The following is a 53,229-nucleotide window of genomic DNA, read 5'->3' on the forward strand; positions in this document are numbered from 1 at the left end:
ACCCGAAAGCCGAGAAGGGCATGAACCGCCAGGTGATCTACCTGCCGAAGCAAGAGCACGAAGAGAACTACAAGGTAGAGCTGCTGATTGGCAAGACGCTGGAAGTGGACTGCAACCGTCATATGATTGGCGGCACCCTGGAGACCAAAACCCTGTCCGGCTGGGGCTACGACTACCTGGTGCTGGAGAAGCTGTCCGAACCGGCCTCGACCATGATGGCCTGCCCGGATAACACCAAGACCAAGAAATTCATCGCCGCCAACCTGGGCGACGCCGCGATGCAGCGTTACAACAGCCGCCTGCCGATCGTGGTGTATGCGCCGAAAGACGCGGAAGTGAAATACCGCATCTGGAAAGCCGAAGATACCGTAAGCCAGGCTGAATCAAAGTAATCCGCGATTAGCGCTGTGAATACATGATCTTGTACAAAACCGTTTGAAGAGCATTTTGCGATGATATGCGGCTCTTCAGGCGGTTTTTTATTTTCAGGCAGGAAAGCCGGGTGCTTAGCCAAATTTTTTCAACCTACAGAGGGAAAATGGAAAGTGACTCAAGCTAACAAGGTTAACATCCTTGGTTTAAGGGCATTTTTTTAATTCTCACTCGCAATATCCTCATTTTTTATCTCCCTTCATCCCTGATTATATTATTGTGAGTTGCAATTATTTTGGTAATAACAAACCGTCTCGGTTACATAAATAAAAATATTCTTATTAATCATTTTATTGTTGTTTTATTGATTTTATTTAATGGCGAAGGAATGGAAATTAATTATTGTGCTGCTAGATTCATCAATGTAATTAGCTCCACGGCAATTACATTGTTCGCTAATTAATATCTAAAAAAACTTACGAGGATATTCCAATGGCTGATTGTAAATGCAATGAACAAGATCCGCATGCTCAAAATGAACATGTTGCTGATTTTACTGCGGTTGGATTTTCGCAAAAAACACCGGCGCCGGTACCTGTAGACCTTAAGCAGCAGGGCGTGTTGGCGCTTAAACTTTCGGTTTGCGTTGGGGCCAGTTATAACCCTGCAAACAACCAAATTTGTTTTACCATTCCTATCTACGGTGACTTTTGCGTTTCTTCGCCGATTCCAATTCCCATTGGTGGGCAGCTTAAAGTGTGCGCAGAGACCTGTGGTTCCTTTATTCCTACGGGATTGAAGGCCACTATTTATCTGAACGGTTCCGTTCTGTTCTCTGTCGTTCTTTTTGGCGCTTGTTAATGTAAAAAGAAAAGCAAGGCACCGTAGGTGTCTTGCTTTTTTTGATATTAAGATATTGATAAGGCCGTTGTTGAGTTCAGCCCCACTTGCTAATTAATACAGTTACTCCGCTCTCACTCCTTCTGAAATCAAACCTTGGGAAATGCATTGTTTGATAGCCGACCGCCCGACACTAAACGTTAAGAGAAACGATGTTTCAGGAAGGAGCGGACGCGGCGCTGTACGTCGTCAGTTGAGGTGTTGCTGCCATCTGATGGTGGTCCCGCGGGCGGTGGAGTGCGGGCAACAAAAAACCCGATTTCCTCACTACAATAATAAAATCAATAAGTTAATTGTTTTGTAAGGAGTTTCTATACCGGTTAACGGTGAGGAAATGCGGGCATTGCCAACCTATGCCGCCACTTTGTCGCCACTTGGCATCGTCGCCAGCGGATTGAATTGCAGGGCGGTTTCGAGGTGTTCTGGCGCAAGGTGAGCATAGCGCATCGTCATCTTAATATCATGATGGCCGAGGATGCGTTGTAACACCAGAATGTTGCCGCCCGACATCATAAAGTGCGCCGCAAAAGTATGGCGTAGCACATGAGTTAGCTGGCCTTTGGGCAATTGAATGCTGGTGTTTTCGAGTGCGGTCATGAATCGGAAATAGCATTCGCTGAAAAGTCTGTCCTCACCCCGTGCTACCAACTTTTTATACAGTGTTTTGCTGATCGGCACGCTGCGGTTCTTTTTGCCTTTTGTGCGGATGAAAGTGATCTTATGCGGTGTTATCTGTGACCGGGTGAGATTTTCCGCTTCTCGCCAGCGAGCGCCGGTGCTGAGACATACCTCTACCACAAGAGGCAAATCAGTATCGCCTTTGCTGCAGGCTGCTAATAGCTCCGTGATTTGTGCGTGGGTAAGCCACGCCATTTCCTTTTCTGCGACAGTAAACTTACGCATGTTCTCTAGCGGATTGGGCTGGTTCCATTCGCCTAGCCGCGCTAGCTCGCTGAACATGCCGCTTAGGTAACTTTGTTCAAGATTAACGGTGACTGGTTCTGCACCGTTCTTCCACTTCTCGGAAAAGTAGATTTCACCTGACAAACGTTTATCGCGGTAATGTGCGAAGTCTTTAGCGGTGAAGGTGGTAGCAGGGGGATCGCCCAGAGCTTCGATGACAAGGCACAGTTTTTTGTAGGTACGTTCACCAGCGGTGAGGGATTGTCCGTGTAGGTTGTACCATAGCTTAGCGACCTCACTCAGTTTACGGCGATCAATCGTCTCGCCCAACCACGGTTTGTTATCTACTTGTTCCATAGTGAAGCGTTCAAACGCCAAGGCTTCTCCCTTGGTTGCGAACTGCTTACGTACCCTGCGGCCTTCACGGCCTGCAGGGTAGCATTCACATAACCACTTACCGGATGATTGTTTCCGAACTGCCATTGTAACCCCTCTTAAAAGTAGGGTATATTTAACTGTTTAAAATCACAGTGGTCAATGTTTGTTGTAAAAACAACTTATAAAAATCATTCAAAAGATGTTGCAAGCTCTATAAAACTTAAATATCCATCGATTGAATAAATTTCCATATTGCTGTCCAACTCTAATAAGACTCCGTAATGCATTATTAGCTTGTCCATGTCGGATAATACATCTCCGAAAGTGAAATGCGAATTTTGCCCTGACTCTTTAACCGCCTGTCTATATAGAGGGAGTGAAGTGATAAATGATGTGAAACGTTTCATATAATCTTTAACATACACACTTATATTCGAAATCTTTAAGCCATTATGCCTGGTTGCATGAGTTCCTGAACGATAATAATCTTTTCCGATATTGCCTGCGCTGCAATCTAAAGTGAGATTAAGCTGTGCCATAGGAAGGCTTTTAATGCTTGTGCTTTCATATATCAACTTGTCCACAGTAGTGTTTCCAACGCTCTTTCCTAATATTTTTTGCAAAAGATCGTTATCTTTTTCATACATAATCATTAGAGCTATAAGGGCCAAGTAATCTATTTTTTTCTTGAAGCTGTTGCTCTGAATGAGATCAATGAATCTTTCAGTGTTTCTTATCGAGTCTCTAAGGTTTAAGCGGAATGCATTAAATATCTCTGAGATGTTTTTGGTTAATTGTTCAATGCTTGATGGCTTTGGGATTATGTTTTTTGTTAGATCTTTGAAATCATCCTTTAATACTTCTTCAAACCTATGTTTAATTACTTCATGTATGTCTGGTGCTTTCAATGAGAATCTTCTATGGAAAAAACGACCTAAATAGTCGTTGGCTCCAAAATCGCTACCATAAACATTTTTTATTGAATGCTGAAGTTGATTTGTGTCTGTTGCAATTACAAAAACAAATTTATCAATGTTAAATATGTGCTTCACTATTTCTAGAAGAGATATAGCATAACTAGGCCTGCATCTATCTAACTCATCTATAAATATAAATATTGGTGATGAATATCCTTTTTGGAAGCTCAAATCCCCCCAGAAGGTAAGTTCTTTCTTTAGTTTTACAATTGCTTCAGATTTCTCTTTATGTTCAGAAAGCATTAACTCAGCGGCTGTCTTAGAAATATCTGAAATGCTATCTATACCACCATATTCTTTCACTAAACCCGATAAGATGGCAGGGATAACTCCCTTAGTAAATCTGCCAATTGAGCTAAGTGACCTTATTAGTCTGACATCCAGTACACCAGAATATTTCTCTATTTGATTTATTATTGATGAGAATAGTGTAAGGAATGCATCATCTGAAAAATCCTGTTTCCATGCATCAATATATATGCATGGATGTGATTCTTTAATTGAACTGTACATTCTTTTGATAAAGAATGTTTTTCCAGCACCCCACTCTGCATTCAAGTTTATTACGGTGTTGTTCTCTCTTCCTTTTTCTCGAAGATAAAAATAGAGATATTCAGCATATTTTCTCCTCTCTAATTTGTCTGCGCAAAGGCTTTCTTCTTCGCCGTCAATAACTATTTTTATATCTTTTGACCAGTCCCAATCCATATCAAAATTCGTGTTCTTCATCTCATCTCGCTCTGATTTGTCTTGATTGTATTCCATCGATACTAGTGACTTTTGTTGTGAGATTAAATTGGTGTACAAACAGAGAGTATTCTTGCAATTGCATGTATCTCATCAAACTTACACTCAAATGAGTGCTTTTGGTCGGAGATTTTTAATCTATTCCCGGGAATTAGAACTATGTCTCTGATGCTTATGTTTCCATCAATGTCAATAAGCCAAGTGCCATCATAAATGTCTTCATAAGTTTGAGATGCAATATATTGAATTTTACCATCGATTATAACTAATGGTTTTTTTACGCCTACGGGAAGAAAATTCTTATCCAGCAATAGAGTCTCACTGTCAAGAAGCTGGCGACCTAGCAGTTTTTTGGTCGGTACAGCAAGCGCCGATGGTGCTGTAATGACGTTTGGCTCATACATCTCACCTTGGCCATAAGTTAACCACCGCAAGGATGCCCCTGTGTCCAAAGCACATTTCAGTACATACTCGGCAGGGAAAGAGTCTCGTACTTGACGGTTAGATAATGCGCTAGCTGTCACACCTAACGCATCGCATAAGGCAAGTTTTGTCTTGACCCCGTAGGCCTCAACCATCCTTTCGATAGCTGCTTTAGCACCCTGATTAAATTCCATACACCACCAAAACAAAGTAAATCCCATTGACTAATCCGAATCGGAGTATTAAATTTACCTCGAATCGGAGATTTTGGCGTTGAACGCCATTAACCACCACTTAACGCGACCCGCCACAGGTCATCGGAGGATCTTGCACTATGCGTAAAAACATTTCAATCACGGTTCCAACACCGCACGTAACCATAGAAAAATACTGTGAACTCACTGGGTTATCTAAAAATACTGTTGATGACATGCTCGCTGACGGGCGTTTGTCATCATACCGCCACCGCTTAGGTACTGGTGCAAAACGAGAGAAAGTACTCATCAACATGGTGAAATTGACGCTCAGTGCTCTCTCGGAATGTGAATTTACAGTCATTGTTTGAGATGTTGCCAGACGCAAAAGGGGAGAGAAATGTTTGATTTTGAAGTTTCAAAACATCCACATTTTGAGATGGCGTGTCGCCAGTTTGCTGTTCGGCAAAACCTTGTGCGCGTTGCTAAACAGATTGAAATGAAGCCGCAGATGCTCCGCAACAAGCTGAACCCAGAACAACCGCATCAGCTGAGTTGCACCGAACTGTTGGCAATCACTGATGCAACAGAAGATTCCAGCTTAGTAGATGCCTTGCTGGCACAGTTGAACTGTTTACCTTCAGTGCCAGTTAATGAGGCATGTGCTGGCAACATATCTACATACGCGTTGAAAGCGACAGCGGCAGTAGGTTCAGTTGCGGCGGCGGCGGTAGAAGGCGATCACAAAACGGCATCTCGTAAATCCGCTCTACTCGATAGCGTTAACACGGCGATCCGTCATTTATCGCTAATCGGCCTGACCGTTCAAAATCGTATTCAATCCAATCCGGCTCTGGCCACAACCGTAGATGTTATCGGTGGCTTGGGGGCTGTGGCGGGATTGGCTTGACAATGAAAGGAGAGTTTATGCGGGAAGCTAGAAAGAATCGTATTGAGGCGGCACTTAAACAGCAAATTACAACTGCAAAACAGCGTACTCGACTCTTAAGAGTGATGCAAAAATCTCTAGGCAAAGAAGTTAAAAAAATGGGGTTGAAAGGAGTTCCAATGGAGGAAGTTAAACAGGTGTTCGACGCTTTTATTTGTCTTGGTGAAATAAAAGAGTGAGGCCATTTCAGGCCTCGAGGGTTGCATTCAGAAAAATTCGATAATGGTTTTATGGGTTACGGGTATTTTTTCATTAAGCTTGACACCAAGTGCTATATGCAATTCTTTCAGCTCTTCAGCGTGAGGGCTGTTTTGAATTGGTTTCTCAATGTTGTCGAGAATTCTATTTAATCCGGAAAGTAAAGATTTAACATCATCGATATCACTATCTAACATGCAATAACTCCGTTGTTGGTTGGTTGTTTTTGGCGATTCGATCCTACCACAGCAACCATGTACCGGGCATGGCTAAAACTCGGTTTTCATTCTCAACTGCCTACATTGTGGACTGTTGAGAATGGATTAATTAGGAGGGAAAATATATGCCTATCTCTATAGCCCCGCTATTGAAGCAACAAAGCCCATCTCGGCATTTTGAACACGGTTTTATTGAACTGCCGGGCGGCAAGCGCTGGCGCCCACGTCACGATCAGGCGGCCTTACTGCGTGGCCTGTCAACGGCTAAGCCTGTTTCACCGCTGCGCCGTTTGTTTTGCCGTTAATTGGGGCTGTCATGTTGTTGGCTACTGAAACACAAAAAGCGATCGGTATTAAGCGCATTTCACAGATTAAGAGTGAGCTGTTCCCGCATAAGCGGAATCAGGCGCAAGAGGCTTTTGATAAGTCGCCGGAACATATCCGCAGAACTGTTTGTTTTCATTCCGGGCTGAAAGAGCGGCATATAAAAATGAAGTTTGCAGAAATGAGTTACTCAGAGCGTAAAAAAATTGTGTGGGCGCTGAATGACCTGATTGATTTATCAAAAACCTTACCTAGATTTATCAGTGATGATGACTGCGAATTAAACGTTAATTAACCGCATTGCGTAATTCTGGCGTTAACCCGCCGGGCATCGCTTTGTCTGAAATAAGGAGTTTACAATGAAAGAATCTTCGCTTCTTACTCCAACTTTAACCAGCTCGGCAAATAACGCCTTTCAGCGTGGTGTTGTCGCTGGTACTTGCCGCGCGGTTTCTGCCTTAACAAATGAGTTTCAAGATTTGTTAGATAGCGCGCGTATTGATGAACGTAAAAACCAATCTCAGGTAGCTGCTGCGCGTTTGGTTCGGCTGGCGGCCCACATCACCCAAGAGGGGTTAACAGCGGTCGAGGCTGTGGAGCTGTTGCGCCAAGAGGCTGAAGCCATCGAGCATCAAGCGCAGGAGTTGCACTAATGGCCGACTTGATGGACTACGAACAGGAGCGGCAAGCGCTGGTACTAAACGCGCAGATCGCCAACGCCCGCAAATCCTCTGCGCTGCCTTCTGCTTTCGTTTGCGAAGAATGTGATGCTCCGATTCCTGCCGCGCGTCGCGCTGCCGTTCCCGGCGTTGATACATGCGTAAGCTGTCAGCAAATCCGCGAGACGCAAAGTCACCTTTACGCGGGGAAGGTATGACGGAGTTCTCTATTTTGTTCGGCCTGCTGGCGTTGCTGGCAGGTCATTTTATTGTGGCTGATTTGAGTGATTCAGAATATGCACGCAGACCAGAAAACCAAAATTACGATTAAGGAAACAACATGGAAATTAAAATCGGCAATGAGTTTGTAATCACCAGCGATAACCTGCAATTCATTCTTAATACGGTGAAGGTAGGGAAAACAGGAAAAAGCGAAGGTCAAGAGCGCTACGAAGTTATCGGCTACTACCCAACGATTAACCAGCTTGTGAACGGCCTTATTCATCACTGCGTCCGTAATTCCAGTGTTAATAGTATTGCATCATTGGGCGCGGAAATAGGCCGCATCGGCAACCTGTGCCAAGAAGCTTTTGCGGTGTGTGAGGCTGTAAATGGACAATAAGCTGATCGAGCCGGTGGCGTATATGACCGCTGAAGGCGTTGCAATAACCCCTCTTGATTTTGAATCAGGGTCTTGGGGGATGCATAAAGCAGCCAAGAGTGACGATATATGGTGCCCGCTTTACCTACAAGAGTACGTATACGCTCTGCTTGCAAAGCTGGAGGCTAAATCACAGCGCATTACCGGGCTTGAGCGTCACGTAAAAGACATCGAGGCGACTCTGATAGCGGCAACAGACGAGATCGCAGACCTCACAATAGAGCGTGATGAGGCGCGCGCCAAGCTAACTACGCCGGTGCGGTTGCCGTTGCCGTATTCGCCTGATCCGTGGATGTCACCAGACCCAGACGGAACGTGGCTGGATAAAGAAGACGTGAAAAAATCCATTCGCGCCGCTGGCTTCGTTGTTGGCCTGTGCTCTGCTTGCAATGAGCGTTACTGCGGCAACTGCGCCCACGCCAACGGCGCGAAAGTGCAATGAGCCAAGCGGCTACCGCATACGCTTACCCATGGAACGAACCGCGCCCGGCAGTTGCCGGGCCGGTAAGACCGCTTACCCGTGAGGAACTCGCTCAGGGGCAAGCTGTTTTAACCAATATTCGCCGTCTGCCGCGCTTCCTCAGCGCAATGTTCCTGACGCGTTACACCAACTTGCTCAAGACCAAAGGGCTGCACGACGCCAACAAATGGCTGGTATTCCAGTTCGATCGCCGCATCTGGCCGCGCCTGCAAACGGTGAGCGCCAAAAATGCGATGAACCTCGCCGCTTCAATGCGGTTTTCTGCAGAAGTTGATAATTACGCAGCTTTGCCCGGTATGGATGACAAAGAGTTACGCCGTCTTGCCGATCGCGTGGCCGGTCAGCTTCTGCAGAATTACGCAGATTACTGCGATGAGTTTGTGGCGGAGAACGGCGGCGACAATGCCGGGCTTTTCGAAGATGCCACCCAATCAGAATTTTATGGCCGCATTGCAGGTATGGCGCGCGCCTTCAACATCACACCGATGCACTGGCGCAAATACCGCAAGGGCAAACTTGATGCCCGGTCAGCGATTGCCAGCCTGTCACGGTTGGTTGATTCCGAGTGGTGGGAACGCCAGTTTAAGTCCCAGCGCACGCGCTGGCGCGAGGCGTTGCTGATCGCCCTAGGTAATGTGAATCGCGGGGCGTCGTCGTATGCCAGTAAGCAGGCTATTCGGGATGTGAAAGCGCGCCGCCAGTCCAATTTTGATTATCTGAACAGCCGCGAGCTTGAGAACGTCGAAACCGGCGAACGCTTCAGCCTCATCGACAAGGTGATGGCAAGCATCTCTAACCCAGAAATCCGCCGTATGGAGTTAATGGCGATGATCGCCGGTGTTGAGCAGGCCGCCGCTATCCGTGGCGATAAAGGGATGTTTATCACCATCACCACCCCATCCAAATATCACCCGACGCGCGCCGTCGGCAAGAACATCCCGAAGGTGCATTTTAATCACAAATGGGATGAAGAGGCATACACGCCAAAAGACGGCCAGCGCTATCTCGTCAGCCTGTTTAGCAAGATCCGCACGGCGTTTAAAGATGCGGGCCTGCAGGTCTATGGCGTGCGCGTGGTCGAGCCGCACCATGATGCGACTCCGCACTGGCATATGATGCTGTTCACATCCAAAGAACAACGCCAGCAGGTGATCGACATCATGCGCCGTTATGTCATGGCCGAAGACGGCGACGAGCGCGGCGCCGCCAAAAACCGTTTTGACTGCAAGCACCTGAACAAAGGCGGTGCGGCGGGCTATATCGCCAAATACATTGCAAAAAACATCGACGGTTACGCACTGGATGGCGAGCGCGATCATGAAACCGGCGAGCTGTTGACTGATACGGCCGCCGCCGTCACCGCGTGGGCGTCAACGTGGCGAATCCCTCAATTCCACTTTATCGGCCTGCCGTCGCGCGGCGCATGGCGTGAGTGCCGCAAGATCCGCTCTGTCAGTCTGGCCGATGAGTTTGACGAAACCGTTGAGGCTGTGCGCGCTGCTGCTGATGCAGGTGATTTTGCCGCTTACATTCTGGCGCAGGGGGGCCCTAACGTTGCCCGCGACGATCAGACTGTGCGTGTGGCCCGCCGGGTTGCCGACGAGCGCAACGCCTATGATGAAGAGGTGCAGAAAATCGCGGGGATTTTTGCCCCGCATATCGGCGCCGATCGTGTTTATGAAACCCGTACCACGCAATGGCGCATCGTCGCTAAAGCCGTTGCCGTTGAGCCTTTGACTTTGAAAAGCGCCTCCGGCGCGCCTCGGAGTCCTGTCAATAACTGTGGGTTGGTCGGCAGCGGTGGCGCCGAAAATATGCAGGATGGCGAGCCTGTAGAGACCGTGGCGGTGATGGAACACCATCCGGACACCCCAATTGACTGGGATGACATGACCGTTGCACGGTCTGTTATGATGCGTTTACGGGCAAATGTCCCGCAGATAAACAGGCAGCAAAGAGGAAGTGACCCATATAAGCGTATAGAGCCTGCTGCATCGGCCAGATTGACAACCGCCGAGCGCGATCGCGTAACCAGAATTTACTCAGAGCTGGCACTACATGGCATCGAGCCGACGCGCTGGGAACTTGAGGCACTGGCGCGCGGCGCTAAAGTCAAATTTGGTGATATTTCAATGCACTACCCAGCGGTTAGCGATTGGGCTGGCTTCCAATAATTTCTTGCGCAATTAAATCTGATAGGCATATACTGTATATGCATACAGTAATTAAGCATCGGAGGGAAAGGGTGCAAGCAGTGGATGAAGTGGTTGTTTTAGAAAGAATTGAACTCATCGCCCGTCTGGGGGTTTGTTATGAGAGCCAAGCGAAAGACAGAGACATTGCATTGATATGGATCTCGGAACTGGCCGGGGAGATGATAACCAACATTACTCCTGATAGTACTTCAATGATTAAAAACTAGCTGCTATTTCGTAATTTATAGGCGACTTAATATTTTTGCATTCATTAATGGCATCTATGTTTGCGCTGCAAAGAGCGGTTTTAAGCTTATGTTGAATGCTATGGGTGATTTTTTCATTTTATTATCAATTGGTTAAGTGGTGTGTTCTGTTTCTTAAGTTAAGTATTTGACATTAAGTTATCTCCACCTTAGTGTTATGATTGCCATGGTTTTTTATATTGAGCGTTACATTTTTTATTACATAAGGATAGAGGATTGAAATGATAACATATGATGTAAGTGAAGTATTTGGATTGACGAGGGACTTGCCTCTTAATTATATCGAGCGTAATGATGTTGACGTGAAACTTAAGACCGAGTTGAGTGCAAAAAAGCATATAGTTATCTACGGAAGTTCCAAACAGGGAAAAACATGTGTGCGAAAGCATTGTTTAGACCCTAAGCAGTATATTCTAGTTCAATGTTCAAACAAATCTGACATTTCAGAGTTGAATAGTAGTATTTTGAAGCGAGCTGGATTTGAAATAACGCAATCGACAAAGAAAGGCATGACCGGTAAGAATAAAATCCTAGCATCTATTAAAGGTGGCTTATTTGGGACTTTTAGCGCTTCTGCAGGAGGGGAAACGGAGGATACTACATCTACAGAAAAAACGACAACTCCACTAGAAATTGATGTAGATGATGTGAACGATGTTATAGCCGCTCTGAAATCAATAAATTTTGATAAAATTATCGTGCTTGAAGACTTTCACTATATGCCATTTGAAACACAGAAAGACTTCTCGATAGCATTAAAAGCATTTCATGAAACATCGAGCATAACATTTATTATTGTTGGTGTTTGGCTCGAAGACAATAGGTTGATAGTTTATAATGGAGATCTCACTGGACGAGTTATATCTGTAAATGCAGATAAGTGGTCAGATGGTGATTTGGTGAAAGCTATAGATGAGGGTGCTCGATTATTAGGGATATCCTTCAGCCAAGGGTTCAAAAATGACTTGGTTAAATATTGTCTTAAGAGCATATATCTTGTTCAGGAGGCATGTAGAAGAGCTTGTGTACTAGAAGGGGTTTCTAATGGGCAATCGTCATCAGTAGAGGTTGGTAATAGATGTAGTGCTCAAGATTTGGTTGCTGAGATTGTTGGGGAACAATCCGCTAGATATAGCTCATTCCTCGTTAATTTTTCTGAAGGATTCCAAGATACTGAACTTGAAATGCATAAGTGGTTGCTATATCCAGTTTTAAACTCCTCAATTGAGGAGTTAGAAGCAGGGTTAAAATATAGAGATATTAAAGTTGCTTTGCAGACTGTGCATCCACGACAAGATAAACTGAACTTGGGTAACGTGACACAGTCGCTACAATCTTCCGCATCTTTGCAAATAAAGAAAAGCATCATGCCAATAATTTTGGACTATGATCAAACGAATAAAAAGCTGAATGTTGTTGATAAAGGCTTTTTGATTTGGTTACAACATCAAGATATTGAAGAGTTAAAAGGCGATTTAGGTTTACCTAAATAATCACTCAGAATGTATCCACTGCTTTCTGCAAATAAGGTGTAACGACCCTAGGCTAGCACCTTGTATGCATGCACTGAATGCATGAATTTGCATGATGATCCGGTGTTCTTTTTACCCCCGCAGCGCCAGCACTGGCGCGGATCGCGCCGGATCATGCAACTGCATTAAAAGCGACATATAAAGCGCGCAGGCGAGGCGGGGATAGCATTGCGCGCAAGCCGTGTTGAACCCCTCCAAAAAGAGCCGCCAGCGTCCCGTCACGGCGATTTATCGCAATACTTGTATGAGAATAGGGTTTGATGTCGTGGCGCCATGATGGCGCTCTCAGGCGCTTACAGCGCACTGCATAACATCGCCAATCAGTGACACCAAAAAATGACACTATAATGCTCTTGCAATGGTGTCATAAAGTGATACTATAAATCCCATGAACAAACGACACCAAAAAACGCTGTCAGATGTGTTTGCCCGGCCTGTCAACGGTTCTATAAAGTGGTCTGATATTGAGGCGCTTTTTACCGCATTAGGGGCGGAGATTCACGAAAGGGAAGGTTCTAGGATCGCGGTGCTGTTGAAAGGTGAAAAAGAGTCTTTCACCGGCCACATCCCAGACCTACCACTGACAAGGGGGCGGTTAACTCCATTCGGATCTGGTTGGATAGCTTAGGAATAAAACCATGATGAATAACACACTGAAAATTGACGGCCATACGGCCGTCATCAACTTCGACCCTGAAATTGAAATGTTCCGGGGCGAGTTTGTCGGGCTGAATGGCGGCGCCGACTTCTACGCCTACAGCGTGGACGAGCTGAAGAAAGAAGGCGCGATTTCTCTCGCGGTCTTTCTCGATGAGTGCCAAAAAGACGGCATCGAGCCTTATAAGTCGTACAGCGGAAAAGTAACCACCCGCCTGTCGCCGGAGCGCCATCAGGCGTTAGCCATTACTGCGCAGGCTACAGGGCAATCGATTAATGAGCTGCTGAATGAAGGTGTTGATTTAGTCATTGAGAAACACTCATAATTATAAAGCAGAGCAAGGCTCTGCTTTATTCTATTAACACTAATAGGTTGATTATAATATGTCTCAGTTGGTTCACGATTGTCCCCGCTGTGGTGCCGAGCATATTACCTTTAACGTTAAAGGTGAGTTGCTCATAGGATTTCGTTTTGGTTGGCAAGAAAATTTTGAAGTTTATTGTGAGTGTTTACACTGTCATACAGGCACAATTTTTCATGTGGCCAAGACAGAGTCTAGCTTTAATGGTGATGAATTTTACCCTGAAAGAATTCATGGGGTTATTAATGACTTTTACAGGGTTATGGGGCATATTACATCTAAAGATTTTGACGCTGATGAACCGCCTGAGCATCTTCCGGAAAACATAGAGAAAGCTTACGTTGAAGGAGCGAAGTGCATGACTATAGGATGTTATAATGCTGCCGCCACAATGTTTAGGCTATGTCTTGATTTCGCGACAAAATCATTAGTCCCTGATAATGATAAGGGAGGGCCAGCGGCTAAGGTTAAAAGAAGTTTGGGTTTAAGGATGGAGTGGTTGTTTGATAATGGAGTATTACCTGATGCATTCCGAGAGTTAGCGGATTGTATTAAGGATGATGGTAATGATGGTGCTCATGAAGGAATATTAGATGAGGCATCAGCAATTGATTTGCAAGAGTTTACAGAAACTCTTTTAGAGCGACTTTATACGGAGCCAGAAAAAATAAAGCTGGCTAAAGCTCGGCGAGCACAAAGACATGCTAAATAATTTAAAGCCGCCAATCTCGGCGGCTTTTTGCTTATTCGGTCGGCAACTCATACGGCGCGAATCTAATCACCTCTTCACCGATCCAGTCGTTCACCTCCTTCATGCGCTCTTGCAGCGGTGTTAGCTCGTTGCGTACAAACACCTGAGCGGCTTTTTTCACGTCCCCGAAGCCGCCGGTATTGTTCGGGATAATCCCCATCATCTGCGGTGGTACACGGTGCGCACTTAGCAGATCGTCGCGGCTGGCATTCTTGATGTTGAAAAAGTCGTCCTTGGTGGCGACCTCGGATAGCGGCAAAATCTTAATGCCGTCCGGCTTGCCGTTCGGGGCGTACATAAACAAATTGCGGAAATTCCCTAAGCCCTTGGTGTCACGCATGGCTTGGCGCATTCTGTCAACGTCGCTTGTACTTTGCGCGGCGTCGGTCATATACAGGATGTAACCGGCGTGCGCCCCGTTCTGGTAATACTTACGGCGGAACAGCGTCGCCGCCTCGTTCAGCCAGGCGGAGTTAAGCGCGCTGAGGTACTCCGGCAGGCCGTAAAGTTCCTGATTGATGTCCGGCTCAATCAGGTGAAAAACGCTGTCGGTCTTGAAGCGGTGCGCCTCTTTCCAGTCCTGCACGAACCAGTAAGCGCCGCGATCCACGCCGCGCCGTGTGTACTTGGCCGGGGAGGATTTAAGCTGCAGCGGCGCACCGAGGCGGTTTTGACGCTCTTCTAAATAGGCGTTGCCGAACACCAGATAATCCAGCGCATAGCGGCTAAACTCCTGCTGACTTAACAGCCGGTGCGGGATAAACGTTGACGCTAAAATATTGCGCTTAACGTACATCGGCGAGCTGTGATGCACGGCGGCGCGCACGCTGCGCGCCAGCCCGTCGAATGAGATCGGCGGCTCGTACCACTTGCCATTGGTCGTGCATTCGATGTAATCCAGAATTTCCCGCTTATCCAGCACAGCGGACGGCTCGCCAAAGGTGAACGCCTCAAAATCCTGCTTCTGCTCTGCTGTTGGGGCTGGCGCCGGGGGGGTAAATGCCTTGCGGCCTTTGCGTTTGCTCATCAGTAAAACTCCAAAATATTCGGGCTGCTGTGGCCGCTGCCTGCGGTGAGCGGTTCGTTTAAGAGGGCGTGCATGATTGACCATGCTACATCGGCGTGGCTGGCTTCTTCGCTGCGGCTGGCGGTGTAGGTTGAGCGCGCGCCGCTGGCGGTCATGGTTTTGCGGATCGCCATAAAGGCGGCGGTGATGTCGGTGTGGCTGGTGTCGTATTCCAGACAGCCGCGCGCGATGGTGTCTTTTGCTTTCAGCACCATGGCGGTTTTGATTTCCGGCGTGTATTTGATTTCTCGCGCGGCCGGGAAGAACTCGCGCACCAGCTGGAAAACACCTTGGCCGACGGTGGTCGCATCGATGCCGATGTACTCCACGCAATATTTTTCGGTAAGGTCTTTAATCTTCTGGGCCTGCGCGGCAAAGTTCATGCCCTGCCACTGGTGGCGCTCGAGCACGCGGAACTTGCCCCCGGCCACTATTGGCGGCGCGATCACCGCGCATCCGGCGCTGTCGCCGCCGTTGGCTTCCGATGGGTCGTAGCCGATCCACACCGGTCGATAGCCGAACGGCCGCACGGCGTATGGGTTGAAGTCCTCCCATTCTTCCAGCGCATCGACCATGCAGCCCTGTAGCTCGGCGAACGGGAATACCGACGCGGTATCGTCCACAAATTCACACATCAGCAGGTTCTGATACTCTGCCGGGCTGTATTCGAGCGACAGCTGATCGAGGTCAAACAGGTTACAGCCGCCGGTCAGCGCATCCTCAACCGTGACAATCTGGCGCCATTGCCCATCACCGCACAGCACGCCTTTTGATAGGTGGCTGTGGCTGAGGTCGAGCTGAACGTGATCGGCTTTACTGCGGCGGCCTTTGTTGAACAGTTCCCCCGACCAGAACGGATAAGCGGAGTGCGCCAGACTCGACGGCGTGGAGAAGTAGGTAGTGCGCCACCGCTTGTGCAGCGACATCCCGCTGGCGACTTTGCGCAGCTCCTGAAACTTCGGTATCCAGAAATACTCATCCAGATACAGATTGCCGGTGTAGCTCTGCGCGGTGCGTACGTTGGTGCCGAGGAACATCAGGCGGGCGCCGTTCGGCAGCACCATCGGATCGCCTTTCAGGTCAACCTCGACCAGCCGCGCAAAATCAATGATGTAATTGCGGAACACATGCGCCTGGGCCTTACTTGCTGACAGGAAAATCTGATTGCGACCGGTGGTCAGCGCATCGAGCAACGCCTCGCGGGCAAAGAAGAACGTGGCGCCGATCTGGCGCGACTTCAGGATGTTGCGGATACGGTGTTGCAGCCCGGCGCGATACCACCCCATTTGATACTCGAAGGTGGTTTCCGTGAAGATGCTTTGTAGCTTCTCTACGGCGGCCTCGCTGAACACGTTGCGCTCGGCGGGCTTGCGCTCGCCTTTGTTGCGGTTGGCGACGTTCGGGTTTAAATCCGCCTCGTTGCCGGTTGCCGAATAGCGATTGACCCGCGCCAGCCGTTCAATCTGGCGGCCTAACAGGTCGATTTCTTTGAAGTCTTTCCCCTCCTTGACGTCTTTCATGATGAGCTGAATCAACCGCGCTTCCATGCTTTGCTCCACGCGGGAAATGGGCGCGATGCCGTCCCATTTATCGCGCAGTTTCCAGCTCTGCACAGTCGGCCCCTTGAGGTTCAGCGTTTCCGCAATTTGGCGCACAGAGAAGCCCTGCCAGTAGAGCAAGGCAGCTTGGCGGCGCGGATCGCTGATGATAGTTGTTGCCGGTGTCGTATTCATGCCGCCAAGGCTACGAAAGCGCCAGGCAGCTCGCATTAAGCCCTTGTTGTGCCTCAGATCTTCCAACCGCAACGCGTTGAGACGCGCCGCCATTCCCCCGAAACTAGCCCCGAACCCAATCACCACAACCGGAGCCGTTTACATGGCAAAGAAAGTTACTAAGTTTTTCCGCATCGGCGTTGAAGGCGACACCGTTGACGGCCGCGAGATCGGCGCTGCGGATATTCAGCAGATGGCCGCGACCTACAGCCCGAAGGTGTACGGCGCCCGCATCAATATGGAGCACATCAAGGGGATTTTGCCTGACGGCTATTTTCGTCGTTACGGCGGCGTGGTTGAGCTGAAGGCCGAGAAAATCGACGAGCCGGACGAACCGCTGTTGCACGGCAAGTGGGCGCTGTATGCCAGTCTGGCCCCGACCGCCGATCTGGTGTCGATGGTCGGCGCGGGCCAAAAGGTTTTCACCTCGATGGAGATCCGCCGCGATTTCGCCAAGACCGGCAAGTCTTATCTGGTCGGGCTGGCCGTCACAGATGATCCGGCCAGCCTCGGCACTGACATGCTGGAGTTCAGCCGCCGCCACGAGAACGTCGAGTTCTCCGCGCCGCTGGAAGTCCATTTCGATTTTGAGCCGGTCGCTGACCCGGAAACCTCATTCTCTGCCCGCATCAAAGCGATGTTTAGCCGCAAGCAGGCCACCGACGATGTGCGCTTTGGTGAGATGGAAGGCGCCGTGATGACCGTGGCCGAGCAGTTGCAGGAAGCGGACACCCGCTTTACCGAGAAATTCGCTGCACTGAGCGAGCAGGTTGCCGATCTCAAGCAACAGGTAAAAACCGGCAGCGATGAGTTCAGCGCTCTGCAAGCCCAGCTTTCCACTTCGGAAGATTTCAGCCAGCAGGCCCGCCCGGACGCCACCGGCGGCAACAGTGCGCAAGACGTGCTGACCGACTGCTAAGGCAGTCATACCCGATAAAACCAAGCAAAAACAGGAAGAAAAATGCGCAAGCAAACTCGTTTTAAATTTAATGCGTTTATGTCCCGCCTCGCCGAACTGAATGGCGTCGCTACCGGCGATCTGGATAAAAAATTCAGCGTTGAGCCGTCCGTTACGCAAACCATCATGACCCGCGTACAGGATTCCTCGACGTTCCTGACCCGCATCAATATCGTGCCGGTTAAGGAAATGAAGGGAGAGAAAGTCGGTTTAGGTGTGAGCGGCTCCATCGCCAGCACCACCGACACCGCCGGCGGCGATGAACGCGAAACGGCCGACTTTGCCTCGCTGGATGCTGAAGGCTATTTCTGCCAGCAGGTGAATTACGATTTCCACATCCGCTACAACACCCTTGACCTGTGGGCCCGTTATCAGGATTTCCAGACCCGTTTACGCGATGCAATTGTTGAACGTCAGGCGCTTGACCGCATCATGATCGGCTTTAACGGTACGCACCGCGCCAAAACCTCCAACCGCGTCAAATTCCCGCTGTTGCAAGACATCGGGCCGGGCTGGTTGCAGAAGTACCGCGAGAATGCGCCGGGCCGCGTGATGAATAAAGTCGTGGGTATCGATGGCAATGTGGAGTCTGAAAAAGTCCGCGTGGGCGCCGGTGGCGATTACGCCAACCTCGACGCGCTGGTGATGGATGCCACCAACACCCTGATTGCACCGTGGTATCAGGAAGACCCGGAACTGGTGGTGATCTGCGGTCGTCAACTGCTGGCCGACAAGTATTTCCCGCTGGTCAATCAGGAACAGCCCAACACCGAAGCGATGGCTGCCGATCTGATTATCAGCCAGAAGCGCATCGGCAACCTGCCCGCTGTGCGCGTGCCGTACTTCCCGGCGGATGCGCTGCTGATTACGCGCATGGATAACCTGTCTATCTACTGGCAAGAGGACACGCACCGCCGCCATATGGTGGAAAACTCGAAGCGTGACCGCATCGAAAACTATGAATCCATCAATGAGGATTATGTGGTGGAGGATTACGCCTGCGGCTGTCTGGTGGAGAACATTAAGCTGTTACCGACGGAGCCAAAAAAAGATGAAATCGCCGAGCTGGCCGAGGCCATTGTTAAGGCGGTCAAAGTAGCCGCCGCACCAGCGGAGCCTGCCGCTGATACCGAGGTGAAAGCCCCGGAGGAAGCACCGGCAGACGACAAAGCGAAAGGCGGTAAATAACCATGACCAGCCCTGCCCGCCGTCACCTTATGCGCCAGTCAGCGGTCGAGGCCGCGCAGCGGGAGAATGACCCGTTGCGCCACGCCAACGGCTATGAACGGATGATGCTTAAACTCAATGAAGATAAGCGAAAGCTCAAACAGGTGCGCTCACAAGAGCGTAAGGCCGAACTCAAGCGCCAACTGCTGCCGGACTATGCCCCCTGGGTTGCCGGTGTGCTGGCCGAAGGTCGCGGCGCGCAGGACGCCATTCTGATGACGGTCATGATCTGGCGTCTGGATGCCGGGGATATTCCTGGCGCGCTGGACATCGCCCGCTATGCGCTGCGCTACCAGCTGGCGCCGCCGGGCAATTTCGCACGCTCCACGCCATACCTCATCGCAGAAGACGTCGCCGAGTCTGCCACCCGCGCCTTTGAGGCCGGGGAGCCGGTCAACATTGACCACCTCACGCAGACGATGGAACTCACCGACGCAGAAGACATGCCCGACCAAGTGCGCGCCAAGTTGCACAAAATCACTGGGTACGTCTTGCGCGCGGCGGGCAGGGCTGAACTGGCATTGAACCACCTTAAGCGTGCGCTGCAGTTGCATAACGGCTGCGGCGTGAAAAAAGACATTGAACGGCTGGAGCGGGCAATACGCACCGCCGCCAGCCGCTGACAGAACGCGCCCCGCGCCGGGCGGCACGACGGCCGCGACAGGTTTCACCTCGTCAACGCCGTCGTCCACCGCCCCCTAACTTTCTGAGGTCATATGAGCACCGTTGTGATCCAACGGCCACGCCCGGACGCGCCAGCACCGCGCCCGGAGGATGAGCCGATCGTTAAAAACGTCTTTTTCTGGCCGGACATTGACCCGGCGGACGTGCGCGACGTGATGCGCATTGAAGGCACCATCACAGCCCCGCGCCTGCGGCTGGCAATTAAAAGCGCGATCGCGGAGGTAAACGCCGAATTGTTCACCTTCCGCCGCGACCAGATGGCCGACGGCTATCAGCGGCTTGAGGATGTGCCGGGTGAACAGCTCGACGGCGAAAGCGTGCGGGTGAGTGAATACCGCAACGCGGTCAGCGCGATGACCATGGCGACGCTCTCGGAGCAATACCGCAGTTTCGACACCACCGCCACCGGCGGCCGCAAGGCTGATGTGGTTGAAGCCTCGATCGGCGAGCTGTGGCGCAACGCCCGCAACGCGATCAGTAACGTGGCCGAGCGTAGCCACTGCATCATCGGGCTGCTCTGATGAGAGTCTACGCCCTGCAGGGCGACACCGTTGACGCGATTTGCTGGCGCTACTACGGGCGCACGCAGGGCGTGGTTGAGCAGGTCTATTCGCTAAATGAAGGGCTGGCCGCTGCCGGGGCGATTTTGCCCCACGGCCACCCGGTTGAGCTGCCGGACGTAACCGCCGCGCCGCAGCGTGAAACCGTCAATCTATGGGATTAAAAACATGGAGCGCATCACCTCATTTTTAGCCTACGCGGTGGCGATGTTCCTCGCGTGGATCGGCAAGTATTCACCGCAGGACATCGCCTTTATGGTTGGCGCCGCCGTGGGCGTCGGCACGTTCCTCGTTAACTGGTACTACCGCCGCAAAAGCTACCAGCTGTTGAACAAGTTAGGCGTTAGCCGGAGGGTTTACGATGAACTCAATCGCTAAACGCTGCAGCGTGGCCGCCGTGCTGGCGCTGGCGGTGCTGCTGCCGCAATTCAGCGCACTGCAGATCTCTGAGGCCGGGTTGCGACTGCTGGCCGATTTCGAGGGCTGTCGTTTATCCCCTTACCAGTGTCAGGCGGGCGTCTGGACAAGCGGCATCGGCCACACGGCCGGGGTAAAGCCCGGCGCGGTTATCAGCGAGCGCCAAGCTGCCGTTAACCTCGTCGCCGACGTGTATCGCGTGGAGCGCGGTATAGGCCGCTGTATGCCTGTCACGATGCCGCCGCCGGTTTATGACGCGGTGGTGTCCTTTGCCTTTAACGTCGGCGTCACGGCCGCCTGTGGCTCTACGCTGGCCGGTTTCATCAAGCGGCAGGACTGGCGCAGCGCCTGCCAGCAGTTGCCGCGCTGGGTGTTCGTCAACGGCGTCAAATCGCCGGGACTGGAACGGCGCCGGGCGGCGGAGCTGGCCCACTGCCTTATCGGGGCCACGCCATGAGCCGCGCGATCGGCTGGTTTCTGGTGCTGGCGCTGGTCGTCGCCGGTTGGATGAAATGGCAGGTTGTCACGTTGGGGGAACGGCTGGAAAGCGCCCGGCAGGAGAACGGCCGGATAGCGGCGGCGCTGACCGATACCCGCGCGGCGATCGACACGTTGCAGGCGGCGGCAGGTGTGCTGGCGCAGGAAGAGGAAAAGTTAAGGGGCGACCTAAACGCCGCGCACCGGCTGGCGCTGACGCGCGAGCAGAAAATACAGAGGTTACTCAATGAAAATCAGCAATTACGCGATTGGTTTAACACTGCTTTGCCTGCTGACGTTGCCCGGCTGCACCAGCGCCCCGGCTTCACCGGCGCCGCGGATTATCTACGTTGGCTGTCCGAAAGTGAGTCTGTGCCAAATCCCGGCCAGCCGCCCGGCGACTAACGGCGATCTGAGCGCCGATATTCGCCAGCTTGAAAACGCCTTGGCGGCCTGCGCGGTGCAGGTCGAAACGATAAAACACTGTCAGGAACAACACGATGTTAAAACCGCAACAGCTCCGCGCTGAGCTGACACGCTGCCTGCCGTGGCTACAGCGCAACCCTGAAAACCTGCAAGTTCGGGTAGAGCGCGGCAATGTGGCCGCCACGCTTGCCGTCTCGCTGTCCCATGAGTACCGCTATACGCTGAACCTGCTGTTTTTGGACTATACCGGCGATCTGGATTTAATCATGGTGCCGGTTCAGGCATGGCTACGGGAAAACCAGCCGGACATCATGGCAACGGAGGAAAAGCGCCGCACCGGGATCACCTTTGCGAGCGACTTTAACAACAACGGCTCTTACGATTTCAGCGTGTCGCTGCAGCTGACCGAACGTGTTTTGGTGCTCGAGCAAGGCGATGGCGCGTTGCATGTTGAGCACCTGCCGGAGCCGCCGTTACCGGAGGACGTGACGCGGCCTATGCAGCTCTTTGTTCACGGCGAATTAGTGAGTGAATGGCATGAGCGAGCTTAACCCCTTTGACACCCGGCTGGCCGGGCTGATTGCCAAGCTGTCGCCGCAGTCGCGTAAGTCGCTGGCCGTTGCCGTGTCAAAGCGACTGCGCGCCGGTCAACAGCAACACATCAAACGCCAGCAGGCGCCGGACGGTACACCTTACGCGCCGCGCAAAACGCGGCTTCGCAGCAAAAAGCGCCTGCGCGATCGGGCGATGTTCTCCAAGCTGCGCACGGCCCGTTACCTGAAAGCCCAGGGCAACAGCGATGCGGCCGTGGTTGAGTTTGTCGGGCGTGTGAAACGCATGGTAAACGTTCACCATTACGGCCTGCGCGATCGGCCGACGCCGCACAGCGAGGCGGTAAAATATGAGGCCCGTCCGTTACTGGGATTTGGCCCGGATGACGTCAAAATCATAGAAACGGCTGTGATAGAACACCTCGCAGAATAACCCCCTGTTGTGCCTCCGATCTTCCAACCTCATCGCGTTGTCGCCGCCCGCGCCGGGCGGCATCCTTCCAGCATGAACAATCAACACGACATTTTGCGCCTGCTGCGCAACCTGATCCGCATCGGCACCGTGAGCACCGTTGACCTTGATAACGGCCTGTGCCGCGTCGAAACCGGCGGCAATCTTACCGACTGGCTCAACTGGCTAACCTGTCGCGCCGGGCGTACTCGCAGCTGGTCGGCGCCCTCGGTCGGTGAGCAGGTGCTGATCTTTGCGCTGGGTGGCGAACTCGATACCGCGTTTGTACTGTGCGGCATTTTCTCTGACGACTTCCCGGCCCCGTCTGCGTCGGCGGATGCGCTGCATATCGCGTTTCCGGATGGCGCGGTCATCGAGTATGAGCCGGAAACCGGCGCGCTGAGCGTGTCCGGCATTAAAACCGCTGACGTGCAGGCGTCGGAGTCCATCACCGCCAGCACCAAAGTGGTGATCGTTAAGGCTGACAAAATCACGCTCGATGCGCCGGAGGTGGTCTGCACCAACAAGCTCACCACCGGCACGCTGGACGTGCAAAAAGGCGGGGCGATGCGCGGGAACATTGAGCATAGCGGCGGCTCGTTCTCATCCAACGGAGTTGTTGTTGATACGCACACCCACGGCGGCGTCCAGACCGGCGGCGGGAGAACCGATGAACCCTCATGAGGACACCTGTATGAAAACCCTATCAGTAATTTTGGCCGCTCTTGTTTCTCGATTGGGTGCTGCGATTGCCTTATCGGGTGCTGTCATGCTGGCTCTTAATGGAGTGTCCGGCTGGGGCTGGTTCCTGTTTATCGGGCTGCTGCTGTCATGAACAGCGCCAAATATATCGGCATGAACCGAGGCACCGGCCGCACGCTGACGGACATCGAGCATATTCGCCAGTCTGTGGCGGACATCCTGATCACGCCGCAGGGTTCGCGCCCGATGCGCCGGGCTTATGGCTCGTTGCTCTCTGAGCTGCTCGACCAGCCGCAAAACGACGCGCTGCGCCTGCAGATCATGGCCGCCTGTTACAGCGCGATTTTGGCGTGGGAGCCGCGCGTTAAGCTGACCGGCATCGCCTTTAATACCACTTTTGACGGCAAGATGGTGATCGACATCACCGGCACCCGCACCGATGCCCCCGGCGCGCTGTCGCTGTCTGTTCCTGTGAGCTGAAACCATGGCAACTATCGATTTAAGCCAACTGCCCGCGCCGATCGTCGTTGAGGTGCTGGATTATGAAGACATTTTGGCAGAGCGTAAGGCGACGCTGATTTCGCTTTACCCGGAGGAACAGCGGGAGGCCGTCGCGCGCACTCTGGCGCTGGAGTCGGAGCCGATCGTTAAGCTGTTGCAGGAAAACGCCTACCGCGAGGTGATTTTACGCCAGCGCGTCAACGATGCCGCCAAAGCGGTGATGCTGGCGTATTCCACCGGCGAAGACCTCGACCAGCTCGGCGAAAACTTCAACACGCCGCGACTGGTGATCGCCCCGGCGGATGAGAGCACCATTCCGCCGACACCGGCAATCATGGAAGCGGATGAAGATTACCGCCTGCGCCTGCAGGATGCTTTCGAAGGCATGAGCACAGCGGGATCGGCCGGTTCCTATCGTTTTCACGCCCGCTCGGCTGATGGCCGGGTGGCCGATGTGACAGCAATCAGCCCATCACCGGCTAACGTGACCGTCACCGTGTTGTCACGGGACGGCGACGGCACCGCCAGCCCTGAATTGTTGCAGGTTGTCCGCGATGCGCTGAATGATGAGGATGTGCGCCCGGTCGCCGATCGTGTCATCGTGCAAGCGGCCAAAATAACCCGCTATGGCATTGATGCCACGCTGTTTCTCTATCCCGGCCCGGAGGTTGCGCCGATCCTCACGGAGGCGAAACAACGTTTGCAAAATTATGTGCTGACCATGCGCCGCTTAGGCCGCAGTATCCGGCGCTCCGGCATCATCGCAGCGCTGACCGTAGAAGGTGTTGAACGTGTTGAGGTTGCTCAACCGACCACCGACATCGTGCTGGATAAAACGCAGGCGGGTTACTGCACCGGCGTGAAAATCACACCGGGGCGCGCCGATGACTAACCGCTTATTGCCTGTCGGCTCATCACCGCTGGAGGTTGCGGCCGCTGCCGCGTGTGCCGAGCTGGAGCGCGTGCCGGTTCCCCTGCGTGATTTGTGGAACCCGAAAACCTGCCCGGTGCATCTGCTGCCCTATCTGGCGTGGGCGTTCTCTGTCGATCGCTGGGATGAGGCGTGGCCGGAGGACGTGAAGCGGGGCGTGGTTTCGGCTGCGTTCTACATTCACCGGCACAAGGGCACCATCGGCGCCGTGCGCCGCGTGGTTGAGCCGCTCGGCTACCTGATTAATGTCATTGAGTGGTTCCACACTGACGGCGCCGATCCTCCCGGAACGTTCCGGCTGGATATTGGCGTGCTGGAAACCGGTATCACCGAGGAGATGTATCAGGAAATGGAGCGCCTGATCGCCGACGCCAAGCCCCTGAGTCGCCACCTGATCGGCCTCAACATTTTGCAGGACATCCCCGGCCGGATTTACACCGGCGCGGCCGCCATTGATGGCGATGTTATTACCGTTTACCCCGGATAAGAGAAAATCATGAACAAATACAAAGCGATTATTACCACCGCCGGGGCGGCCAAGATTGCCGCCGCCAGCGCGGGCGGCACGCAGTTGAAAATCGTCTCTATGGCCATCGGCGACGGGAACGGCACGCTGCCGACGCCCAATCCGGCGCAAACAAAACTCGTCAACGAGAAATACCGCGCGGCACTCAACGGGCTGACTATCGATAAGGCGCTGAAAAATCACATTCTGGCCGAGATGATTATTCCGGCGAACGTCGGCGGGTGGTGGTTGCGTGAAATGGGCCTCTATGACGAGGCCGGGACGCTGATTGCCGCCAGCAACATGGCGGAGAGTTACAAGCCGAAGCTGGAAGAGGGCAGCGGCCGCACGCAGACGCTGCGCATGATCCTGATTGTCAGCAGCACCGAGGCGATTCAGGTGATCGCCGGTGGCGACATCGTGCTGGCGACCAAGGATTTTGTGGCCGACGCGATCGCCGCGCATGAGAAAACCCGCAATCACCCGGACGCCAGCACCACGGCGAAAGGGCTGGTACAGCTGAGCAGCGCAACGACCAGCACCGACGAAACGAAAGCCAGCACGCCGAAGGCGCTTAAAACTGTCAGCGATGCCAGCATGAAAAAGGCCTCCAATCTGTCCGACTTGCCCGACAAGGCCGCCGCGCGTGGCAATCTGGCGCTGGGTGATGCCGCGACGCGCAACGTCGGGGTAGAAGGCGGGCAACTGATGGCCGTCGGCGCGTTTGGTCTGGGGGCGGGCGCGCGGGCTTTCGATAACGCTTATTGCAACACTGCGCAAATTTACCGGCTGAATGCGACCTCTGAGAACAAGCCGCCGATCGCTGGAAATATTGCCGCCGGGGTGCTGAGCCTGCCTTGCGATGCCGCACCCTCAACGGGCTATGTCAGCGTGTCGGGGTTGGGACATGGTTTTATTGGCCGTTCTAACCGGCCGGAAAATGGGGTGGTGTGGTCACGGATTTACACCACCGATTACAAACCGACGGCCGCCGATGTCGGCGCATGGAGTAAAACCGAAGCTGACGGCCGTTTTCTGATGCTGTCCGGCGGCACGGTTAAAAAACTGGCTATTAAGCCCGGCAACGCTGAAACGGATGGGGACTCACTGAATATTGAGGGAAACCAGCATACGCCGTTGGTCATGAGCCGCCCTTCAGCACAGAGTAATTTATCAATCGGTTTCCAAGTCGCCGGGAAGGCACTGATGCGCCTTGGTATGGGGATCGATGACGAGCTGCATTGGGGCGCTGAAGCTAATCAGGGAGCAAACCCGCGTATTTATACGACGGCGAAACCGCCTACCGCGCAAGAAACCGGTGCGCTGACGGATGCGCAGGCTATGCAGAAATATGCGCTGCGATCCATCAAGGTGAACGGCAAACCGTTGAGCGGGGATGTCAATCTGTTGGCCGGTGATGTCAACGCATGGAACAAAACCGAAGCCGACGGGCGCTATGTGAAACGGGCGGGCGACACCATGACCGGGGCGCTTGCGTTGCCGCGCGTGGTTTTCCCCAGCGAAAGCTTGCAGGCCACAAACGCTGACAGCGACCTCACACGGCCGGACGGTTTCACCCTTGAACAGCTCGGCGATAAATCAGTCGGCTATCCACTGACTAAAGGGAATCTCGGTAATTTGATGACGTTCAAACTCAACAAATACCGGCATGTCCAATTTGCGATCGGCTCGGGTAATACGGAGTTTTGGCTACGTTCTCCTCGGGAAGATAATCCGGCGACGGCTAAGGCGTGGGCGCAGGTGTACACGACACACTACAAACCGACGGCCGCTGACGTTGGCGCGCTGACGGATGCGCAGGCCGCGCAGAAATACGCGCTGCGCTCTATCAAGGTGAACGGTAAGCCGTTGTCCGCTGATGTGAATTTGTTGGCCGGTGACGTTAACGCCTGGAATAAAACCGAAGCAGATGGCCGCTATCTGGCGAAGACCGGCGGGCAGTTAACCGGGACGCTAAAGACCAGCGCGGAGATCCAATCTACCCATATTGATAATTATCGCATGGTCGGCGGCGGGTTCGGTTCCTTCTGGCGCAATGACGGCAACCGGCTTTATCTGCTGCTGACAAACGAAAATGACCAATACGGCACATTCAACGCCCTGCGTCCGTTCTCTGTGGATGTCAGAACCGGCGCCGCCGCTTTTGAGTCGGGTATTCATATCGGCGGTAAATGGCCTGCGATCACCACCTCCAGCGGGACGACGTGGCACCCAGACGGCAACGTTCAAGGCAGTTGCTGGGGCGGCTACCTCAGCAACTGGCTTAATCAAAATATCTCGGCTGCGCAGAACAATGCGCAGAACTGGGCCTATCAGAATCTGGTTCAGGGTGTGCGCATGGCCGGGCGCACGGTTATTGCGGATACCGGCGGGCGCATCGATTTACCGTCGGGCTGTGTTTATACGGGTATGTCCGGCTCAAACTACAACCCCTCAATCTGGGGCGCTTATTCAGCGGTTCAGGTGCTAATTAACGGCACATGGGCAACAATTGGAACGGTGTAAAATGCAACACATTAAGAATTTGAAGAGATACATGCCGGAAGAGTTATTCCTCGGCGAGAACGTTATTTATCTTCAGGATGATAACGGTATTGACTGGTACGCTGCGCAAAAATTGTTTTCGCCTGACACAGTAAAACTGGCTTATGACGAAAGCGGCATTATCTGCGCGATTAACAGTGATGTGTCGATGCTGTGGCCGATTGGCTTATCGGTTATTGAGCTGACCCCAACGAAACTGCCAAAGCGTTGTCTGGCTAATGGTGAGTGGGTGTTTGACGGTAAGAAGGTGAGCCAGCGCATCTATTCCGCCGAAGAAATGATGGCGAGGGCTGAAGCCAGAAAAAATGAATTGCTGGCGAGCGCGGGTAAGGCTGTTGCGCCGCTGCAGGATGCGGTCGATTTAGGGATGGCGATGGAGGAGGAAATCGTGCAGCTCAAGCTCTGGAAAACTTACCGGGTGCAGCTGAGCCGCATCAATCCGCAGAATGCGCCGGATATCGATTGGCCGGTTGCGCCCAGCGTCTAATAAAAAGCCCGCAGCGATGCGGGGCTTTTATTTTGGAAGTTAACGGAAAATGGTCATGGCACCATAGTTGTTACAAAATTCGGCGCACCAATTAGGATGACGAACAGTAGTATGCTTCCTATGGTAATTGCTGTTGCGAGTTCATTCTTCATAGTGGCATTTCCCCGGTTATTTTGAAAGCGTGCCTACAAACTCCAATGTGTCGCGGTATAACTGGAATTCATCGTTATCAGATGCTTTTTCCATTTCTGCGACTATTTGAGAAAGAATATTATCGGTGTTGACTATTTTTTTGCGAACAAGAAGATCAATGACACATCTGCCCAGAACCGTGCCTACCTTTTCCAAGTTCTGCGTTTCACTATCGGTAAGGTAATGAATACTCATAAGGCCTCCAATCAATGATTTTTCGGATTTGGCCGTTAATCCAGATGTCGTCTTTAGAGCAGGCATTCCCATCCTTAGTTTGGTTGAAAGAGCCCACCGAAGCGGGCAAAAATTTGTCTCTGGTGTATCAAGCGTTACAAAGGTTGTTATAAGGGATTGCGAACCCTGAATAACGCTTTTAGGTTAGGAATGTTCTGAAATCATGGCAAGTGATTACGAACGGTAAGAAACGAATTTAGGACAAATATTTAAAAAAATGCCCCACGGCGGGGCGAAATTTGGTGATGATAGCTACATGAACTACTGCATGTGACGACTAGAGGCATGTGTCGTCTATTGGCGACACTAAAGCAGTTTGGCCGGTTGAACAAGCAAAAAATGCTGAAGTGAGAAATCTTAGGAAAAGTGCCATTCGAAAGTCTGCGCTTTCGAAAAGATGTCGTTACCCCCATGAAAAAGCCCGCAGTGATGCGGGCTTTGTGTTTGCGGCTTCCCTGATGTTGCCGCGCTTGACCTCCAGACCTTACCCCGCCCGGCTCTCAGACGTCCAATTGATTGCGTAGATCAATACAACGTAATTGATCGGCGCGAGCGATCGTTATTCCCTCCAAAATCCCCCAATCCGGCTCGGCCTGTTGTCTGGTCGGCCTTCCAGCACCCACCGCGTGCGGCCCGGCGAGCCGGGCGTCATCATGCCTGCACCTACTCACCACCCGGAGCAAATTAATGGGCGATTATCATCACGGCGTGCGCATCGTCGAAATCAACGACGGCACCCGCGTTATTTCCACCGTATCGACGGCAATCGTCGGCATGGTCTGCACGGCGGAGGATGCTGACGCGTCGGTTTTCCCGCTCGATACCCCGGTACTGATCACTGACGTGCTGGCTGCTTCCGGCAAGGCCGGTAAAAAAGGCACGCTGGCGGCGTCGTTGCGGGCGATCGCTGAACAGGCCAAGCCGGTCACAGTGGTTGTCCGCGTTGCCACCGGCAAAGACGCGGCGGAAACCACCTCCAACATCATCGGCGGCGCGAACGCTGAAGGCCGCTATACCGGCATGAAAGCGCTGTTATCTGCACAGGCTGAGCTGGGCGTTAAGCCGCGCATCCTCGGCGTGCCGGGGCTGGATAATCAGGAGGTCGCGACGGCGCTGGCCGGGATTTGTCAGCAGTTGCGCGCGTTTGGCTATATCAGCGCCTACGGCTGCAAAACCGTGCAGGAGGCTACCAAGTACCGCGACAATTTCAGCCAGCGCGAGCTGATGCTGATCTGGCCGGATTTTGTCAGCTGGAACACCACCGCCAACCAGAGCGACATCGCCTACGCCACCGCCCGCGCGCTGGGCCTGCGTGCCAAAATCGACACGGAAACCGGCTGGCATAAGACGCTTTCAAATGTCGGCGTTAACGGCGTGACCGGCATCACCGCCAGCGTGTTCTGGGATTTGCAGGCGACCGGCACCGATGCCGACCTGTTAAACCAAGCCTGCGTCACCACCCTTATTCGTAAAGACGGCTTTAAATTCTGGGGTTCCCGCACCTGTTCCGATGATCCGTTGTTCATGTTCGAGAACTACACCCGCACCGCGCAGGTGCTGGCCGACACCATGGCCGAGGCGCACCTATGGGCCGTTGACCGCCCGGTGACGCCTACGCTGGTGCGCGACATGATTGACGGCATCAACGCGAAATTCCGCGAGCTGAAATCCGCCGGGCTGATTATCGACGGCACTTGTTGGTACGACGAAAGCGCCAACACTAAGGAAACCCTGAAGGCGGGCAAGCTGTTTATCGATTACGACTACACGCCGGTGCCACCGCTGGAAGATTTAACCCTGCGCCAGCGCATCACCGATCGCTATCTTGCGACATTTGCGGCATCCGTGAACCGCTAAAGGAGACGTTAGAACATGGCACTGCCGAAAAAACTGAAATACCTGAACCTCTTCAACGACGGCTACAGCTACATGGGCGTGGTGTCCTCGCTGACGCTGCCGAAGCTCACCCGCAAGCTGGAGAAATACCGGGGCGGCGGCATGAACGGCACGGCCTCCATCGATATGGGGCTGGACGATGACGCGCTGGCCGTTGAGTGGTCGATGGGCGGCATTGATGAGCTGGTGTTGAAGCAGTGGGGCGCCGTCGATGCCGTGCCGCTGCGCTTTGCCGGTTCCTTCCAGCGTGACGACACCGGCGAGGTGTCCGCTGTGGAAGTGGTGATGCGCGGCCGCCACAAGGAAATCGACTTTGGCGAGTACAAGCAGGGCGAGGATACCGAAACCAAGGTTTCCACCGAGTGTACTTACTTCAAGCTGACCGTGGACGGCAAAGAGCTGATCGAGGTCGATACAGTGAACATGGTCGAAAAGGTCAACGGCGTTGACCGGCTGGCCGAGCATCGCAAGGCGATCGGCCTGTAATTCTTGCGCCAGTCCGCCGGGCTGGCCCTTTTCCCCCTGATTTGAGAGAGCACCATGAAAGACGCAAAAGAAAATACCGTTACCCTCGACACCCCGATCAAGCGGGGTGAAACCACCATCACCGATGTGCAGGTGATTAAACCGAACGCGAGCGCGCTGCGCGGCGTCGGGCTGGCGGCGATCGCCAATGCCGATGTTGACGCGCTGCTGGTTGTGCTGCCGCGTGTGACCGTGCCGAACCTGACCAAAGAAGAATGCGCGCGCCTTGAGCTGCCGGATTTGGTGGCGCTGGCCGGGAAAGTGGTCGGTTTTTTGTCGCCGAACTCGGCGGCCTAATCCCCGACGCCCGGCTGGGCGTTGATGACCTGATGGCGGACATCGCGGTGATCTTCCACTGGCCGCCGTCTGAAATGGCCGGAATGACGCTCACGGAGCTGTTGAACTGGCGCCATTTGGCACTGCAACGCAGCGGAGTTAATCACGATGAGTAAAAGCCTGCAGCTACAGGTGCTGCTGAAGGCCGTAGACCAAGCCACCCGCCCGCTAAAGAGTATCCAACAGGCCAGTAAATCACTGGCCGCTGACATCAAAACCACGCAGCAAACCCTCAAGGCTCTGGACGCGCAAAGCGCCCGGATTGACGGGTTTCGCAAGGCGCAGGGGCAGCTTGCCGTTACCGGCAAGGCACTGAAGAAAGCCAAGGAAGAGGCGGCCGCGCTGGCCGTCCAGTTCAAGGCGACGGAAAAACCCACGGCGCAGCAAGCGCGCTTACTGGAGGCATCAAAGCGCGCCGCCGCCGAGCTGCAGACGAAATACAACGGCCTGCGCCAGTCGGTGCAGCGCCAGCGTGACGCGCTCAACGCTGACGGCATCGCTACCCGGAACCTGAGCGCCGAACAGCGCCGGTTGAAGGCCTGCGCCAGCGAAGCCACGACAGCGCTGGGCCGCCAGCGCGGCGAGCTGGATCGCCTGAGCAAGAAGCAAGAGCAGGTTAACCGCGTCAGCGCGCGTTACCGTGCCGGGCAATCGGCAACTGCGGCTGTCCGTAATACCAGCGCGGCCGGGCTGGGTATCGCTACCGCCGGGCTGGTCGCTGAAGGGGCGTTTATTGCGCCGGGGGTGCAGTTCGACAGGCAGATGTCAGACACGCAAGCCACGCTCGGACTATCGAAGAATGACCAGCAACTGGCCGCCATTCGCCAGCAGGCGCGGGATATTGGCGCCACGACCGCGTTTTCGCCGACGGACGTCGCCCGCACGCAATCGGTGCTCGCCAAGTCCGGCTTTAACGGCGATGCCATTCTGAAATCGACCGAATCAACGGTAAATCTGGCGCTGGCCTCTGATCTGGACATCGCCGACGCGGCCGACATCATCACCAACATGCAATCGGCGTTTAACATGCCGATAGACGAGATCCAGCGCGTCGCGGACGTGATGACCAAAGGTTTCACCAGCTCGAACAGCAACCTGATGGATTTTGGCGAAGCGATGAAGTACGTCGCGCCGATCGCCGAGGCGGCCGGGGCCAGTATCGAGGACACCACCGCCTTGCTGGGCGTGTTGGCAGATAACGGCATCAAGGGGTCTATGGCCGGTACGGCGGCCAGTGCGATGTTTACGCGGTTACAGGCGCCCGTCGGGCAGGCGGCTGATGCGTTGTCAGAATTGGGCGTAAAATCAAAGGACGGCAAAGGGAACATGCTGCCGATCGCGAACATCCTCAAGAAAATTAACGGCTCGTTTAAAACCAACAAGCTCGGCACCGCTCAGCAGGCCGAATACCTGAAAGTCATTTTTGGCGAAGAGGCGATGAAAGGCGCTATCAAGCTGATTGACGCCGCCGGGAACGGCAAGCTGAGCGAAAAACACAGCACCGTCACCCAGTCAAAAGGGGCTACGGCCCAGATTGCCCGAGTGAAGGTGGACAACCTCGACGGCGACCTGAAAAACCTGTTTTCCGCTTGGGAGGACGTGCGCATTGAAGTGTTCGACGGCCAGAATTCAGCGCTGCGTAAGCTAACGGTTTCCGCTACCGAATGGCTCACCAAGGCGGGGGCATGGGTGAAGGCCAATCCTGAGCTGGTCGGCACGCTGGTGAAAGTCACGGCGGGCGTTACGGTCCTGATCGGTGGCCTTGCTGCGCTGGGCCTTATTGCATGGCCGGTGATGGCCGGGGTCAATATGTTGATCGCCGGGGCCGGGCTGCTGGGAACGGTCTTTACCACCGTCGGCGCCGGGATTGCGGCCGCATTCAGTGTGATCACCTTGCCGGTGGTTGCGGCGGCGGCGGTGATTGCCGGTGTGGCGTTGACTATCCGTAAATATTGGGAGCCTATCAGCGCCTTTTTGACGGGCATCGGCGAAGGCTTCAGCGCCGCTTTCGCGCCGATGCGCGCCGCGCTTGTCCCGCTGGCAGGCGCATTTACGCCGCTGCTTAGCATGGTGCGCAACGTGTGGCAGTGGTTCGGCAAGCTGATCGAGCCGGTGAAATCCTCACAGGCCGAACTCCAGACCGCCGCGCGCTATGGCCGCATGTTTGGTGAGTGGATCGCGGCCGGATTGAGCCTGCCGCTGCAGCTGTTGGGCGGATTGCCCGGCCTGCTGACCGGCATCTGGGGCGTTGCGAGCGGTATCGCGGAGCGTGCCGCCGCCGTCTGGGACACCATCGGCGAGCGTGTTAACGCGGCATGGCTGGCGCTGAGCGCCGCCACGGTTCAGGCATGGGATCGGCTGACTGGCTGGCTTAATGGCAAATGGGAGGGGCTGGTAAATGGGGCTAAAGCGCTGCCGGGGCAGTTCAAAGAAGCCGGGATGAACATGATTAACGGGGTCATTGACGGCATTAGCGAGCGCTGGCAGGCGCTGAAAGACAAGTTTTCCAGCCTCACGGATATGCTGCCGGACTGGATGAAATTTGGCGACGATGAGGCGGAGGTTAACCCGGCGATTTCATACAACCGCCCGGCGCCTGAGCTGATGCCGGGGCCGGGTTATGCAGGGGCATTCGACAAGGGCGGCATCATCCCGAGCGGCCAGTTCGGCATCGTCGGCGAGCGTGGCCCGGAGATCGTCAACGGCCCGGCGAACGTCACCGGGCGCCGGAAAACGGCGGCGCTGTCGGCGGCGATGTTATCGCTGTCAACACCGGTGATGGCGTCGGCCCCGGCTGCCGCACCCGCTACGGCGCCAGCCCCGATCACGATTCAGGTGTACGGCGCCCCCGGTCAAGATGCGGCATCTATTGCGCGTGAAGTCTCGCGCCAGCTTGAGGCCGAACGACGCAAACACGCGGCCGCCGCGCGAAGCCGCATGAACTACGGAGGGTAAACCATGATGTTAACGCTTGGCCTGTTTGTTTTTATGCTGCAGACGCTGCCTTATCAGTCAATGAATCGCAACGCGGAATATCGCTGGCCGAGCAACGCCCGCGTTGGCCTGCGCCCGGCGGCGCAATTTCTGGGGATGGATGAGGAAAAAATCACGCTGTCCGGGGTGCTGCTGCCGGAGATCACCGGCGGCCGCTGGTCACTGCTGACGCTGCAACTGATGGCCGAGCAGGGGCGGGCGTGGCCGCTGATTGAAGGCACCGGCACGATTTACGGCATGTTTGTGATCGAGTCGATTTCTGAAACGCATTCCGAGTTTTTCGCCGACGGCAGCCCGCGCCGCACAGAGTTCACGCTCAACCTGAAGCGGGTCGATGAGTCCCTGTCGGCGATGTTTGGCGATCTGCGCCAGCAGGCCGGGGAACTGTACGATAAAGCCGGAGAGATGGCCGGGAAGGCCGCCGGTGCTATGGGAGGGTTGTTATCATGATCACCGGCGTAAGCCTGCCAGCCGGGGCGCGAGTTGCCCCGGATTTTTCGCTGTTGCTGCAGGATAACGACATCACGCAGAACATCCGCAAGCGGCTGATTTCGCTGTCGCTGACGGATAACCGGGGCTTTGAGGCCGACCAGCTCGATATCGAGCTGGACGACAGCGACGGACTGATGGCGATGCCTCAGCGCAATGCGGTGCTGTCGCTGGCGCTCGGCTGGCAAGGCTCGCCATTGACGCCAAAAGGCCAGTTTACGGTCGATGAGGTCGAACACCGGGGCGCGCCGGACACGTTGACTATTCGCGCGCGTAGTGCGGATTTTCGCGGTTCGCTGAACACCCGGCGCGATGAGTCCTACCACGACACCACCCTGGGCGCCATTGTGCAGAAGGTGGCTGCGCGCAATAAGCTGAAAGCCTCGCTGGCCGCCGGTCTGGGCACCATCAAAATCAGCCATATTGACCAGACGCAGGAGACGGACGCGGCATTTATTACCCGACTCGCAACGCTCAACGGCGCGGTGGCGGCGGTGAAAAATGGTGCTCTGCTGTTGTTGCGACCGGGGAACGGCGCCACGGTAGGTGGGAAGCCATTGCCGGTGTATACCATCACCCGGCAGGATGGCGATCAGCACAGTTTCAGCATTGCCGATCGGGATGCCTACACCGGCGTTACGGCGAGCTGGCTCAACACAAAACAGCCGAAGCCGAAGAAAGTGAAGCTGCAGCGCAAGCCAAAAGAGCAGCATTTGCGCGCGCTGCAACACCCGAAGGCGAAACCGGGTAGCAGTAAAAAACCGGGGAAACCGGCGGAGGCAGCGAAAGGCGATTATCTGGTGGGGGCTGAGGATAACGTGTTTGCGATCACCAAAATTTACGCCACCAAGGCCGCCGCGATGCGCGCCGCACAGGCCAAGTGGGAAAAGCTTCAGCGCGGTGTGGCTGAGTTCTCACTGTCGCTGGCGATGGGCCGGGCCAACATCACCCCGGAAACGCCGGTACGCGTCAGCGGGTTTAAAGCGGCGATCGATGCGCAAGACTGGATAGTGAGCAAAGTTACGCACAATTTGAGTAACGGCGGTTTTACGACGGCACTGGAGTTTGAGGTTTTGCTGTCGGATGTGATTTATGAAGTCTCGTAATGTGAATTGATGTTTTGTAAATTCACTTAAAGGTAGTTTTGTTCTCGATCGGGCGGAGTATTATCGCGACAAATGAGAGATTGAGAAGGGAATATCAACATGATGCATTGCCCGCTTTGCCGAACTGCCGCCCATGCCCGCACAAGCCGCTATCTAAGTGAGAATACTAAAGAGCGTTATCATCAATGCCAAAACATAAATTGCAGTTGTACTTTTGTGACGTTGGAATCTATTCAGCGGCAGATCGTATCACCGGGCAAAGTTGATATCGCTCCGCCACACCCAACCCGAAGCAATCAGGGAACACTTTGGATTTAACAAGAAGCCTGCGAAAGCAGGTTTTTTTATGCCCGTAAAATGGCTGTCGCCACTTTGTCGCCACAGGGTAGTTATGTGCTTTGTGTAGCATTGTTTTATAAGGATATTTTTTCAAGGCAACAAAAAACCCGATAATCTTGAACCTAAAAGGCGGGATTATCGGGCTCCACAAAATGGGGACATCAAAGAAAAGCAGTGGCACTAATTCAGACTGCGGCCCCCAACGAAAGTTCTGGCCGGCGACAAAAAAATCAAAATATTTTTATCGCCGATCCATCTCTTCCGCTAATCGATCAACCGAGTATGCCCGGCCATAGCACCACGATGAGCGAACCCGCCAGCGTTAACAGCACGTTAGCGATGGCGTAGGTGCCGGCGTAGCCCAGCGCCGGGATGTTGCTGCGCGCGGTGTCGCTGATGATCTCCATCGCCGGCGCGCAGGTGCGGGCGCCCATGATGGCGCCAAACAGCAGGGCGCGGTTCATGCGCAGCACGTAGGCGCCGAACAGGAAGCAGATAATCACCGGCACCAGGCTGACGATCAGCCCGGCGATCAACATCTGGCCGCCGACTGCGCCCAGGCTGTGGCCGATGCCGGCGCCGGCGCTCAGGCCCACGCCCGCCATAAACACCATCAGGCCGAACTCTTTCACCATGTTCAGCGCGCCCTGCGGAATGTAGCCGAAGGTCGGGTGGTTGGCGCGCAGGAAGCCGAGCATGATGCCGGACATCAGCAGACCGGCGGCGTTACCGATGCCGAACGAGAAGTTGCTGAACTGAATGGTGATCTGGCCGATCAGCAGGCCGATGATGAAGAAGGCGCAGAACGCCAGCAGATCGGTCACCTGGCTGTGGATCGAGATAAAGCCAATCTTCTCCGCCACGCTCTTCACCCGGCGCGCGTCGCCGCTTACCTGCAGCACGTCGCCCTTGTTGAGCACGATGCTGTCGTCGATTGGCATTTCGATCTGGCTGCGGATCACGCGGTTGAGGAAGCAACCGTGGTCGGTCAGCTTCAGCTGGCTCAGGCGTTTGTTCACTGCGTTGCTGTTCTTCACCACGATCTCTTCGGTCACGATGCGCATGTCGAGCAGATCGCGGTCGAACACTTCCTTACCGTTGCGGAAGCTCGGATCCAGCCGCGCGTGGGCGTCCGGATAACCGACCAGCGAGATCTCGTCGCCCACCTGCAGCACCGCGTCACCGTCCGGGTTGGCCAGAATGCCGTTGCGGCGGATGCGTTCGATGTAGCAGCCGGTCTGGCGATAGATGCCCAGCTCGCGCAGGTTCTTGCCGTCGGCCCAGGCCACCAGCTCGGGGCCGACGCGGTAGGCGCGGATCACCGGCAGGTAGACCTTGCGTTGGCTGTCGGTGTCCAGGCCGCGCTCGCGGGCGATTTGCTGGGCGGAGGTGGACAGATCCTGGTGCTGCAGCTTCGGAAGGTAACGCGCGCCGAAGATCAGGCTGACCAGACCGATCAGGTAGGTGAGGGCATAGCCGAGGCTCAGATGATCCTGCGCCGCCAGCAGCGCCGGGCCGTTGACGATGGTGTTGCGCAGCGTATCGCCGGCCCCAACCAGCACCGGCGTCGAGGTCATCGAACCGGCCAGCATGCCGGCGGTCAGGCCGATGTCCCAGTGGAACAGCTTGCCGAGGCCGATGGCGATCGCCATGGCCGAACCGACCATCACCAGCGCCAGCATCAGGTAATTCTTGCCGTCGCGGAAGAAAATCGAGAAAAAGTTAGGCCCGGCTTCCACCCCGACGCAGAAAATAAACAGCATGAAGCCGAGATTCAGCGCCTCGGTGTTAATGGCGAAGTGTTGCTGGCCGAGCAGCAGCGAAACCACCAAAACGCCAATGGAATTACCGAGTTGGACGGAGCCCAGACGGAGTTTACCGAGGCACAGCCCCAGCGCGAGTACCACGAACAGTAACAGAATGTAGTTACCGTTTAACAAACTAGCGACGTTTATGTTCACGGAGGATAACTTATTGTTTACCAGTAAGTGCTTGATATAAATAACTATAAGAGATAAATTCAGCCTTAAAACGACATCATAAATCACCACCAGCGTAAGGCGAAGCGAACCATCGTTCGGCGGCGTTCATTCTAGACGCTATGACCGATGACAGCCAGCACAGAAAGCTGATTTCCTGCGCCGCCGGGCGCATTTAACTCTCTTTTGACCAAGGAAAAAATTCGGTTCAGCGTCACCGCACGGGTGACCGGGCCGATTTCTATTGATGCGGTAATTGGGCGGGGGAGAATTCGCATGACGAGTTATAGATATTGGCTGGGCATTCTCAGCTGTTTTCTGTTGTTCAGCCTGGTGTTTCTCGGCCAGCAAACCGGCCTGTTCGGCAGCACGGATCATGAGCACCACGGTGAAACCGGCCTGCTGCTGTTTGTGATCCCCGGCGCAATCGCCAGCTATTTGTCGAGCCGCAAGCGGCTGCTGTGTCCGTTGCTGGGGGCGCTGTATGCATTGCCGCTGTGCCTGCTGATCCGCCACTTCTGGCTGACGCCGTCCTATTCGTTTTGGCAGGAATTGGCTTACGCCACCAGCGCGGTGTTTTGGTGCGTGTTCGGCGCGATGCTGATGCTGTTCGCCCTCGGTCTGTTGCACACGCTGCAGCAGCTGCACCGGCGGCAGCGGCAATAAAAAAAGGCGCGTTAAGCGCCTTTTTTGTCGTTCAAAAACTTACTGGAACAGGTTCAGGTGTTCTTTAGCGTAAGCTTCGAAATCGGTGCAGCCACCGATGTGCTTCTCGTCCAGGAAGATCTGCGGCACGGTTTCAACCGGTTTACCGACGGTTTTTTCCAGATCGGCCTTGGTGATGCCTTCCGCGTGGATGTCAACGTAACGGAAGTTGAAATCGTCGCGTTCTTCAGTCAGTTTTTCCGCCAGTTCTTTAGCGCGGACACAATAAGGACAGCCAGGACGCCCGAAGATTACTGCAAACATGCAACGCTCCTTAATTGGATTTTCGATAAATTATTCGCGATTGCAACGACATCCCGTCACCGAAAAAGTCATTACCTGCGTCAGATGGCGCCTACTATGCCCGTTGAGGCGGTGAAAAAAAAGCAGGAATTACCTGTTAATCTGATTCATGTAACCAATTAGTCAGCCGGGGCTGTCGCCGTCGACGGGAATTCACTACACTGGGGGCAGACCTTCTGGAGAGGAAAAATATGCGTTCATTCGGTGACTTACCGCGCCCGGTGCTGGTGTTGGAAGGGGTGGGCATCGTGATGCTGGTGCTGGCCTACCTCAGCATTCACGGCCACCTGCAACTGCCGGGTTGGCTGGCGTCGCAGCAGGCGGCGGTCGGCATGATTTTCCTCGGCGTGGCGCTGATGGTGCCGGCGGCGGCGTTTCTGGTATGGCGCGTGGTGCAGGGCTTCGGGCCGCTGATGCGCGGCGGGTTGCCGCCGGAAAACGATCGCCGCAAACCGCAAGATGCAGACGCATCGAAAGATAATCAGGATCGCGATCCGCGCGCCTGAGCGCCGCGGCCGCTAACCCGCCTGCCGGGCAGGCGTTGGCTTTTGGGGTGACGAGTGAAAATTGCCATTCTTTCTCGCGACGGATCGCTCTATTCATGTAAGCGGCTGCGTGAAGCGGCGGAAGATCGCGGGCACAGCATCGATATCATCGATCCGCTCTCCTGCTATATGAACATCAATCCGGCGGCGCCGACCATTCATTATCGCGGCCGTCAGTTGGAACGTTACGATGCGGTGGTCCCGCGCATCGGCTCCGCCATCACCTTTTACGGCACGGCGGTGCTACGCCAGTTCGAGCTGCTCGGCAGCTACCCGCTCAACGAATCCGTGGCCATTACCCGCGCCCGCGACAAGCTGCGTTCGCTGCAACTGCTGGCCCGGCAGGGCATCGATCTGCCGATCACCGGTTTCGCCCATTCGCCGGACGACACTGGCGATCTGATCGAACTGGTCGGCGGCGCGCCGCTGGTGGTCAAGCTGGTGGAAGGCACGCAGGGTATCGGCGTGGTGCTGGCGGAAACCCGTCAGGCGGCGGAAAGCGTGATTGACGCCTTTCGCGGGCTGAATGCCCACATCCTGGTGCAGGAGTACGTGCGCGAGGCGCAGGGGCGCGACGTGCGCTGTCTGGTGGTGGGCGGCCGGGTGGTGGCCGCCATCGAACGGCAGGCCAAGCCCGGCGAGTTTCGCTCCAACCTGCACCGCGGCGGCACCGCCCGCAAGGTGACCATCACCGCCAGGGAGCGGGCGATCGCGGTGAAAGCGGCGAGCACGCTGGGGCTGGACGTCGCCGGGGTGGATATCCTGCGCGCCGAACGCGGCCCGCTGGTGATGGAGGTCAACGCGTCGCCGGGGCTGGAAGGGGTGGAAACCACCACCGGGCTGGACATCGCCGGCATGATGATTGAATACATTGAGCAGCGCGGCCGGCCGGGCTTCCGCCTGAAATCGGGCGGTTGACGGGGCGGGCGGTGCGCCTTTCCCGCCGTGCAATATCTGAATTAGTGAATTAAGCCGCATTGATCGTGGCGTATCGGGTGAATATTCCGTAAGCTATGCGCCTTTTCGCGTATTGAATATTGTGAGGCTGGTTATTATGGATTCACTCATTGTCCCCGATTTGGCGCTGTTGCGGCGCTGGCTGGATCAGTCGGGCATTTCTTTCTTTGAGTGCGATTCCTGCCAGGCGCTGCACCTGCCGCACATGCAGAACTTCGACGGCGTGTTCGACGCCAAGATAGATCTGGTGGACAACGTCATTCTGTTCTCCGCGCTGGCCGAAGTGAAGCCGACCGCGCTGATCCCGCTGGTGGCGGACCTGAGCCAGATCAACGCCAGCTCGCTGACCATCAAGGCGTTTGTCGACATTCAGGACGACAACCTGCCGAAGCTGATCGTCTGCCAGTCGCTGAGCGTGGCGGTCGGCATCACCTACGAGCAGTTCACCCACTTCATGCAGCAGGGCGAAGAGCAGGTCTCGATGGTGATCCTCGAGGCGCGGGCGAACGATCTGCTGTTTATGGGGGATGAAGAAGAGATCCCCGCTGGCGCCGTGCGTCAGCCGATGCTGCACTGATCCTCGCTGTACCTTAAGCATGCCGTCGCTCCGGCGGCATGCTGTCGTGACTCCCCTCCGCAATTAAATATTCTGCACTTAGGCCTCTGCCGCCCGATCTTTCTCGGCTTTTACGCCATTAATGCCGTATCACATAGAGAAAAATTGCATAAAAAATCGATAAATGGCGTTTTTTACCCTGGGGGCTGGCGGGTTGCGATGGCAGCGGCTATGCTGCTGATTCTGCAAAGGGCTTGCGATTTCCCTTGTAACCACGCGAGCAGGGCAGTGCAAAAAGGCGCATGCAATCATATGCATAGCCATTCAGTTCGCGGTTGCAACGATTGCGCTCAATCAGGAAAGGTTTTGTATCGCTGCAGATACAAGTTCAATTCTATGATTCACCCTGTTTTGGAGGAAGTTACGGATGGTCACCCAACGTAAAAAGTGGTTATCGGGTGTGGTTGCCGGCCTGTTGATGGCCGCGTCCGTCAATGCGTCAGCCGAAGAGAAAACGCTGCACGTGTATAACTGGTCCGACTATATCGCGCCGGATACCCTGGCCAAATTCCAGAAAGAAACCGGTATCAAAGTGGTGTACGACGTCTTTGACTCCAACGAAGTGTTGGAAGGCAAACTGATGGCGGGCAGCACCGGTTATGATCTGGTGGTTCCTTCATCCAACTTCCTCGAACGCCAGTCGCAGGCCGGCATCTTCGAACCGCTCGACAAGAGCAAAATGCCCAACTACAAGAATCTCGATCCCGAGATGCTGAAGCTGGTTGCACACAACGACAAAGACAACAAATACGGCATCCCATACCTGATGGTGACCACCGGCATCGGCTATAACGTCGACAAGGTGAAGGCGGCATTGGGCAAAGACGCGCCTGTCGACAGTTGGGATCTGATCCTCAAGCCGGAAAACCTCGAGAAGCTGAAAAGCTGCGGCGTCTCCTTCCTCGATGCGCCGAGCGAGGTTTACGCCACCGTGCTGCACTACCTGGGCAAGGATCCCAACAGCACCAATGCGGCGGACTACACCGGCGCGGCCAACGATCTGCTGCTGAAACTGCGGCCGAACATTCGTTACTTCCACTCTTCTCAGTACATCAACGATCTGGCTAACGGTGATATCTGTGTGGCGATCGGCTGGTCCGGTGACGTGATGCAGGCGGCCAACCGCGCCAAAGAGGCGAAGAACGGCGTGAACGTGGCCTACGCGATCCCGAAAGAGGGAGCGCTGACCTACTTTGACATGTTCGCCATGCCGGCGGACGCCAAGAACAAAGACGCCGCGTACCAGTTCCTGAACTTCCTGATGAAACCTGACGTGATGGCGGGCATCAGCAACTATGTCTATTACGCCAATGCGGTGAAAGACTCCACGCCGCTGGTGAACGCCGAAGTGCGCGAGAACCCGAACGTCTATCCGCCGGCCGATCTGCGCGCCAAGCTGTTCACGCTCAACGTGCAGTCGCCGAAGCTGGACCGTGTCATTACCCGCGCATGGACTAAAGTTAAAAGCGGGAAGTGATGATGGGGGGGATCCCCCCCATCGTCGGTAAACCGGCAGGCGGGCGCTCCCCGCCTGCATTGCCGTTTTGGGCCACGGCGCTCGCCGTGGTTTTGTGCCGCTTTACGCCGGAGAGCACCCCGATTGAACGACGCTATTCCTCGTCCTCAAGCCAAGTCGCAGAAGGTTTTCACCCCTCTGCTGGAAATCCGTAACCTCACCAAAACCTTCGACGGGCAGAATGCGGTCGAAGACGTCAGCCTCACCATCTACAAGGGCGAGATCTTTGCGCTGCTTGGCCCGTCCGGCTGCGGCAAGTCCACCTTGCTGCGCATGCTGGCCGGCTTTGAACAGCCGACGGAAGGGCAGATCGTGCTCGACGGGCAGGATATGTCGCACGTGCCGCCGTACCAGCGGCCGATCAATATGATGTTTCAGTCGTACGCGCTGTTCCCGCACATGACCGTGGAGCAAAACATCGCGTTCGGCCTGAAGCAGGACAAAATGCCGCGGGCGGAGATCGCCGAACGGGTGGCGGAAATGCTGGCGCTGGTGCACATGCAGGAGTACGCCAAACGCAAACCGCACCAGCTTTCCGGCGGCCAGCGGCAGCGGGTGGCGCTGGCGCGCAGCCTGGCCAAGCGGCCGAAGTTGCTGCTGCTGGATGAACCGATGGGCGCGCTGGACAAGAAGCTGCGCGATCGCATGCAGCTGGAAGTGACCGACATTCTCGAGCGCGTCGGCGTGACCTGCGTGATGGTGACGCACGATCAGGAGGAGGCGATGACCATGGCGGGGCGTATCGCCATCATGAACCGCGGCAAGTTCGTGCAGATCGGCGAGCCGGAAGAGATCTACGAGCATCCGAACAGCCGCTTCAGCGCCGAGTTTATCGGTTCGGTCAACGTCTTCGACTGCGTGCTGCAAGAGCGCCACGACGATGCGCTGATCCTGCAAAGCCCCGGGTTGCGTCATGCGATCAAGGTGGATCCGGATGCCTCGGTGGTGGATGGCGTGCCGATCCAGGTGGCGCTGAGGCCGGAAAAGATCCTGCTGTGCGAACAAGTGCCGGAAGACGGCTGCAACTTCGCGGTGGGGGAAGTGGCGCACATTTCCTACCTGGGCGATCTGTCTATCTACCACGTGAAGCTGCACAGCGGGCAGATTATCAGCGCCCAGCTGCAAAACGGCCATCGTTTCCGCAAGGGGATGCCCACCTGGGGCGATGAAGTGCGTCTGTGTTGGGAAACCGACAGCTGCGTCGTGTTGACGGTGTAGTAGAGCCGGTGAGGAGTAACCCGTATGACCCTGCTTTCTGAACGCACGCCGGAACCGCCGGCCAAAACGCCCTCCACCCTCAAGGCCCTGTTCCATCGCCTGCTGATGGCTCACGGCCGCAAGCTGGTGATCGCATTGCCGTATTTATGGCTGACGCTGCTGTTTATGCTGCCGTTCCTGATCGTGTTCAAGATCAGCCTGGCGGAGCTGGCGTTGGCGGTGCCGCCCTACACCGAGCTGATGAGCTGGGTGGACGGCAAGCTAAACATTGCGCTCAACTTCGCCAACTACCTGCAGCTGACCGACGATCCGTTGTATATCGATGCCTACCTGCAGTCGCTGCGCGTGGCGGCGGTCTCGACGCTGTGTTGCCTGATCATCGGCTATCCGTTGGCCTGGGCGGTGGCGCACAGCAAGGCGTCGACCCGCAACATTCTGCTGTTGCTGGTGATCCTGCCTTCCTGGACTTCGTTCCTGATCCGCGTCTACGCCTGGATGGGGATCCTGAAAAACAACGGCACGCTGAATAACTTTCTGATGTGGCTAGGGGTGATCGATCAACCGCTGGTGATCTTGCACACCAACCTGGCGGTGTATATCGGCATCGTTTATTCCTATCTGCCGTTTATGGTGCTGCCGATTTACACGGCGCTGATCCGGCTGGATTACTCGCTGGTGGAGGCGTCGCTGGATCTGGGCGCCCGGCCGCTGAAAACCTTCTTCAGCGTGATCGTGCCGCTGACGCGCGGCGGCATCATCGCCGGTTCGATGCTGGTGTTCATTCCGGCAGTGGGGGAGTTCGTGATCCCGGAACTGCTCGGCGGGCCGGACAGCATCATGATCGGCCGCGTGCTGTGGCAGGAGTTCTTCAATAACCGCGACTGGCCGGTGGCCTCGGCGGTCGCCACCATCATGCTGCTGTTGCTGATCGTGCCAATTTTGTGGTTCCACAAACACCAGAACAAGGAAATAGGGGGGCAGGAATGAACAACTTGCCGGTAGTGCGTTCACCGTGGCGCATCGCCATCCTGACTGTCGGCTTTACCTTCCTGTATGCGCCGATGCTGATGCTGGTGATCTACTCCTTCAACAGCTCCAAGCTGGTGACGGTGTGGGCCGGCTGGTCCACGCGCTGGTATAGCGAACTGTTCCACGATTCGGCGATGATCAGCGCGGTGGGGCTCAGCCTGACCATCGCCGCCGCCTCCGCCACCGCCGCGGTGGTACTGGGGGCCATCGCCGCCGTGGTGATGGTGCGATTCGGCCGCTTTCGCGGTTCAACCGGCTTCGCGTTTATGCTGACCGCGCCGCTGGTGATGCCGGACGTGATCACCGGCCTGTCGCTGCTGCTGCTGTTCGTGGCGATGGGGCATGCCTTCGGCTGGCCGTCGGAACGTGGCATGTTCACTATCTGGCTGGCGCATGTCACCTTCTGTACCGCTTATGTGGCGGTGGTCATCAGTTCGCGTCTGCGCGAGGTGGATCGCTCGATTGAAGAGGCGGCAATGGATCTGGGGGCGCCGCCGCTGAAGGTGTTCTTCGTCATCACCTTGCCGATGATTGCGCCGGCGCTGATCTCCGGCTGGATGCTGGCGTTCACCCTGTCGCTGGATGACCTGGTGATCGCCAGTTTCGTCTCCGGCCCGGGTGCCACCACGCTGCCGATGCTGGTGTTCTCCAGCGTGCGCATGGGGGTGAACCCGGAAATTAACGCGTTGGCCAGCCTGATCCTGCTGGTGGTGGGCATCCTCGGCCTGATCGCCTGGTGGTTTATGGCGCGCTCGGAAAAACAACGATCGCGTGAATTGCAGCGGGCGGCCCGTAGCTGAATCGTAACAAACCTGCTATTTTTGCAATCAATAAGTATTGCAACTAACTACCTGACTTTACATGTGCCACCTGTATAGGTGGCGCGTCGTAGCGGAACACGGATATGTCAGACATGCTGAAAAGCGGGCAGGGAATGGGATCGACTTCGGATGCGCCGGTGCCGGTGATGGTGGCGGGCACCGCCATGGTGGCGATCAAGTGTATCAGCGTGGTGCTGCTGCTGGGTGAGCTGGGCGTCGACGGCGCGCAGGAGTTCGTCAACACCAGCGCGCAGGCGTGGGATTCCACCTTTATCTTTCTGGCCGGCCTGATGCTGCTGTGCCTGCAAATCAGCTGCGGCTTTGCGGTGATGCGCGGCCGCAATTGGGGGCGCTGGGGCTATGTGGTCTGCCAGTGCATCGTGGTGCTTTACCTGCTGCTGGCCACCATCGGCAGCGTCTTCCCCGAGGTGTTCACCGTGGAGGGGGAAACCAGCGGCCAAATCCTGCACGTTCTGATCCTGCAAAAGATCCCCGACGTGGTGATCCTGGCGTTGCTGTTCGTTCCTGCCGCCAGCCGCCGCTTCTTCACCACGCGCAAGTGAGATTTTAGGCGCGCGGAGTGGTAAACTCTGCGCCCTTAATTCGTCATCCTGAACTTCACGGTAATCTTCATGCATTGCGCTTTGTATACGGCGGGCACCTGCCGTTCCTGTCAGTGGCTGGAAAAGCCCTATCCGCAGCAACTGGCCGACAAACAGCATCACCTGCAATCGCTGCTGGCCGGGCGCGACGTCGCGCAGTGGCTGCAGCCGGTGGCGGGGGAACTGAGCGCATTTCGCAATAAAGCCAAGATGGTGGTCAGCGGCAGCGTGGAGCGACCGCTGCTCGGCATGCTGCACCGCGACGGCACGCCGGTCGATCTGAGCGACTGCCCGCTGTACCCCGCCGGCTTTGCGCCGATGTTTGCTGTGCTGAAAAGCTTTATCGCCCGCGCCGGCCTGACGCCGTATAACGTGGCGCGCAAACGTGGCGAGCTGAAATACCTGCTGCTGACCGAAAGCACGCTCGACGGCGGCGTGATGCTGCGTTTCGTGCTGCGCTCGGAAACCAAACTGGCACAGCTGCGCGCCGCGCTGCCGTGGCTGCAGCAGCAGCTGCCGCAGCTCAGGGTGATCTCCGCCAATATTCAACCGGTGCATATGGCGATCATGGAAGGGGAGCGCGAGATCGCGCTGACCGAACAGCAGGCGCTGGAGGAACAGTTCAATCAGGTGCCGCTGTTCATCCGCCCGCAAAGCTTCTTTCAGACCAACCCGCAGGTGGCCGCCGATCTGTATGCCACCGCCCGCGACTGGGTGCGCGCGCTGGGTATCGACAGCATGTGGGATCTGTTCTGCGGCGTCGGCGGTTTCGGCCTGCACTGCGCGCAGCCGCAGACGCGCCTGACCGGCATCGAAATCAGCGCGGAGGCGATCGCCTGTGCGCGCCAGTCGGCGCAGCGGTTAGGGTTGTTGCAGGTAGATTTTCAGGCGCTCGATTCCACCCGCTTCGCCACCGCCGAAGGCCAGGTGCCGCAGCTGGTGCTGGTCAATCCGCCGCGGCGCGGCATCGGCCAGGCGCTGTGCGACTATTTGAGCCGGATGGCGCCGGACTATATTCTGTATTCGAGCTGCAACGCCGAGAGCATGGCGAAAGATATCGAGATGTTGCCGGGGTATCGCATCGAACGGGTGCAGCTGTTCGACATGTTCCCGCATACCTCGCACTACGAAGTGCTGACGCTGCTGGTGCGGCGTTAAAGGCGCTTTTTGGCAGCCGTGTAAGCCGCTGAACGTTCGCGTTTGCCCACAGACAGGACCAGAACCACGATCTCCGTTTCCATGACGCGATATACCAAACGAAAGCCTGAGGCTCTGAGTTTGATTTTGTAGCAATCAGGCAAACCGGCGAGTTTGTTGGCGGGGATGTGGGGATTAACCAGCACCGATGCCAGCTTTTTTTTGAACTGTTCCCGGATCACCGGGGACAGTTTTTTAAATTCCTTCAGCGCATGTTCTTCGAATTCAAGCTTATAAGTCATCCAAATTGACCTTAATGCGTTTGCCGTTCATCCGTGAACGAACGATTTCAGCGAGTTCGATATCTTCCAGGTACTCCGCGATCGCCTCCCAGGTTTCCGGAGAGACGTAATATCCCGAAATCTTACCGTTGGTCAGGACGGCGACCGGTTGCCCTTGTGCCTCTTTAAGGGCGGCGTTGGGCGATTTCTTAAAATCGCTGATGCTGACTGCCGAGTCGGCAAGAATGGGTTGAACCGTCATGATGTTATCCTTGATGCTAAATTCAGTATCAAATTTAGCACTAACCGGATGGGGTGGCAATTAGATGGAGCCGCCGAAGGAGGGCGACTCCACACGCGGACTTACTGCGGGAACCACTTGTCGTTGATGGCTTTGTAGGTGCCGTCGGCCTTGATGGCGTCCAGCGCGGCGTTCAGCTTGGCCAGCAGCGCCTGGTTGTCTGGGCGCACCGCGATGCCGAGACCGGTGCCGAAGTATTGCGCATCGGTGATGTGCTCGCCCACCGGCGCCAGCTGCGGGTTGGTTTTCAGCCATTCGTTCACCACGGCGGTGTCGCCGAACACGCCGTCGATGCGGCCGTTTTTCAGCTCCAGAATGGCGTTCTGGTAGCTGTCGTAAGAAACGGTGTTAATCTCCGGATGCTTGTCCTGCATGTATTTCTGGTGGGTGGTGCCGTTTTCCATGCCGAGCTTTTTGCCTTTCAGATCCGCCAGCGAGCTGAACTTGCCTTTTTGCGCGATCACGATCGCCGAGTTGGCGTAGTAAGGCTGGGTGAAAGCGACCTGTTTGCTGCGCTCCGGCGTGATATCCATGCCGGAAATCACCGCATCGTATTTCTTGAATTTCAGCGCGGCGATCAGGCTGTCGAACGCCTGGTTGGTGAAGGTGCACTGCGCCTGCATTTGCTTGCACAGCGCGTTGGCCAGATCGATATCGAAGCCGACGATCTGGTTGTTGGCGTCGAGCGATTCGAACGGTGGGTAGGTGGCGGAGGCGGCGAAGCGGATGGTTTCGGCCGCGGTGGCGTTAAAGGTCATCCCGGCTAACATCGTCGCGGCAAGCAGCAGTTTTTTCATGCGTAGAGCTCCTGTCTGGATCCTGAAAGTGATTATTCGCTATCGTTTGTTTTTACTGGTAATCGCCAGAGGTTTTTGCGCGAATGCCTGTTGTTAACCCTGCCATTGAGTGAATTAAAATGCAATATAAATGATTAAGTATTGCCTTGAGGATAAAAAAAGCCCCGCACAATGGCGGGGCTCATGGGGGCGGCGGCCTCAGTTGCGACGCTCAAACGCCAGCGCGCGACGCTCCACCAGGCGCATCAGCAGCGTCAGCAGGCCGTTGACGCACAGGTACACCAGGCCGGCGGCGCCGAACACCATCACGTCGTAGGTGCGGCCGTACATCAGCTGGCTGTAGCCCATCACTTCCATCAGCGTGATGGTATAGGCCAGCGAGGTGCTTTTGAACACCAGCACCACTTCGTTGGAGTAAGACGACAGCGCGCGCTTGAAGGCGAACGGCAGCAGAATGCGCAGCGTCTGCCGGCGCGACATGCCAAGCGCTTCGCACGATTGCCACTGCCCGGCGGGAATGGCGCGCACCGCGCCGTAGAACAACTGCGTGGTGTAGGCCGCGCTGTTCAGAGCCAGCGCTATCATCGCACACAGCCAGGGCTGCGACAGCAGGTTCCACAGCCAAGGGTAGTCGCGGATCGCCGGGAACTGGCCGGGGCCGTAGTAGATCAGGAAGATCTGCACCAGCAGCGGCGTGCCGGTGAACAGCGTCACATAGGCCTTGACCAGCGGCGTCAGGATCGGCGTTTTCAGCGTCAGGATCACCGTCAGCAGCAGCGACAGCACCAGCGCGACGATCAGCGCGGCGACGGTCAGCGTCAGGCTGGTGTGCAACCCTTTGAGGATCTCCGGCAAATATTCAATCATCAGGCCGGCCCCCGCTCAAAGCGCGTGGCGCGCAGCTCAATGCGTTTGATGACGTATTGGCTGAACAGCGTCACCAGCAGGTAGATGGCCGCGGCGATCACATACCAGGTAAAAGGCTCCTGGGTGCGGGTAGCGATGCTCTTGGTTTGCAGCATCAGATCGTTCACGCTGATCAGCGACACCAGCGCGGTGTCTTTCAACAGCACCAGCCACTGATTGCCGAGGCCGGGCAGGGCGTGGCGCCACATCTGCGGCATGATCAGGCGAAAGAAGATCGCCGCCTTACTCAGTCCAAGCGCCTGACCGGATTCCCACTGCCCCTGCGGCACCGCTTTGAGCGCGCCGCGCAGCGTCTGCGAGGCGTAGGCGGAATAGAGCAGGGCCAGGGCGATCACCCCGCACAGGAACGGGCTGACTTCGAAATTGTCGATCGCCAACTGAATCGGCAGCTGGAACAGACCGAGGTTGAGGGTAAAGCCGTCGGAGAGCATCAGCAGCAGCTGCGACGAGCCGAAATAGATAAACAGCACCACCAGGATTTCCGGCAGGCCGCGCAACACGGTCACCCAGGCGGTGCCGAGCCAGCTGACCGCTTTCCAGCGGGACGATTCCCATACGGCGAACAGCATCGCCAGAATCAGCCCGAGGATCAGGGCGCAAACGGCAAGGCCGACGGTCATGCCGGCGGCGCTTGCTAAAGGTTGTAATTCATTCATTTGGGCGTATTACTGCTGGAACCATTTTTTGTAGATGGTTTCATAGGTCCCATCCTGCTTGATCTTGTCCAGAGCGGCGTTGAACTTGCCCTGCAGATCGGTGTTCTTCTGGCGCACCGCGATGCCAAGGCCGGTACCGAAGTAGTCTTTGTCGGTCACTTTGGCGCCCACTGCCGCCAGCGCGTCATTCTGCTTCAGCCACTCGTTGACCACCGCGGTATCGCCGAACACCGCATCAACGCGGCCGTTCTTCAGATCCAAAATGGCGTTCTGGTAGCTGTCGTAAGGCACGGTGGTGATTTCCGGGTGCTTGTCGGTCAGGTATTTCTGGTGGGTGGTGCCGTTTTGCACGCCGACTTTCTTGCCTTTCAGCGCCGCCACGTCGGCAATTTTGCCTTTCTGCGCGATGAACAGCGCCGAGTTATCGTAGTAAGGCTTGGTGAATAGCACCTGCTTCTCACGCTCCGGCGTAATGTCCATACCGGCCATCACCGCATCGAAACGCTTGAACTTCAGGCTCGGGATCAGGCTGTCGAACGCCTGGTTGGTGAAGGTACACTCGGCCTGCATTTCTTTGCACAGCGCGTTGGCCAGATCGACATCAAAACCCTGAATCTTGTTGCCGGCGTCAATAAATTCAAACGGAGGATAGGAGGCTTCGGTAGCGAAACGGATGGTTTCGGCTGCGGAGGCGGAAACGCTGATGCCGGCCAGAACGGCGGCGATTATTAGTTTTTTCATCGCAAACTCCCCAAATTACAGCAAGTTAATTGTTAGTGTGATAAGTAATTAGCAAACTCGGTGGTCCGCGGCTGCGTGAAGTGGCTGCTGTCGCCTTGCTCCACTACGTGGCCGTTTTCCATGTACACCACGCGGCTGGCGGTTTTGCGCGCCACTTCCACTTCGTGGGTGACGATCACCTGCGTGATGCCGGTGCCGGCCAGTTCGCGAATGATGCTGACGATCTGGGCGGTGATTTCCGGATCCAGCGCTGCGGTCGGTTCATCGAACAGCAACACCTGCGGCTCCATCATCAGGGCGCGGGCGATCGCCACGCGCTGCTGCTGGCCACCGGAAAGGTGCAGCGGGAAGCGATCGGCGAAGTCGGTCAGGCGCAGACGCTTGAGCAGCTTGTCGGCGCGCTCCATCGCCTGAGCCTTGGTCAGACCCAGCACGCGGCAAGGTGCCTCGATCAGGTTCTGAACCACGGTGAGGTGAGGCCACAGGTTGTATTGCTGGAACACCATGCCGACGTTTTGGCGCAGTTCGCGAATGGCTTTCTCGCCCGGCGCCTGCCTGAAGTCGAATTGGTTGCCGGCGATCTGCAGTTGGCCCGAACGCGGCATTTCCAGCAGGTTCAGCACCCGCAGCAATGAACTTTTCCCGGCGCCGCTTGGGCCAAGCAGCACCAGGGTTTCCCCGGCTGGACATTCCAGCGTGATGTCAAACAGCGCCTGGTGAGCGCCGTAATAGCAATTGATACCGTTAAGTTGAATACTCATGCGCCAGAATTGAATAGACATTGATGCCGCAAATGTTAACTTCCACAGAATACTTATGCAATCTTTGTGCGTTAAAATTTATGAGTGTGCGGCGGGACAGTAAAAGATTAGCACAAGATACCGCGACTCAAGCCGAGGGAGGGGATTTGTGGCGCAGGCTGTGAGATCGGTAGCGAAATTTTTTCTATTGGACGAAATTCGAGCGGTAGACGGGCGGCGGGATGACCGACGCGGCAAGCCCGCGTCGGCCGGGGGAAGCGGGTTACTGGTTTTCCAGCACCTGGCGTACGCTGCCGTTGGTGGCGTGCGCTGGAACATTCAGGTAGCGAATATCATCAACCACCCAGCAGGTGCCTTCGCGCACCATCAGCACTTCGTCCTGCCAGTTCACGGTGCTGTTGGCGTCTTTCTGGTAGCTCAGGTCAACGCGCAGCGGGATGTTCTTCGCATCGGTGTTAGGAATGGTCGAGGCGCTGGCGACGGATGCGCTGCTTGGCCCCTGCGCATTGCCGGAGAACAGATCGCCGGTAATCTGATGCTTGCCCGGGTTTTGAGCGGTGCTGACCAGATCCTGATACAGCACTTTGCTCAGATAAGGCTGCAGCTGCGCCAGGCGGTTGCTGTCCGGCAGGCCGGCGCCCTGCTGGATGCGCAGGTCATAGAACTTTTGCGCGACCGTATCCGGGCCGCCTTCCACACAGCTGCCGCTGCGGGTGCCGATATCCTTGTATGCCGGTTCCACCGTGGTACAGGCACTCAGCAACAGCGCTAAGGGTAAAACAGCCGCAATCGTTTTTGT

General features: G+C 55.4%; 70 protein-coding genes (2 of these 70 running past the window's edge). 53 read left to right on the forward strand and 17 right to left on the reverse strand.

Translation table 11 applies throughout. The features are described from left to right. Both eco and GT753_RS03880 read left to right on the forward strand, forming a co-directional pair. Window positions 1–392, forward strand: the 3' portion of a protein-coding gene (gene eco / locus GT753_RS03875; RefSeq protein ID WP_015377287.1) for a serine protease inhibitor ecotin. It extends 121 nt beyond the left edge of the window; only the last 392 of its 513 coding nucleotides appear in the window; the start codon falls outside the window, past its left edge; it ends in the stop codon at window positions 390–392. Between the two features lie 472 nt (window positions 393–864). After that, the gene (locus GT753_RS03880) at window positions 865–1,233 is read left to right on the forward strand and encodes a hypothetical protein (protein ID WP_071796762.1); all 369 of its coding nucleotides are present in this window, start codon (window positions 865–867) and stop codon (window positions 1,231–1,233) included. 390 nt (window positions 1,234–1,623) lie between these two features. Here the strand turns inward: GT753_RS03880 and GT753_RS03885 are convergent, their stop codons facing one another. The 3 genes from GT753_RS03885 to GT753_RS03895 form a co-directional block, all read right to left on the reverse strand. Beyond that, on the reverse strand, window positions 1,624–2,658 hold the full coding sequence (locus tag GT753_RS03885) for a tyrosine-type recombinase/integrase (RefSeq protein WP_160125276.1): 1,035 nt from the start codon (window positions 2,656–2,658) through the stop codon (window positions 1,624–1,626). Window positions 2,659–2,741: 83 nt separating this feature from the next. After that, window positions 2,742–4,259 carry a P-loop NTPase fold protein gene (locus GT753_RS03890; protein ID WP_160125277.1) on the reverse strand — a complete coding sequence of 506 codons (1,518 nt, stop codon included), beginning with the start codon at window positions 4,257–4,259 and terminating at the stop codon, window positions 2,742–2,744. A gap of 62 nt (window positions 4,260–4,321) precedes the next feature. After that, window positions 4,322–4,921, reverse strand: a complete 600-nt coding sequence (locus GT753_RS03895) for a phage repressor protein CI (RefSeq protein WP_080440896.1) — start codon at window positions 4,919–4,921, stop codon at window positions 4,322–4,324. 113 nt (window positions 4,922–5,034) lie between these two features. On the opposite strand from GT753_RS03895, the gene GT753_RS03900 reads away from it, so the two are divergent. The 3 genes from GT753_RS03900 to GT753_RS03910 are packed head-to-tail and all read left to right on the forward strand — an operon-like array spanning window position 5,035 to window position 6,022. After that, complete coding sequence (locus GT753_RS03900) at window positions 5,035–5,265, forward strand: regulator (protein WP_072269685.1); 231 nt, start codon at window positions 5,035–5,037, stop codon at window positions 5,263–5,265. 29 nt (window positions 5,266–5,294) lie between these two features. Continuing rightward, complete coding sequence (locus GT753_RS03905; protein WP_160125278.1) at window positions 5,295–5,804, forward strand: phage regulatory CII family protein; 510 nt, start codon at window positions 5,295–5,297, stop codon at window positions 5,802–5,804. 17 nt (window positions 5,805–5,821) lie between these two features. Beyond that, window positions 5,822–6,022: a hypothetical protein gene (locus GT753_RS03910; protein WP_060436870.1), complete on the forward strand. Its 201-nt coding sequence runs from the start codon at window positions 5,822–5,824 to the stop codon at window positions 6,020–6,022. A 27-nt stretch (window positions 6,023–6,049) separates the two neighbouring features. On the opposite strand, the gene GT753_RS03915 is transcribed toward GT753_RS03910, so the two are convergent. Continuing rightward, window positions 6,050–6,238: a hypothetical protein gene (locus GT753_RS03915; RefSeq protein ID WP_037432527.1), complete on the reverse strand. Its 189-nt coding sequence runs from the start codon at window positions 6,236–6,238 to the stop codon at window positions 6,050–6,052. Window positions 6,239–6,384: 146 nt separating this feature from the next. Here GT753_RS03915 and GT753_RS03920 point away from each other — a divergent pair, with 146 nt between their 5' ends. The 12 genes from GT753_RS03920 (at window position 6,385) to GT753_RS03970 (ending at window position 14,108) form a co-directional block, all read left to right on the forward strand. Then, complete coding sequence (locus GT753_RS03920) at window positions 6,385–6,564, forward strand: phage filamentation protein Fil family protein (protein WP_160125279.1); 180 nt, start codon at window positions 6,385–6,387, stop codon at window positions 6,562–6,564. Between the two features lie 11 nt (window positions 6,565–6,575). Continuing rightward, window positions 6,576–6,878 (forward strand): hypothetical protein, encoded by a 303-nt coding sequence (locus GT753_RS03925; RefSeq protein WP_160125280.1) that lies wholly within the window; start codon window positions 6,576–6,578, stop codon window positions 6,876–6,878. 64 nt (window positions 6,879–6,942) lie between these two features. Further along, entirely contained in the window at window positions 6,943–7,236 is a 294-nt protein-coding gene (locus GT753_RS03930; RefSeq protein ID WP_035430625.1) for a DUF2732 family protein, read from the forward strand. 11 nt (window positions 7,237–7,247) lie between these two features. Then, window positions 7,248–7,460: a TraR/DksA C4-type zinc finger protein gene (locus tag GT753_RS03935; RefSeq protein ID WP_371732145.1), complete on the forward strand. Its 213-nt coding sequence runs from the start codon at window positions 7,248–7,250 to the stop codon at window positions 7,458–7,460. Next, the gene (locus GT753_RS25750) at window positions 7,400–7,573 is read left to right on the forward strand and encodes a hypothetical protein (protein ID WP_216842810.1); all 174 of its coding nucleotides are present in this window, start codon (window positions 7,400–7,402) and stop codon (window positions 7,571–7,573) included. The genes GT753_RS03935 and GT753_RS25750 overlap by 61 nt, the downstream gene beginning before the upstream one ends. 9 nt (window positions 7,574–7,582) lie before the next feature. After that, window positions 7,583–7,864, forward strand: a complete 282-nt coding sequence (locus tag GT753_RS03940) for a DUF5405 family protein (RefSeq protein ID WP_160125282.1) — start codon at window positions 7,583–7,585, stop codon at window positions 7,862–7,864. After that, on the forward strand, window positions 7,854–8,345 hold the full coding sequence (locus GT753_RS03945) for a hypothetical protein (protein WP_160125283.1): 492 nt from the start codon (window positions 7,854–7,856) through the stop codon (window positions 8,343–8,345). Before GT753_RS03940 ends, GT753_RS03945 begins: the two co-directional genes overlap by 11 nt. After that, entirely contained in the window at window positions 8,342–10,558 is a 2,217-nt protein-coding gene (locus GT753_RS03950) for a replication endonuclease (RefSeq protein WP_160125284.1), read from the forward strand. Before GT753_RS03945 ends, GT753_RS03950 begins: the two co-directional genes overlap by 4 nt. Before the next feature lie 80 nt (window positions 10,559–10,638). Continuing rightward, window positions 10,639–10,806: a hypothetical protein gene (locus tag GT753_RS03955; RefSeq protein ID WP_371732133.1), complete on the forward strand. Its 168-nt coding sequence runs from the start codon at window positions 10,639–10,641 to the stop codon at window positions 10,804–10,806. A gap of 341 nt (window positions 10,807–11,147) precedes the next feature. Next, complete coding sequence (locus tag GT753_RS03960; RefSeq protein ID WP_254071031.1) at window positions 11,148–12,338, forward strand: hypothetical protein; 1,191 nt, start codon at window positions 11,148–11,150, stop codon at window positions 12,336–12,338. 677 nt (window positions 12,339–13,015) lie between these two features. Then, the gene (locus GT753_RS03965; protein ID WP_232093716.1) at window positions 13,016–13,360 is read left to right on the forward strand and encodes a type II toxin-antitoxin system HicB family antitoxin; all 345 of its coding nucleotides are present in this window, start codon (window positions 13,016–13,018) and stop codon (window positions 13,358–13,360) included. Between the two features lie 58 nt (window positions 13,361–13,418). Beyond that, a complete protein-coding gene (locus GT753_RS03970; RefSeq protein ID WP_160125287.1) occupies window positions 13,419–14,108 on the forward strand; it encodes a DUF4145 domain-containing protein in 690 nt (229 codons plus the stop codon). A 31-nt stretch (window positions 14,109–14,139) separates the two neighbouring features. On the opposite strand, the gene GT753_RS03975 is transcribed toward GT753_RS03970, so the two are convergent. Further along, window positions 14,140–15,174: a phage portal protein gene (locus GT753_RS03975; RefSeq protein WP_160125288.1), complete on the reverse strand. Its 1,035-nt coding sequence runs from the start codon at window positions 15,172–15,174 to the stop codon at window positions 14,140–14,142. After that, a complete protein-coding gene (locus GT753_RS03980) occupies window positions 15,174–16,946 on the reverse strand; it encodes a terminase ATPase subunit family protein (protein WP_160125289.1) in 1,773 nt (590 codons plus the stop codon). Before GT753_RS03980 ends, GT753_RS03975 begins: the two co-directional genes overlap by 1 nt. Window positions 16,947–17,088: 142 nt before the next feature. On the opposite strand from GT753_RS03980, the gene GT753_RS03985 reads away from it, so the two are divergent. The 18 genes from GT753_RS03985 (at window position 17,089) to GT753_RS04060 (ending at window position 28,427) form a co-directional block, all read left to right on the forward strand. Next, window positions 17,089–17,904, forward strand: coding sequence for a GPO family capsid scaffolding protein (locus tag GT753_RS03985; RefSeq protein ID WP_060431382.1), 816 nt, complete (start codon window positions 17,089–17,091; stop codon window positions 17,902–17,904). Window positions 17,905–17,946: 42 nt separating this feature from the next. Continuing rightward, entirely contained in the window at window positions 17,947–19,131 is a 1,185-nt protein-coding gene (locus GT753_RS03990; protein WP_060431381.1) for a phage major capsid protein, P2 family, read from the forward strand. Between the two features lie 2 nt (window positions 19,132–19,133). After that, window positions 19,134–19,793 carry a terminase endonuclease subunit gene (locus GT753_RS03995; RefSeq protein WP_033649039.1) on the forward strand — a complete coding sequence of 220 codons (660 nt, stop codon included), beginning with the start codon at window positions 19,134–19,136 and terminating at the stop codon, window positions 19,791–19,793. A gap of 93 nt (window positions 19,794–19,886) precedes the next feature. After that, on the forward strand, window positions 19,887–20,375 hold the full coding sequence (locus GT753_RS04000) for a head completion/stabilization protein (protein WP_033639340.1): 489 nt from the start codon (window positions 19,887–19,889) through the stop codon (window positions 20,373–20,375). Beyond that, a complete protein-coding gene (locus GT753_RS04005) occupies window positions 20,375–20,578 on the forward strand; it encodes a tail protein X (RefSeq protein ID WP_015379118.1) in 204 nt (67 codons plus the stop codon). Before GT753_RS04000 ends, GT753_RS04005 begins: the two co-directional genes overlap by 1 nt. Window positions 20,579–20,582: 4 nt before the next feature. After that, the gene (locus tag GT753_RS04010) at window positions 20,583–20,792 is read left to right on the forward strand and encodes an HP1 family phage holin (protein ID WP_031231709.1); all 210 of its coding nucleotides are present in this window, start codon (window positions 20,583–20,585) and stop codon (window positions 20,790–20,792) included. Continuing rightward, a complete protein-coding gene (locus tag GT753_RS04015) occupies window positions 20,776–21,288 on the forward strand; it encodes a lysozyme (protein WP_160125290.1) in 513 nt (170 codons plus the stop codon). The genes GT753_RS04010 and GT753_RS04015 overlap by 17 nt, the downstream gene beginning before the upstream one ends. After that, window positions 21,285–21,713: an Rz-like lysis system protein LysB gene (gene lysB, locus GT753_RS25800; protein WP_015379115.1), complete on the forward strand. Its 429-nt coding sequence runs from the start codon at window positions 21,285–21,287 to the stop codon at window positions 21,711–21,713. The genes GT753_RS04015 and lysB overlap by 4 nt, the downstream gene beginning before the upstream one ends. After that, window positions 21,607–21,837, forward strand: coding sequence for an Rz1-like lysis system protein LysC (gene lysC / locus GT753_RS25755; protein WP_230199994.1), 231 nt, complete (start codon window positions 21,607–21,609; stop codon window positions 21,835–21,837). Before lysB ends, lysC begins: the two co-directional genes overlap by 107 nt. Next, window positions 21,809–22,285 carry a phage tail protein gene (locus GT753_RS04025; RefSeq protein ID WP_015379114.1) on the forward strand — a complete coding sequence of 159 codons (477 nt, stop codon included), beginning with the start codon at window positions 21,809–21,811 and terminating at the stop codon, window positions 22,283–22,285. Before lysC ends, GT753_RS04025 begins: the two co-directional genes overlap by 29 nt. Beyond that, window positions 22,272–22,718: a phage virion morphogenesis protein gene (locus tag GT753_RS04030; RefSeq protein WP_043148046.1), complete on the forward strand. Its 447-nt coding sequence runs from the start codon at window positions 22,272–22,274 to the stop codon at window positions 22,716–22,718. Before GT753_RS04025 ends, GT753_RS04030 begins: the two co-directional genes overlap by 14 nt. Window positions 22,719–22,790: 72 nt before the next feature. Further along, window positions 22,791–23,420 (forward strand): phage baseplate assembly protein V, encoded by a 630-nt coding sequence (locus tag GT753_RS04035; protein ID WP_160125291.1) that lies wholly within the window; start codon window positions 22,791–22,793, stop codon window positions 23,418–23,420. Between the two features lie 10 nt (window positions 23,421–23,430). After that, a complete protein-coding gene (locus GT753_RS25675) occupies window positions 23,431–23,571 on the forward strand; it encodes a hypothetical protein (protein WP_154231760.1) in 141 nt (46 codons plus the stop codon). Continuing rightward, complete coding sequence (locus GT753_RS04040; protein ID WP_060457481.1) at window positions 23,568–23,918, forward strand: GPW/gp25 family protein; 351 nt, start codon at window positions 23,568–23,570, stop codon at window positions 23,916–23,918. Before GT753_RS25675 ends, GT753_RS04040 begins: the two co-directional genes overlap by 4 nt. Before the next feature lie 4 nt (window positions 23,919–23,922). Further along, window positions 23,923–24,831: a baseplate assembly protein gene (locus tag GT753_RS04045; protein ID WP_160125292.1), complete on the forward strand. Its 909-nt coding sequence runs from the start codon at window positions 23,923–23,925 to the stop codon at window positions 24,829–24,831. Beyond that, window positions 24,824–25,357: a phage tail protein I gene (locus GT753_RS04050; protein ID WP_015379109.1), complete on the forward strand. Its 534-nt coding sequence runs from the start codon at window positions 24,824–24,826 to the stop codon at window positions 25,355–25,357. The genes GT753_RS04045 and GT753_RS04050 overlap by 8 nt, the downstream gene beginning before the upstream one ends. 9 nt (window positions 25,358–25,366) lie before the next feature. Beyond that, a complete protein-coding gene (locus GT753_RS04055; protein WP_160125293.1) occupies window positions 25,367–27,901 on the forward strand; it encodes a phage tail protein in 2,535 nt (844 codons plus the stop codon). Between the two features lie 31 nt (window positions 27,902–27,932). Beyond that, complete coding sequence (locus GT753_RS04060; protein ID WP_160125294.1) at window positions 27,933–28,427, forward strand: tail fiber assembly protein; 495 nt, start codon at window positions 27,933–27,935, stop codon at window positions 28,425–28,427. A gap of 168 nt (window positions 28,428–28,595) precedes the next feature. Here the strand turns inward: GT753_RS04060 and GT753_RS04065 are convergent, their stop codons facing one another. Then, window positions 28,596–28,880, reverse strand: coding sequence for a biofilm development regulator YmgB/AriR family protein (locus tag GT753_RS04065; RefSeq protein WP_049278484.1), 285 nt, complete (start codon window positions 28,878–28,880; stop codon window positions 28,596–28,598). A 660-nt stretch (window positions 28,881–29,540) separates the two neighbouring features. On the opposite strand from GT753_RS04065, the gene GT753_RS04070 reads away from it, so the two are divergent. The 8 genes from GT753_RS04070 (at window position 29,541) to GT753_RS04105 (ending at window position 36,517) form a co-directional block, all read left to right on the forward strand. After that, the gene (locus GT753_RS04070) at window positions 29,541–30,710 is read left to right on the forward strand and encodes a phage tail sheath protein (protein ID WP_160125295.1); all 1,170 of its coding nucleotides are present in this window, start codon (window positions 29,541–29,543) and stop codon (window positions 30,708–30,710) included. Between the two features lie 15 nt (window positions 30,711–30,725). Next, on the forward strand, window positions 30,726–31,235 hold the full coding sequence (locus GT753_RS04075; RefSeq protein WP_160125296.1) for a phage major tail tube protein: 510 nt from the start codon (window positions 30,726–30,728) through the stop codon (window positions 31,233–31,235). 54 nt (window positions 31,236–31,289) lie between these two features. Continuing rightward, window positions 31,290–31,571, forward strand: coding sequence for a phage tail assembly protein (locus tag GT753_RS04080; protein ID WP_160125297.1), 282 nt, complete (start codon window positions 31,290–31,292; stop codon window positions 31,569–31,571). Between the two features lie 32 nt (window positions 31,572–31,603). After that, entirely contained in the window at window positions 31,604–31,726 is a 123-nt protein-coding gene (locus GT753_RS04085; protein ID WP_023456045.1) for a GpE family phage tail protein, read from the forward strand. After that, window positions 31,719–34,565 (forward strand): phage tail tape measure protein, encoded by a 2,847-nt coding sequence (locus GT753_RS04090; RefSeq protein ID WP_160125298.1) that lies wholly within the window; start codon window positions 31,719–31,721, stop codon window positions 34,563–34,565. The genes GT753_RS04085 and GT753_RS04090 overlap by 8 nt, the downstream gene beginning before the upstream one ends. A gap of 3 nt (window positions 34,566–34,568) precedes the next feature. After that, a complete protein-coding gene (locus GT753_RS04095; RefSeq protein ID WP_060426771.1) occupies window positions 34,569–35,054 on the forward strand; it encodes a phage tail protein in 486 nt (161 codons plus the stop codon). Further along, window positions 35,051–36,199 (forward strand): phage late control D family protein, encoded by a 1,149-nt coding sequence (locus GT753_RS04100; RefSeq protein ID WP_160125299.1) that lies wholly within the window; start codon window positions 35,051–35,053, stop codon window positions 36,197–36,199. The genes GT753_RS04095 and GT753_RS04100 overlap by 4 nt, the downstream gene beginning before the upstream one ends. 99 nt (window positions 36,200–36,298) lie before the next feature. Next, window positions 36,299–36,517, forward strand: a complete 219-nt coding sequence (locus GT753_RS04105; RefSeq protein ID WP_072265518.1) for a DNA-binding transcriptional regulator — start codon at window positions 36,299–36,301, stop codon at window positions 36,515–36,517. A gap of 293 nt (window positions 36,518–36,810) precedes the next feature. Here GT753_RS04105 and GT753_RS04110 read toward each other — a convergent pair whose 3' ends face one another. Next, on the reverse strand, window positions 36,811–38,499 hold the full coding sequence (locus tag GT753_RS04110) for an aspartate:alanine antiporter (RefSeq protein WP_160125300.1): 1,689 nt from the start codon (window positions 38,497–38,499) through the stop codon (window positions 36,811–36,813). Between the two features lie 294 nt (window positions 38,500–38,793). On the opposite strand from GT753_RS04110, the gene GT753_RS04115 reads away from it, so the two are divergent. Further along, on the forward strand, window positions 38,794–39,183 hold the full coding sequence (locus GT753_RS04115; RefSeq protein ID WP_004938679.1) for an inner membrane protein YbjM: 390 nt from the start codon (window positions 38,794–38,796) through the stop codon (window positions 39,181–39,183). Between the two features lie 39 nt (window positions 39,184–39,222). Here GT753_RS04115 and GT753_RS04120 read toward each other — a convergent pair whose 3' ends face one another. Next, on the reverse strand, window positions 39,223–39,486 hold the full coding sequence (locus GT753_RS04120; RefSeq protein ID WP_004938676.1) for a GrxA family glutaredoxin: 264 nt from the start codon (window positions 39,484–39,486) through the stop codon (window positions 39,223–39,225). A 230-nt stretch (window positions 39,487–39,716) separates the two neighbouring features. Between GT753_RS04120 and GT753_RS04125 the strand changes: the two genes are divergently transcribed. The 9 genes from GT753_RS04125 (at window position 39,717) to rlmC (ending at window position 47,987) form a co-directional block, all read left to right on the forward strand. Next, a complete protein-coding gene (locus GT753_RS04125) occupies window positions 39,717–40,031 on the forward strand; it encodes a YbjC family protein (RefSeq protein WP_016928364.1) in 315 nt (104 codons plus the stop codon). A 54-nt stretch (window positions 40,032–40,085) separates the two neighbouring features. Continuing rightward, on the forward strand, window positions 40,086–40,988 hold the full coding sequence (rimK, locus tag GT753_RS04130; protein ID WP_088381424.1) for a 30S ribosomal protein S6--L-glutamate ligase: 903 nt from the start codon (window positions 40,086–40,088) through the stop codon (window positions 40,986–40,988). Between the two features lie 136 nt (window positions 40,989–41,124). Continuing rightward, entirely contained in the window at window positions 41,125–41,604 is a 480-nt protein-coding gene (locus GT753_RS04135; RefSeq protein ID WP_004938666.1) for a YbjN domain-containing protein, read from the forward strand. A gap of 406 nt (window positions 41,605–42,010) precedes the next feature. Further along, window positions 42,011–43,120 carry a spermidine/putrescine ABC transporter substrate-binding protein PotF gene (potF, locus tag GT753_RS04140; RefSeq protein ID WP_044031559.1) on the forward strand — a complete coding sequence of 370 codons (1,110 nt, stop codon included), beginning with the start codon at window positions 42,011–42,013 and terminating at the stop codon, window positions 43,118–43,120. Between the two features lie 123 nt (window positions 43,121–43,243). Next, a complete protein-coding gene (gene potG / locus GT753_RS04145; protein WP_004938650.1) occupies window positions 43,244–44,377 on the forward strand; it encodes a putrescine ABC transporter ATP-binding subunit PotG in 1,134 nt (377 codons plus the stop codon). Between the two features lie 24 nt (window positions 44,378–44,401). Next, complete coding sequence (potH, locus tag GT753_RS04150; protein WP_021504359.1) at window positions 44,402–45,364, forward strand: putrescine ABC transporter permease PotH; 963 nt, start codon at window positions 44,402–44,404, stop codon at window positions 45,362–45,364. Continuing rightward, the gene (gene potI / locus GT753_RS04155) at window positions 45,361–46,206 is read left to right on the forward strand and encodes a putrescine ABC transporter permease PotI (RefSeq protein WP_004938644.1); all 846 of its coding nucleotides are present in this window, start codon (window positions 45,361–45,363) and stop codon (window positions 46,204–46,206) included. The genes potH and potI overlap by 4 nt, the downstream gene beginning before the upstream one ends. A 104-nt stretch (window positions 46,207–46,310) precedes the next feature. Further along, window positions 46,311–46,790: a YbjO family protein gene (locus GT753_RS04160; protein ID WP_160125301.1), complete on the forward strand. Its 480-nt coding sequence runs from the start codon at window positions 46,311–46,313 to the stop codon at window positions 46,788–46,790. 69 nt (window positions 46,791–46,859) lie between these two features. Continuing rightward, on the forward strand, window positions 46,860–47,987 hold the full coding sequence (rlmC, locus tag GT753_RS04165) for a 23S rRNA (uracil(747)-C(5))-methyltransferase RlmC (RefSeq protein WP_015377295.1): 1,128 nt from the start codon (window positions 46,860–46,862) through the stop codon (window positions 47,985–47,987). On the opposite strand, the gene GT753_RS04170 is transcribed toward rlmC, so the two are convergent. From GT753_RS04170 to GT753_RS04205, 8 genes are all read right to left on the reverse strand, one after another. Further along, window positions 47,984–48,268, reverse strand: a complete 285-nt coding sequence (locus GT753_RS04170; protein ID WP_015377296.1) for a type II toxin-antitoxin system RelE/ParE family toxin — start codon at window positions 48,266–48,268, stop codon at window positions 47,984–47,986. The two genes, rlmC and GT753_RS04170, sit on opposite strands and share 4 nt — an antisense overlap. After that, the gene (locus GT753_RS04175; RefSeq protein ID WP_004928423.1) at window positions 48,258–48,509 is read right to left on the reverse strand and encodes a type II toxin-antitoxin system Phd/YefM family antitoxin; all 252 of its coding nucleotides are present in this window, start codon (window positions 48,507–48,509) and stop codon (window positions 48,258–48,260) included. The genes GT753_RS04170 and GT753_RS04175 overlap by 11 nt, the downstream gene beginning before the upstream one ends. 101 nt (window positions 48,510–48,610) lie before the next feature. Continuing rightward, a complete protein-coding gene (gene artJ / locus GT753_RS04180) occupies window positions 48,611–49,345 on the reverse strand; it encodes an arginine ABC transporter substrate-binding protein (RefSeq protein ID WP_015377297.1) in 735 nt (244 codons plus the stop codon). Window positions 49,346–49,543: 198 nt separating this feature from the next. Further along, a complete protein-coding gene (artM, locus tag GT753_RS04185; RefSeq protein WP_015377298.1) occupies window positions 49,544–50,212 on the reverse strand; it encodes an arginine ABC transporter permease ArtM in 669 nt (222 codons plus the stop codon). Beyond that, window positions 50,212–50,928, reverse strand: coding sequence for an arginine ABC transporter permease ArtQ (gene artQ, locus GT753_RS04190; RefSeq protein ID WP_004928413.1), 717 nt, complete (start codon window positions 50,926–50,928; stop codon window positions 50,212–50,214). Before artQ ends, artM begins: the two co-directional genes overlap by 1 nt. Before the next feature lie 9 nt (window positions 50,929–50,937). Then, window positions 50,938–51,669: an arginine ABC transporter substrate-binding protein gene (gene artJ, locus GT753_RS04195; RefSeq protein WP_004928409.1), complete on the reverse strand. Its 732-nt coding sequence runs from the start codon at window positions 51,667–51,669 to the stop codon at window positions 50,938–50,940. A 32-nt stretch (window positions 51,670–51,701) separates the two neighbouring features. After that, on the reverse strand, window positions 51,702–52,430 hold the full coding sequence (gene artP, locus GT753_RS04200; RefSeq protein ID WP_004928406.1) for an arginine ABC transporter ATP-binding protein ArtP: 729 nt from the start codon (window positions 52,428–52,430) through the stop codon (window positions 51,702–51,704). A 262-nt stretch (window positions 52,431–52,692) separates the two neighbouring features. Next, window positions 52,693–53,229, reverse strand: the 3' portion of a protein-coding gene (locus tag GT753_RS04205) for a lipoprotein (protein WP_015377301.1). The gene runs 6 nt beyond the window's last position; the window shows 537 of its 543 coding nt (coding positions 7–543); its start codon lies beyond the right edge, outside the window; the stop codon is at window positions 52,693–52,695.

The sequence above is a fragment of the Serratia sp. Z4 genome (assembly GCF_009900725.1).
GTDB lineage: Bacteria > Pseudomonadota > Gammaproteobacteria > Enterobacterales > Enterobacteriaceae > Serratia > Serratia nematodiphila.

What these genes read in the sequence shown, in the direction of transcription:
- GT753_RS03880 (WP_071796762.1), top strand. Translation starts at nt 865, where the DNA reads ATGGCTGATTGTAAATGCAATGAACAAGATCCGCATGCTCAAAATGAA.
- GT753_RS03885 (WP_160125276.1), bottom strand. Translation starts at nt 2,658, where the DNA reads ATGGCAGTTCGGAAACAATCATCCGGTAAGTGGTTATGTGAATGCTAC.
- GT753_RS03890 (WP_160125277.1), bottom strand. Translation starts at nt 4,259, where the DNA reads ATGAAGAACACGAATTTTGATATGGATTGGGACTGGTCAAAAGATATA.
- GT753_RS03895 (WP_080440896.1), bottom strand. Translation starts at nt 4,921, where the DNA reads ATGGGATTTACTTTGTTTTGGTGGTGTATGGAATTTAATCAGGGTGCT.
- GT753_RS03900 (WP_072269685.1), top strand. Translation starts at nt 5,035, where the DNA reads ATGCGTAAAAACATTTCAATCACGGTTCCAACACCGCACGTAACCATA.
- GT753_RS03905 (WP_160125278.1), top strand. Translation starts at nt 5,295, where the DNA reads ATGTTTGATTTTGAAGTTTCAAAACATCCACATTTTGAGATGGCGTGT.
- GT753_RS03910 (WP_060436870.1), top strand. Translation starts at nt 5,822, where the DNA reads ATGCGGGAAGCTAGAAAGAATCGTATTGAGGCGGCACTTAAACAGCAA.
- GT753_RS03915 (WP_037432527.1), bottom strand. Translation starts at nt 6,238, where the DNA reads ATGTTAGATAGTGATATCGATGATGTTAAATCTTTACTTTCCGGATTA.
- GT753_RS03920 (WP_160125279.1), top strand. Translation starts at nt 6,385, where the DNA reads ATGCCTATCTCTATAGCCCCGCTATTGAAGCAACAAAGCCCATCTCGG.
- GT753_RS03925 (WP_160125280.1), top strand. Translation starts at nt 6,576, where the DNA reads ATGTTGTTGGCTACTGAAACACAAAAAGCGATCGGTATTAAGCGCATT.
- GT753_RS03930 (WP_035430625.1), top strand. Translation starts at nt 6,943, where the DNA reads ATGAAAGAATCTTCGCTTCTTACTCCAACTTTAACCAGCTCGGCAAAT.
- GT753_RS03935 (WP_371732145.1), top strand. Translation starts at nt 7,248, where the DNA reads ATGGACTACGAACAGGAGCGGCAAGCGCTGGTACTAAACGCGCAGATC.
- GT753_RS25750 (WP_216842810.1), top strand. Translation starts at nt 7,400, where the DNA reads ATGCGTAAGCTGTCAGCAAATCCGCGAGACGCAAAGTCACCTTTACGC.
- GT753_RS03940 (WP_160125282.1), top strand. Translation starts at nt 7,583, where the DNA reads ATGGAAATTAAAATCGGCAATGAGTTTGTAATCACCAGCGATAACCTG.
- GT753_RS03945 (WP_160125283.1), top strand. Translation starts at nt 7,854, where the DNA reads ATGGACAATAAGCTGATCGAGCCGGTGGCGTATATGACCGCTGAAGGC.
- GT753_RS03950 (WP_160125284.1), top strand. Translation starts at nt 8,342, where the DNA reads ATGAGCCAAGCGGCTACCGCATACGCTTACCCATGGAACGAACCGCGC.
- GT753_RS03965 (WP_232093716.1), top strand. Translation starts at nt 13,016, where the DNA reads ATGATGAATAACACACTGAAAATTGACGGCCATACGGCCGTCATCAAC.
- GT753_RS03970 (WP_160125287.1), top strand. Translation starts at nt 13,419, where the DNA reads ATGTCTCAGTTGGTTCACGATTGTCCCCGCTGTGGTGCCGAGCATATT.
- GT753_RS03975 (WP_160125288.1), bottom strand. Translation starts at nt 15,174, where the DNA reads ATGAGCAAACGCAAAGGCCGCAAGGCATTTACCCCCCCGGCGCCAGCC.
- GT753_RS03980 (WP_160125289.1), bottom strand. Translation starts at nt 16,946, where the DNA reads ATGAATACGACACCGGCAACAACTATCATCAGCGATCCGCGCCGCCAA.
- GT753_RS03985 (WP_060431382.1), top strand. Translation starts at nt 17,089, where the DNA reads ATGGCAAAGAAAGTTACTAAGTTTTTCCGCATCGGCGTTGAAGGCGAC.
- GT753_RS03990 (WP_060431381.1), top strand. Translation starts at nt 17,947, where the DNA reads ATGCGCAAGCAAACTCGTTTTAAATTTAATGCGTTTATGTCCCGCCTC.
- GT753_RS03995 (WP_033649039.1), top strand. Translation starts at nt 19,134, where the DNA reads ATGACCAGCCCTGCCCGCCGTCACCTTATGCGCCAGTCAGCGGTCGAG.
- GT753_RS04000 (WP_033639340.1), top strand. Translation starts at nt 19,887, where the DNA reads ATGAGCACCGTTGTGATCCAACGGCCACGCCCGGACGCGCCAGCACCG.
- GT753_RS04005 (WP_015379118.1), top strand. Translation starts at nt 20,375, where the DNA reads ATGAGAGTCTACGCCCTGCAGGGCGACACCGTTGACGCGATTTGCTGG.
- GT753_RS04010 (WP_031231709.1), top strand. Translation starts at nt 20,583, where the DNA reads ATGGAGCGCATCACCTCATTTTTAGCCTACGCGGTGGCGATGTTCCTC.
- GT753_RS04015 (WP_160125290.1), top strand. Translation starts at nt 20,776, where the DNA reads ATGAACTCAATCGCTAAACGCTGCAGCGTGGCCGCCGTGCTGGCGCTG.
- lysB (WP_015379115.1), top strand. Translation starts at nt 21,285, where the DNA reads ATGAGCCGCGCGATCGGCTGGTTTCTGGTGCTGGCGCTGGTCGTCGCC.
- GT753_RS04025 (WP_015379114.1), top strand. Translation starts at nt 21,809, where the DNA reads ATGTTAAAACCGCAACAGCTCCGCGCTGAGCTGACACGCTGCCTGCCG.
- GT753_RS04030 (WP_043148046.1), top strand. Translation starts at nt 22,272, where the DNA reads ATGAGCGAGCTTAACCCCTTTGACACCCGGCTGGCCGGGCTGATTGCC.
- GT753_RS04035 (WP_160125291.1), top strand. Translation starts at nt 22,791, where the DNA reads ATGAACAATCAACACGACATTTTGCGCCTGCTGCGCAACCTGATCCGC.
- GT753_RS25675 (WP_154231760.1), top strand. Translation starts at nt 23,431, where the DNA reads ATGAAAACCCTATCAGTAATTTTGGCCGCTCTTGTTTCTCGATTGGGT.
- GT753_RS04040 (WP_060457481.1), top strand. Translation starts at nt 23,568, where the DNA reads ATGAACAGCGCCAAATATATCGGCATGAACCGAGGCACCGGCCGCACG.
- GT753_RS04045 (WP_160125292.1), top strand. Translation starts at nt 23,923, where the DNA reads ATGGCAACTATCGATTTAAGCCAACTGCCCGCGCCGATCGTCGTTGAG.
- GT753_RS04050 (WP_015379109.1), top strand. Translation starts at nt 24,824, where the DNA reads ATGACTAACCGCTTATTGCCTGTCGGCTCATCACCGCTGGAGGTTGCG.
- GT753_RS04055 (WP_160125293.1), top strand. Translation starts at nt 25,367, where the DNA reads ATGAACAAATACAAAGCGATTATTACCACCGCCGGGGCGGCCAAGATT.
- GT753_RS04060 (WP_160125294.1), top strand. Translation starts at nt 27,933, where the DNA reads ATGCCGGAAGAGTTATTCCTCGGCGAGAACGTTATTTATCTTCAGGAT.
- GT753_RS04065 (WP_049278484.1), bottom strand. Translation starts at nt 28,880, where the DNA reads ATGCCTGCTCTAAAGACGACATCTGGATTAACGGCCAAATCCGAAAAA.
- GT753_RS04070 (WP_160125295.1), top strand. Translation starts at nt 29,541, where the DNA reads ATGGGCGATTATCATCACGGCGTGCGCATCGTCGAAATCAACGACGGC.
- GT753_RS04075 (WP_160125296.1), top strand. Translation starts at nt 30,726, where the DNA reads ATGGCACTGCCGAAAAAACTGAAATACCTGAACCTCTTCAACGACGGC.
- GT753_RS04080 (WP_160125297.1), top strand. Translation starts at nt 31,290, where the DNA reads ATGAAAGACGCAAAAGAAAATACCGTTACCCTCGACACCCCGATCAAG.
- GT753_RS04085 (WP_023456045.1), top strand. Translation starts at nt 31,604, where the DNA reads ATGGCGGACATCGCGGTGATCTTCCACTGGCCGCCGTCTGAAATGGCC.
- GT753_RS04090 (WP_160125298.1), top strand. Translation starts at nt 31,719, where the DNA reads ATGAGTAAAAGCCTGCAGCTACAGGTGCTGCTGAAGGCCGTAGACCAA.
- GT753_RS04095 (WP_060426771.1), top strand. Translation starts at nt 34,569, where the DNA reads ATGATGTTAACGCTTGGCCTGTTTGTTTTTATGCTGCAGACGCTGCCT.
- GT753_RS04100 (WP_160125299.1), top strand. Translation starts at nt 35,051, where the DNA reads ATGATCACCGGCGTAAGCCTGCCAGCCGGGGCGCGAGTTGCCCCGGAT.
- GT753_RS04105 (WP_072265518.1), top strand. Translation starts at nt 36,299, where the DNA reads ATGATGCATTGCCCGCTTTGCCGAACTGCCGCCCATGCCCGCACAAGC.
- GT753_RS04115 (WP_004938679.1), top strand. Translation starts at nt 38,794, where the DNA reads ATGACGAGTTATAGATATTGGCTGGGCATTCTCAGCTGTTTTCTGTTG.
- GT753_RS04120 (WP_004938676.1), bottom strand. Translation starts at nt 39,486, where the DNA reads ATGTTTGCAGTAATCTTCGGGCGTCCTGGCTGTCCTTATTGTGTCCGC.
- GT753_RS04125 (WP_016928364.1), top strand. Translation starts at nt 39,717, where the DNA reads ATGCGTTCATTCGGTGACTTACCGCGCCCGGTGCTGGTGTTGGAAGGG.
- GT753_RS04135 (WP_004938666.1), top strand. Translation starts at nt 41,125, where the DNA reads ATGGATTCACTCATTGTCCCCGATTTGGCGCTGTTGCGGCGCTGGCTG.
- potF (WP_044031559.1), top strand. Translation starts at nt 42,011, where the DNA reads ATGGTCACCCAACGTAAAAAGTGGTTATCGGGTGTGGTTGCCGGCCTG.
- potH (WP_021504359.1), top strand. Translation starts at nt 44,402, where the DNA reads ATGACCCTGCTTTCTGAACGCACGCCGGAACCGCCGGCCAAAACGCCC.
- potI (WP_004938644.1), top strand. Translation starts at nt 45,361, where the DNA reads ATGAACAACTTGCCGGTAGTGCGTTCACCGTGGCGCATCGCCATCCTG.
- GT753_RS04160 (WP_160125301.1), top strand. Translation starts at nt 46,311, where the DNA reads ATGTCAGACATGCTGAAAAGCGGGCAGGGAATGGGATCGACTTCGGAT.
- rlmC (WP_015377295.1), top strand. Translation starts at nt 46,860, where the DNA reads ATGCATTGCGCTTTGTATACGGCGGGCACCTGCCGTTCCTGTCAGTGG.
- GT753_RS04170 (WP_015377296.1), bottom strand. Translation starts at nt 48,268, where the DNA reads ATGACTTATAAGCTTGAATTCGAAGAACATGCGCTGAAGGAATTTAAA.
- GT753_RS04175 (WP_004928423.1), bottom strand. Translation starts at nt 48,509, where the DNA reads ATGACGGTTCAACCCATTCTTGCCGACTCGGCAGTCAGCATCAGCGAT.
- artJ (WP_015377297.1), bottom strand. Translation starts at nt 49,345, where the DNA reads ATGAAAAAACTGCTGCTTGCCGCGACGATGTTAGCCGGGATGACCTTT.
- artM (WP_015377298.1), bottom strand. Translation starts at nt 50,212, where the DNA reads ATGATTGAATATTTGCCGGAGATCCTCAAAGGGTTGCACACCAGCCTG.
- artQ (WP_004928413.1), bottom strand. Translation starts at nt 50,928, where the DNA reads ATGAATGAATTACAACCTTTAGCAAGCGCCGCCGGCATGACCGTCGGC.
- artJ (WP_004928409.1), bottom strand. Translation starts at nt 51,669, where the DNA reads ATGAAAAAACTAATAATCGCCGCCGTTCTGGCCGGCATCAGCGTTTCC.
- artP (WP_004928406.1), bottom strand. Translation starts at nt 52,430, where the DNA reads ATGAGTATTCAACTTAACGGTATCAATTGCTATTACGGCGCTCACCAG.